General features: G+C 68.0%; 54 protein-coding genes. 35 read left to right on the top strand and 19 right to left on the bottom strand.

The features are described from left to right. The first annotated feature begins 210 nt into the window (after nt 1-210). The gene (locus A5791_RS18150) at nt 211-540 is read left to right on the top strand and encodes a DUF732 domain-containing protein (protein WP_067239789.1); all 330 of its coding nucleotides are present in this window, start codon (nt 211-213) and stop codon (nt 538-540) included. Between the two features lie 136 nt (nt 541-676). Further along, nucleotides 677-826, top strand: coding sequence for a hypothetical protein (locus A5791_RS26555; protein ID WP_231995946.1), 150 nt, complete (start codon nt 677-679; stop codon nt 824-826). A 48-nt stretch (nt 827-874) separates the two neighbouring features. Here A5791_RS26555 and A5791_RS18155 read toward each other — a convergent pair whose 3' ends face one another. The 3 genes from A5791_RS18155 to A5791_RS18165 are packed head-to-tail and all read right to left on the bottom strand — an operon-like array spanning nt 875 to nt 4,025. Continuing rightward, nucleotides 875-2,740, bottom strand: coding sequence for a GMC family oxidoreductase (locus A5791_RS18155; RefSeq protein WP_067239792.1), 1,866 nt, complete (start codon nt 2,738-2,740; stop codon nt 875-877). Further along, nucleotides 2,737-3,078 carry a hypothetical protein gene (locus A5791_RS18160; RefSeq protein ID WP_067239794.1) on the bottom strand — a complete coding sequence of 114 codons (342 nt, stop codon included), beginning with the start codon at nt 3,076-3,078 and terminating at the stop codon, nt 2,737-2,739. The genes A5791_RS18155 and A5791_RS18160 overlap by 4 nt, the downstream gene beginning before the upstream one ends. After that, nucleotides 3,075-4,025 carry a hypothetical protein gene (locus A5791_RS18165; RefSeq protein WP_067239796.1) on the bottom strand — a complete coding sequence of 317 codons (951 nt, stop codon included), beginning with the start codon at nt 4,023-4,025 and terminating at the stop codon, nt 3,075-3,077. Before A5791_RS18165 ends, A5791_RS18160 begins: the two co-directional genes overlap by 4 nt. Before the next feature lie 148 nt (nt 4,026-4,173). Here A5791_RS18165 and A5791_RS18170 point away from each other — a divergent pair, with 148 nt between their 5' ends. Next, nucleotides 4,174-4,899, top strand: a complete 726-nt coding sequence (locus A5791_RS18170) for a FadR/GntR family transcriptional regulator (RefSeq protein ID WP_067239798.1) — start codon at nt 4,174-4,176, stop codon at nt 4,897-4,899. Between the two features lie 51 nt (nt 4,900-4,950). Next, nucleotides 4,951-5,877: a phosphatase PAP2 family protein gene (locus A5791_RS18175; RefSeq protein WP_067239800.1), complete on the top strand. Its 927-nt coding sequence runs from the start codon at nt 4,951-4,953 to the stop codon at nt 5,875-5,877. Between the two features lie 15 nt (nt 5,878-5,892). On the opposite strand, the gene A5791_RS18180 is transcribed toward A5791_RS18175, so the two are convergent. Continuing rightward, nucleotides 5,893-6,678, bottom strand: coding sequence for a hypothetical protein (locus A5791_RS18180; RefSeq protein WP_067239802.1), 786 nt, complete (start codon nt 6,676-6,678; stop codon nt 5,893-5,895). A 140-nt stretch (nt 6,679-6,818) separates the two neighbouring features. Here A5791_RS18180 and A5791_RS18185 point away from each other — a divergent pair, with 140 nt between their 5' ends. From A5791_RS18185 to A5791_RS18220, 9 genes are all read left to right on the top strand, one after another. Next, nucleotides 6,819-7,838: a Ppx/GppA phosphatase family protein gene (locus tag A5791_RS18185; RefSeq protein WP_067239805.1), complete on the top strand. Its 1,020-nt coding sequence runs from the start codon at nt 6,819-6,821 to the stop codon at nt 7,836-7,838. After that, complete coding sequence (locus tag A5791_RS18190) at nt 7,835-8,794, top strand: hypothetical protein (RefSeq protein WP_067239807.1); 960 nt, start codon at nt 7,835-7,837, stop codon at nt 8,792-8,794. The genes A5791_RS18185 and A5791_RS18190 overlap by 4 nt, the downstream gene beginning before the upstream one ends. 16 nt (nt 8,795-8,810) lie before the next feature. Then, on the top strand, nt 8,811-9,653 hold the full coding sequence (locus A5791_RS18195) for a sugar phosphate isomerase/epimerase (RefSeq protein ID WP_067239810.1): 843 nt from the start codon (nt 8,811-8,813) through the stop codon (nt 9,651-9,653). Nucleotide 9,654: 1 nt separating this feature from the next. Then, the gene (locus tag A5791_RS18200; RefSeq protein ID WP_067239812.1) at nt 9,655-10,530 is read left to right on the top strand and encodes a thioesterase family protein; all 876 of its coding nucleotides are present in this window, start codon (nt 9,655-9,657) and stop codon (nt 10,528-10,530) included. A gap of 36 nt (nt 10,531-10,566) precedes the next feature. Continuing rightward, nucleotides 10,567-11,436, top strand: coding sequence for a pyrroline-5-carboxylate reductase (gene proC / locus A5791_RS18205; RefSeq protein ID WP_197504724.1), 870 nt, complete (start codon nt 10,567-10,569; stop codon nt 11,434-11,436). Nucleotides 11,437-11,575: 139 nt separating this feature from the next. Then, a complete protein-coding gene (locus tag A5791_RS18210; protein ID WP_067239818.1) occupies nt 11,576-11,827 on the top strand; it encodes a cell division/environmental response transcriptional regulator in 252 nt (83 codons plus the stop codon). Between the two features lie 433 nt (nt 11,828-12,260). After that, complete coding sequence (locus A5791_RS26105) at nt 12,261-12,362, top strand: 30S ribosomal protein bS22 (protein WP_003402602.1); 102 nt, start codon at nt 12,261-12,263, stop codon at nt 12,360-12,362. Nucleotides 12,363-12,428: 66 nt separating this feature from the next. Then, the gene (locus tag A5791_RS18215) at nt 12,429-13,544 is read left to right on the top strand and encodes an SDR family oxidoreductase (protein WP_067239820.1); all 1,116 of its coding nucleotides are present in this window, start codon (nt 12,429-12,431) and stop codon (nt 13,542-13,544) included. Nucleotides 13,545-13,549: 5 nt separating this feature from the next. Next, nucleotides 13,550-14,620: a lysophospholipid acyltransferase family protein gene (locus A5791_RS18220; protein WP_082967003.1), complete on the top strand. Its 1,071-nt coding sequence runs from the start codon at nt 13,550-13,552 to the stop codon at nt 14,618-14,620. 90 nt (nt 14,621-14,710) lie between these two features. Here the strand turns inward: A5791_RS18220 and A5791_RS18225 are convergent, their stop codons facing one another. The 4 genes from A5791_RS18225 to A5791_RS27550 form a co-directional block, all read right to left on the bottom strand. Beyond that, a complete protein-coding gene (locus A5791_RS18225) occupies nt 14,711-15,616 on the bottom strand; it encodes a cyclopropane mycolic acid synthase family methyltransferase (protein WP_067239825.1) in 906 nt (301 codons plus the stop codon). A gap of 10 nt (nt 15,617-15,626) precedes the next feature. Next, the gene (locus A5791_RS18230) at nt 15,627-16,139 is read right to left on the bottom strand and encodes a MaoC family dehydratase N-terminal domain-containing protein (RefSeq protein WP_067239828.1); all 513 of its coding nucleotides are present in this window, start codon (nt 16,137-16,139) and stop codon (nt 15,627-15,629) included. 49 nt (nt 16,140-16,188) lie between these two features. Beyond that, nucleotides 16,189-17,106, bottom strand: coding sequence for an HAD family phosphatase (locus tag A5791_RS18235; RefSeq protein WP_067239830.1), 918 nt, complete (start codon nt 17,104-17,106; stop codon nt 16,189-16,191). A gap of 130 nt (nt 17,107-17,236) precedes the next feature. Next, nucleotides 17,237-17,659 carry a hypothetical protein gene (locus tag A5791_RS27550; protein ID WP_304441713.1) on the bottom strand — a complete coding sequence of 141 codons (423 nt, stop codon included), beginning with the start codon at nt 17,657-17,659 and terminating at the stop codon, nt 17,237-17,239. A 95-nt stretch (nt 17,660-17,754) separates the two neighbouring features. On the opposite strand from A5791_RS27550, the gene A5791_RS18245 reads away from it, so the two are divergent. From A5791_RS18245 to A5791_RS18275, 7 genes are all read left to right on the top strand, one after another. Continuing rightward, a complete protein-coding gene (locus A5791_RS18245) occupies nt 17,755-18,012 on the top strand; it encodes a glutaredoxin family protein (protein ID WP_067239832.1) in 258 nt (85 codons plus the stop codon). A gap of 111 nt (nt 18,013-18,123) precedes the next feature. Further along, entirely contained in the window at nt 18,124-19,515 is a 1,392-nt protein-coding gene (locus A5791_RS18250; RefSeq protein ID WP_067239835.1) for a glutamyl-tRNA reductase, read from the top strand. Nucleotides 19,516-19,527: 12 nt separating this feature from the next. After that, complete coding sequence (gene hemC / locus A5791_RS18255; RefSeq protein ID WP_067239837.1) at nt 19,528-20,475, top strand: hydroxymethylbilane synthase; 948 nt, start codon at nt 19,528-19,530, stop codon at nt 20,473-20,475. A 47-nt stretch (nt 20,476-20,522) separates the two neighbouring features. Beyond that, on the top strand, nt 20,523-22,208 hold the full coding sequence (locus A5791_RS18260; protein WP_156661482.1) for a uroporphyrinogen-III synthase: 1,686 nt from the start codon (nt 20,523-20,525) through the stop codon (nt 22,206-22,208). An 82-nt stretch (nt 22,209-22,290) separates the two neighbouring features. Next, nucleotides 22,291-23,271, top strand: coding sequence for a porphobilinogen synthase (gene hemB, locus A5791_RS18265; protein WP_067239843.1), 981 nt, complete (start codon nt 22,291-22,293; stop codon nt 23,269-23,271). Between the two features lie 43 nt (nt 23,272-23,314). Further along, nucleotides 23,315-23,884, top strand: a complete 570-nt coding sequence (locus A5791_RS18270; RefSeq protein WP_067239846.1) for a DUF3093 domain-containing protein — start codon at nt 23,315-23,317, stop codon at nt 23,882-23,884. Further along, nucleotides 23,884-24,141, top strand: a complete 258-nt coding sequence (locus A5791_RS18275; protein WP_369828098.1) for a hypothetical protein — start codon at nt 23,884-23,886, stop codon at nt 24,139-24,141. The genes A5791_RS18270 and A5791_RS18275 overlap by 1 nt, the downstream gene beginning before the upstream one ends. Here the strand turns inward: A5791_RS18275 and A5791_RS18280 are convergent. Next, nucleotides 24,138-24,569, bottom strand: a complete 432-nt coding sequence (locus tag A5791_RS18280; protein ID WP_231995947.1) for an STAS domain-containing protein — start codon at nt 24,567-24,569, stop codon at nt 24,138-24,140. The two genes, A5791_RS18275 and A5791_RS18280, sit on opposite strands and share 4 nt — an antisense overlap. Before the next feature lie 394 nt (nt 24,570-24,963). Here A5791_RS18280 and A5791_RS18285 point away from each other — a divergent pair, with 394 nt between their 5' ends. After that, nucleotides 24,964-26,238, top strand: coding sequence for an acyltransferase (locus A5791_RS18285; RefSeq protein ID WP_067239850.1), 1,275 nt, complete (start codon nt 24,964-24,966; stop codon nt 26,236-26,238). 27 nt (nt 26,239-26,265) lie between these two features. Further along, the gene (locus A5791_RS18290; RefSeq protein ID WP_067239853.1) at nt 26,266-26,955 is read left to right on the top strand and encodes a GDSL lipase; all 690 of its coding nucleotides are present in this window, start codon (nt 26,266-26,268) and stop codon (nt 26,953-26,955) included. Nucleotides 26,956-27,301: 346 nt separating this feature from the next. On the opposite strand, the gene A5791_RS18295 is transcribed toward A5791_RS18290, so the two are convergent. Then, nucleotides 27,302-29,461 carry an acyltransferase family protein gene (locus tag A5791_RS18295; RefSeq protein ID WP_067239855.1) on the bottom strand — a complete coding sequence of 720 codons (2,160 nt, stop codon included), beginning with the start codon at nt 29,459-29,461 and terminating at the stop codon, nt 27,302-27,304. Nucleotides 29,462-29,471: 10 nt separating this feature from the next. Further along, complete coding sequence (locus A5791_RS18300) at nt 29,472-30,362, bottom strand: esterase family protein (RefSeq protein ID WP_067239858.1); 891 nt, start codon at nt 30,360-30,362, stop codon at nt 29,472-29,474. A 271-nt stretch (nt 30,363-30,633) separates the two neighbouring features. Here A5791_RS18300 and A5791_RS18305 point away from each other — a divergent pair, with 271 nt between their 5' ends. After that, on the top strand, nt 30,634-31,377 hold the full coding sequence (locus tag A5791_RS18305) for a class I SAM-dependent methyltransferase (protein WP_156661470.1): 744 nt from the start codon (nt 30,634-30,636) through the stop codon (nt 31,375-31,377). 49 nt (nt 31,378-31,426) lie between these two features. Beyond that, on the top strand, nt 31,427-32,797 hold the full coding sequence (locus A5791_RS18310) for an amino acid permease (RefSeq protein ID WP_156661473.1): 1,371 nt from the start codon (nt 31,427-31,429) through the stop codon (nt 32,795-32,797). Here the strand turns inward: A5791_RS18310 and A5791_RS18315 are convergent. Genes A5791_RS18315 through A5791_RS18330 form a run of 4 tightly spaced genes read right to left on the bottom strand, consistent with a single transcriptional unit; the run spans nt 32,745 to nt 36,166 of the window. Next, nucleotides 32,745-33,686: a ketopantoate reductase family protein gene (locus tag A5791_RS18315; protein ID WP_067239861.1), complete on the bottom strand. Its 942-nt coding sequence runs from the start codon at nt 33,684-33,686 to the stop codon at nt 32,745-32,747. The genes A5791_RS18310 and A5791_RS18315 overlap by 53 nt on opposite strands. 9 nt (nt 33,687-33,695) lie before the next feature. Continuing rightward, complete coding sequence (locus tag A5791_RS18320) at nt 33,696-34,865, bottom strand: enolase C-terminal domain-like protein (protein WP_067239863.1); 1,170 nt, start codon at nt 34,863-34,865, stop codon at nt 33,696-33,698. Continuing rightward, on the bottom strand, nt 34,865-35,257 hold the full coding sequence (locus tag A5791_RS18325; RefSeq protein ID WP_067239905.1) for a nitroreductase family deazaflavin-dependent oxidoreductase: 393 nt from the start codon (nt 35,255-35,257) through the stop codon (nt 34,865-34,867). The genes A5791_RS18320 and A5791_RS18325 overlap by 1 nt, the downstream gene beginning before the upstream one ends. Nucleotides 35,258-35,290: 33 nt before the next feature. Further along, complete coding sequence (locus tag A5791_RS18330) at nt 35,291-36,166, bottom strand: hypothetical protein (protein ID WP_067239865.1); 876 nt, start codon at nt 36,164-36,166, stop codon at nt 35,291-35,293. Between the two features lie 58 nt (nt 36,167-36,224). Between A5791_RS18330 and hemL the strand changes: the two genes are divergently transcribed. The 7 genes from hemL (at nt 36,225) to A5791_RS18365 (ending at nt 43,606) form a co-directional block, all read left to right on the top strand. Then, entirely contained in the window at nt 36,225-37,547 is a 1,323-nt protein-coding gene (hemL, locus tag A5791_RS18335; RefSeq protein ID WP_067239867.1) for a glutamate-1-semialdehyde 2,1-aminomutase, read from the top strand. Then, the gene (locus A5791_RS18340; protein WP_067239869.1) at nt 37,547-38,155 is read left to right on the top strand and encodes a histidine phosphatase family protein; all 609 of its coding nucleotides are present in this window, start codon (nt 37,547-37,549) and stop codon (nt 38,153-38,155) included. The genes hemL and A5791_RS18340 overlap by 1 nt, the downstream gene beginning before the upstream one ends. After that, nucleotides 38,152-38,757, top strand: coding sequence for a TlpA disulfide reductase family protein (locus A5791_RS18345; RefSeq protein ID WP_231995948.1), 606 nt, complete (start codon nt 38,152-38,154; stop codon nt 38,755-38,757). Before A5791_RS18340 ends, A5791_RS18345 begins: the two co-directional genes overlap by 4 nt. Then, on the top strand, nt 38,754-39,545 hold the full coding sequence (locus A5791_RS18350; protein WP_067239874.1) for a cytochrome c biogenesis CcdA family protein: 792 nt from the start codon (nt 38,754-38,756) through the stop codon (nt 39,543-39,545). The genes A5791_RS18345 and A5791_RS18350 overlap by 4 nt, the downstream gene beginning before the upstream one ends. A gap of 113 nt (nt 39,546-39,658) precedes the next feature. After that, nucleotides 39,659-41,230 carry a cytochrome c biogenesis protein ResB gene (locus A5791_RS18355; RefSeq protein ID WP_067239906.1) on the top strand — a complete coding sequence of 524 codons (1,572 nt, stop codon included), beginning with the start codon at nt 39,659-39,661 and terminating at the stop codon, nt 41,228-41,230. Next, nucleotides 41,227-42,213: a c-type cytochrome biogenesis protein CcsB gene (gene ccsB, locus A5791_RS18360; RefSeq protein WP_067239875.1), complete on the top strand. Its 987-nt coding sequence runs from the start codon at nt 41,227-41,229 to the stop codon at nt 42,211-42,213. Before A5791_RS18355 ends, ccsB begins: the two co-directional genes overlap by 4 nt. A 64-nt stretch (nt 42,214-42,277) precedes the next feature. Beyond that, on the top strand, nt 42,278-43,606 hold the full coding sequence (locus tag A5791_RS18365; RefSeq protein WP_082967005.1) for a MinD/ParA family protein: 1,329 nt from the start codon (nt 42,278-42,280) through the stop codon (nt 43,604-43,606). 9 nt (nt 43,607-43,615) lie between these two features. Here A5791_RS18365 and A5791_RS26560 read toward each other — a convergent pair whose 3' ends face one another. Next, nucleotides 43,616-43,777: a hypothetical protein gene (locus A5791_RS26560; RefSeq protein WP_156661476.1), complete on the bottom strand. Its 162-nt coding sequence runs from the start codon at nt 43,775-43,777 to the stop codon at nt 43,616-43,618. 122 nt (nt 43,778-43,899) lie between these two features. Between A5791_RS26560 and A5791_RS18370 the strand changes: the two genes are divergently transcribed. Then, entirely contained in the window at nt 43,900-44,205 is a 306-nt protein-coding gene (locus tag A5791_RS18370) for a DUF4229 domain-containing protein (RefSeq protein ID WP_231995951.1), read from the top strand. A 1-nt stretch (nt 44,206) separates the two neighbouring features. On the opposite strand, the gene fabH is transcribed toward A5791_RS18370, so the two are convergent. Further along, the gene (fabH, locus tag A5791_RS18375; RefSeq protein WP_067239883.1) at nt 44,207-45,223 is read right to left on the bottom strand and encodes a beta-ketoacyl-ACP synthase III; all 1,017 of its coding nucleotides are present in this window, start codon (nt 45,221-45,223) and stop codon (nt 44,207-44,209) included. A gap of 324 nt (nt 45,224-45,547) precedes the next feature. Then, nucleotides 45,548-46,414, bottom strand: coding sequence for a 1,4-dihydroxy-2-naphthoate polyprenyltransferase (locus A5791_RS18380; protein WP_067239886.1), 867 nt, complete (start codon nt 46,412-46,414; stop codon nt 45,548-45,550). 44 nt (nt 46,415-46,458) lie between these two features. On the opposite strand from A5791_RS18380, the gene A5791_RS18385 reads away from it, so the two are divergent. Together A5791_RS18385 and A5791_RS18390 are read left to right on the top strand one after the other, a co-directional pair. Beyond that, nucleotides 46,459-47,235, top strand: coding sequence for an S-methyl-5'-thioadenosine phosphorylase (locus A5791_RS18385; RefSeq protein ID WP_231995949.1), 777 nt, complete (start codon nt 46,459-46,461; stop codon nt 47,233-47,235). Continuing rightward, nucleotides 47,232-48,269 (top strand): NAD(P)-dependent oxidoreductase, encoded by a 1,038-nt coding sequence (locus A5791_RS18390; protein WP_067239891.1) that lies wholly within the window; start codon nt 47,232-47,234, stop codon nt 48,267-48,269. Before A5791_RS18385 ends, A5791_RS18390 begins: the two co-directional genes overlap by 4 nt. A 3-nt stretch (nt 48,270-48,272) precedes the next feature. Here A5791_RS18390 and A5791_RS18395 read toward each other — a convergent pair whose 3' ends face one another. Then, a complete protein-coding gene (locus A5791_RS18395; RefSeq protein WP_231995952.1) occupies nt 48,273-49,853 on the bottom strand; it encodes a hypothetical protein in 1,581 nt (526 codons plus the stop codon). Between the two features lie 327 nt (nt 49,854-50,180). Here A5791_RS18395 and A5791_RS18400 point away from each other — a divergent pair. Beyond that, on the top strand, nt 50,181-51,397 hold a 1,217-nt coding region (locus A5791_RS18400; RefSeq protein ID WP_067239897.1), incomplete at its 3' end, for a hypothetical protein.

The following is a 51,397-nucleotide window of genomic DNA, read 5'->3' on the forward strand; positions in this document are numbered from 1 at the left end:
ACCGCCGCCCCCACCCGATCCAGCCACGCCCGCGACTCCGGGGTCGGCGTGCGCACCACAGCCCCGGCAAACATCTCATCGAAGCCGGCGATGATCTCCGCCTGCGACCGACCACCCGCTCCTTCGAACATGTGTTCGAGTCTACACGAGTCCAACGACATTGCTGCACGAGATGCGGCGTGGTAGTCACTCTGGGACAATCTGTGAGCCATGAGGCCACTATTCCTAACCCTGGCAAGCTTTGGTGTCGTCATCGGCATGGCCGCGCCCGCTCACGCCGATGGCGCCGACGACGCATTCATCGCGTCACTGAACGCCGCCGGCATCTCCTATTCCGATCCGGATGCAGCCGTGGGGGCAGGCAAATGGGTCTGCGACAAGCTCGGCGGGGGCACGGAGATGTCGGATGTCGTCAAGACGCTCACATCCAAGAACTCGTCACTGAACCCGGACAAAGCCAGTAAGTTCGCGGCGATCGCTGCCAAGACTTACTGCCCGGATGCGCTCTCGCCCCCAAGCGAAACCCCGAGCGACACCTGACGGTGCCCCGCCGGATGTGATCCCGAGCGGGTTTCGTCCCGCCCGGAAAGAGTCCGTCTTGATGCAGAGCCTCGCTAGGGTCGGAGCCGCGGGCACCGGGCGCGGAGTCAAGGACCGTTTTGTCCGGTGGTTGACGATGAGTCCGCTACAGCCAGTCGCTCACGACGTTTGGCTGGTGCGCGGAGGCCCGCCCGACAAGATCATGATCGTCTACTTCATCCGCGATGGCAGTGGCGTGCTGGCGTTCGACGCCGGCATCCGGGCAATGACCACCTGGCCATGCTGAGCCGGTGACCGGCGATGTCCGCGCTCAGCTCGAACAAGCTGCCAAAGCCTAACCACCGCAGACGATCTCATCGGCCACGCCGAGTGCCAGCGCCATGATCGACACCTGCGGATTCACCGTCGGGCTGCTGGGCACAATCGACGCGTCGGCCACCCATACCCCGTTGACACCGCGCAGCCGGCCGCTTCCGTCTACCGGACAGACTTGTGCATCGGCACCGGCGGCGGCGGTGCCAGTCGGATGGAAGGCGGCCAGGTGCAGGCTCCGCGGGTCGCTGCGGTCCAGCACATCCTGCAGCTCGGGCAGCGACGCCACCGTCTTGGCGCCCGGTAGCCCGGTGAGCACCTCCACCGCCCCGGCGGCGAAGAGCAAACGGCCCATGGCCCGTAGCGCCACCATCAGCTTTGCGATGTCGGCGCGGGCGATGTTGTAGCGCATCAGCGTCTCGCCGCGCACCGACAGCACCGAGCCGACGCCCTGGTCGGCCACCATCGCGCCGAACGTCGCGACATGATGGGCCCGGTCCAGCCAGCCGAGCAACTCGGCCCCGTAGCCAGGAAACACCATTGATCCCATGCCCGGCGGCGTGGACGTGGCCTCGATCAGCACGCCGTCCGACTCGTGAAACTCGTGCACCGCCGCGCTTTGCAGCACGCCACGCCATGCGTACACGTCGTCGTCGAAGCGTCCCGCGAGCATCGTCGCGGGATGCAGCGCCAGGTTGCGGCCGAGCCGCGGATGCCCGCCAAGACCGCTGCGCCGCAACAGCCCCGGGGTCTCGGTGGCGCCCGAGGCGATGACGACCGTGTCCGCGAGTACATCGAGAGCGGTGCCGTCGGGCCGGCGGGCACGCACGCCGCGGGCCCGTCCGCGCTGATGAAGCACCCGCTCGGCGCGCGCCTCGGACACAATTCGGGCGCCGGCGGCGCAGGCCTGCGGCAGTGCGTTCAGGTGCACGCCGAACTTGGCGTTATTGGGGCAGCCGATCGCGCACTGGCAGCAGCCGTCGCAGCCCGGTGCGTTGCGCGGGATGGGCGCGGCCTGCCACCCCAACGAATCGGCGGCGTCGAGCAGCAGGCGGCCGTTGCGCCCCATGATCTGCAGCGGTACTGGCGCAACCTGCAGGGTGCGCTCGACCTCATCCAGCCGGCCGCCCAGCAGGTCCGGGTCCGCGATGCCGAGGCCGAATTCGTCGTGCCAGCGCCGCTGCACGGCGAGCGGCGGCCGGAAACACGTGCCGGAGTTGACGACGGTCGTGCCACCGACGGCCCGGCCGATCGGCAACACGACCGACGGGCGGCCCAGCGCGACGGTTGCGCCGGCGCCCCGGTAGAGCCCGGCGTAGCGCTCGATCGGGTGGGCGGTACGAAACTCCTCCACCGTCCAGCGTCGTCCCTCCTCCAGCACCACCACGGCCAAGCCGGCCCGGGCCAGGGTGCGGGCCGCCATCGCACCGCCCGCGCCAGACCCGACGACGACCACGTCGGCGGTGACGACCGAGCCACTGTCGGCGGATCTGGTGACGTTCAATAACGCGTCGGGCCGCGCGGCGTCATGCTGGGCGGCACGGGAAAGCAGTTCCGGCGCATAGGTATCCGCGCCGTTGGCCAGCAACACGATCACCTTCATGGCCTCGAGCGCGGCGCCGGCATCCGGGTTGAGCGCGGCGAGACGATGTAGCACTCGTTCGCGTTCGGCGGGGCCAAGCCGCGATAGCGACCGCCCGGTGGTCAGATAGCTTGCCGTCTCCAGCGACAGCAGGCCGGCGTGCACTGCCCGTCGCGAGATCGCGGGCATGCGTGTCAGGTACCGGTCGAGACGCTGCACAAGTTCGGTGGACGACGGACCGCCGAGCTCCTGCGGTAGCAGAGCCGAGCCGAACGACGCTGCGGCCCGAGCGGCCAGCCGGCTCAAATCCGTTGTCCCAGTTTGCGTCCGAGCCCCCGGCCCAGCTTGATGAAGAAGGGATACGTCGCGAAGATTCCTCCGGCCGCCGCGTGCAGCGGCCACTCGGCCTTCTCGGTGCTGACATTGAAAACGCCGCTGTTCCACATGAAGTCGCGGCCGTTGCGCGCGCGGAACGGGCGCCACAGCAGCCCGAGCCCGGGCACGTTGTTGTACAGCCCGAACGATCCGGCGAAGAAGATGCCTAGGGTGGCGGCTTCGGCCACGTCACGACGGTCCTCGGGCAGCCCGCGCTCGATGAGCACTCCGGAGGCGAACAGCAGCGGCGGATCGAGCAGAAAACTCACGAAGGTGTCCTTTCGTTGACGGCGGGTGCTTGAGCACCACGAAGGCCGATTTCGGCGTGCCCGGTGCCCAGCACCGACCAATGCCGGTCGTCGATTTCGATATGGATGTCGGCCTGTTCGGTGTTGGTGCACACCGCGGCGCCCCCGTCGGGATCGGTGTATCCGAGGCTGACGCAGCGGTCGGGGGGCTGGTCGACGCGGATGAGTATCTTCCGGCCGCCGATGCGCCCTTCTATCTGCCAGTGCTGCAAGCCGAGTGTCGTGCGCATCCGCAGCGACGGCAAAGTGCTTGCGGGCCAGTCTTTTCCGTCGATCCGGAAGCGGATGAAGGCCAGCGGTGCGAGCCGGCGCAGACCCGGCTTGTGGGAAACCGCGGTGACCGCTTCCAGCACGTCGCCGTCGCCGAGGTCGGCATGGATCCAGCCCCAGCGCCTCGCGTTGCCGTGTCCGTAGATGTGGGCCACATTGCCGCGCCAGCCGTCGACGCGGTAGGTGGTCTCGCCGACAATCAGCGATCCGGTGAAGTCGGCCGTGGGCGCGAGGACGACTTGGGCGCCGGGCAGCAGCTCGCGCTCCCACGCCAGCCGGGGAAACGTCCACAACGGCGCGCCGGTGTCCTTCCAGGACAGGTCCCAGCTGACTGATCCAGCGCGTCCGTCGAGCTTCTCCGCCGCGACCCGGGCTCCGGCAGCGTCGAACCATGCGGCGCCGGCGGCCGGCTGGACGGGCTCGGGGCCGAATCGCTCGGTACACGGTGGCCCGTCGGCGGGAAACAAGGTCACCCAGCCATGCGCATAGGCCGCGCCGGACAGGGGAGCGACCGTCTCGCAGTGCACCCACAGGCCTGCGCGGGTCAGCGGATCCGACAGGGTGGCGTACCAGACCTCCAGACGGCCAGGCCGGCCTCGCCAGCGCGGCTCGGCCGCCGATCGCAGTTCATTGTCCACTTGCTACCTCCGGAGTCGACTCTGCGTTCAGGGCGCCGAGCCTGCGCTCAGGGCGCGAAAATGGCCGATTCTTCGCCCTGGTTGCAGAGTCGAAAGCGGTAAAGGCCCGACGCGCGTTGTTGGTTCCCATACTATATTGGTTGAGCCAATGAACCAGTCAAGTTTTCTGCAGCCACCGGATCGCCAACGCGTCGACGAGCAGATCGCGGCGTCGATTGCGGACGCCATCCTGGACGGCGCATTTCCGCCGGGCTCGACGCTGCCGCCCGAGCGTGACCTGGCCGAACAGCTGAACGTCAACCGCACCTCGTTGCGGCAGGGGTTGGCCCGTCTGCAGCAGATGGGGCTGATCGAGGCCAAGCACGGCAGCGGAAACGTGGTACGCAATCCCGAGGGCCTCACCCATCCGGCAGTGGTCGAGGCGCTGGTACGCAAACTGGGTCCGGAGTTCCTTGTCGAGCTGCTCGAGATCCGCGCGGCGCTGGGCCCGTTGATCGGCCGCTTGGCGGCCGAACGCAGCGTGCCGGAGGATGCCGAGGCATTGCGCGCGGCGCTGGCCTCGGCGCGCGACGCTGACACTCCCGTAGCGCGGCAGGCCGCCGACCTGGCTTACTTCCGGGTGCTGATCCACAGCACCCGGAACCGCGCCCTGGGATTGCTGTACCGCTGGGTCGAGCACGCCTTCGGCGGCCGCGAGCACGAGCTCACCGGGGCCTACCGCGACCCGGAGCCGCTGCTCGCGGATCTGCGAGCGATCACCGACGCGGTGTTGGGGCGCGACGCCGCAGGGGCCGCGGCCAAGGTCGAGGCGTACCTGAACGCCAGTGCGCTGCGAATGGTCAGGTGCTACACCGGCGCCGACGACCGCGACTAGCTGCCGGGCCGAAACTGCCGCGAAGGCAATATTTCTGGTTGGATTTCCGCCATGTCGCGGTCAACCGGTACAGGTTTCGGCCCAGTCAGCATCGGCGTCGTGGTGTTGCTGGTACTGCTGGTGGCCGCAGCCGTTTGGGTCGCTCGGCATCCACACCTGGGGGAAACTCTTTGGAACCGCGTGCGCGATAACCCCTGGGTCCGTCGCGCATGGGATGCGCCGGTTGTCCGCCGGGTGCGGGCCTGGGCAACCGAACAGGCCGAAGCCAGGCAATGGTCGCGGGGGTATCGGGGCGCAGTCGTCTTGCTGCTGGTGGAGCTGGCCGTGGTGGTGGCATTGGCCGACGGCTTCACCGAAGTTCTGGACGACGTGCTGGAGGGCGACGGCATCGCCGGGATCGACCGACCGGCCGCCGAGTGGTTGGGAACCCACCGGGACCCGTGGTTGACGACCGCATTGCTGATCGTCACGGCGGCAGGTAGTCCCCTCGGGCTGGGACTGCTTACCGTACTGATCAGCTCCGTGGTCGCGGCGTGGCGCAGATCGTGGTTGCCGGTAATCCTGGCTCTGGCCGGTGCCATCGGGATCTTGATCGTGGTCCTCACGGCCAAAGCTCTGGTGGTCCGCGAACGCCCACCCATACCGTTCGCCCTGGTCACCGAAAAGGGATTTTCCTTTCCCTCGGGCCACGCCGCCGGCATTGCCGTAGTCGCGCTGCTGTCGGCCTGGATGCTGACCCGCTATCTCATTACCCGGTGGACCCCGCAGGTGGCGGTGTGGGCCGTCGCGATCGGCCTGACTGGCGCGGTCGGGCTGTCGCGCATCTATCTCGGGGTTCACTACGTGAGCGATGTGGTGGGCGGCTGGTTCCTGGGAACCGCATGGGCAGCCGGCGTGATATTGGTCGGACACTGGTGGGAACGTTCGCGCCGAACCCGCACGAGCCAGACCGAATCAGGTAACGAACGGGGCGCCTGAGTACGCCCGGAAGCGCTACTCGGCGATGCGGGTCGCGGGATGCACCGCGACAAGGCCTAACTTGCTGCGGCGCTTGCACATTGCGGCCAATTCTGCGTAGGCCTTCTCGCCGAGCAGTTCGGTCAGCTCGTCGGCGAGGCTCTCCCAGACCTGCTTCCTGCCGATGTGGGCGGCCGGGTCGCCGGTGCAATACCAGTGCAGGTCAGCGCCGCCCGAGCCCCAGCCCCGGCGGTCGTATTCGGTGACGGTGGTCTTGAGGATCTCGCTGCCGTCGGGCCGGGTCACCCACTCCTGGCTGCGCCGGATCGGCAACTGCCAGCAGACGTCGGGCTTCATCGTCAGCGGCGCCACGCCCAGCTTGAGGGCTTTGCTGTGCAGCGCGCAGCCGGCGCCGCCGCGAAACCCGGGACGGTTCAGGAAGATGCACGCGTCCTTGTGTTTGCGGGTGCGGTAACTGGGCTCGCCGTCGTGCTCGTCGAGTTCGAGGTATCCCTTGCGGCCCAAGCCCTTTTCGCGGTACTGCCAGTCGTCGTCGGTCAGCTTCTTCACCGCGTCGTCCAGCCGCGCGCGGTCGTCGTCGTCGGACAGGAATGCGCCGTGCGAGCAACATCCGTCGTCCGGGCGGCCCGCCACGGTGCCCTGGCAGGCTGGTGTGCCGAATACACACGTCCAGCGCGACAGCAACCAGGTCAGGTCGGCCGCGATCAGGTGCTCGGGGTTGTCCGGGTCGTAGAACTCCACCCACTCACGGGCGAAATCCAGTTCGACTTCGGTGCCGGGCGCCGGACGCGAATTAGCCACGTAGTCAACGTTAAACCACAATCCCCGCCCGCGAGGGTGCGTGTCTGCACGACGACACGCCGCAGTAGGCCGGCATTATGCGCACGCTCGCGCAGGCAGGCCGCTCGGCGACCCCCTCAATCACCGGCTAGGTTTATTTCGTGCGATTGGGCGTGCTCGACGTGGGTAGCAACACGGTGCATCTGCTGGTGGTAGACGCCCACCGCGGCGGCCATCCGACGCCGATGAGTTCGACGAAGGCCACCTTGCGGCTCTCCGAGGCGACCGACAGTTCGGGCAAGATCACCAAACGCGGCGCCGACAAGCTGGTTTCGACGATCGACGAATTCGCCAAGATCGCGGTCAGCTCCGGATGCTCGGAGCTGATGGCCTTTGCCACCTCGGCCGTGCGCGACGCCGGGAACTCCGACGAGGTGCTGGCCCGGGTACGCAAGGAAGCCGGAGTCAAACTGCAGGTGCTCAGCGGCGTGGACGAATCCCGGCTGACCTTCCTTGCGGTGCGCAGATGGTACGGCTGGAGCGCGGGACGAATCATCAACCTCGACATCGGCGGCGGTTCGCTGGAACTGTCCAGCGGCGTCGACGAGGAGCCAGAGGTCGCGATGTCGCTGCCCCTTGGCGCCGGCCGGCTGACCCGCGATTGGCTGCCCGACGACCCCCCGGGCCGGCGTCGGGTGGCGATGCTGCGTGACTGGCTGGACGCCGAGCTGGCCGAAGCCAGCACGAAGATGCTGGAAGCCGGCCCCCCCGACCTGGCGGTGGCGACGTCGAAGACTTTCCGCTCCCTGGCCCGGCTCACCGGCGCGGCGCCGTCGGCCGCGGGACCGCGGGTGAAGCGGACGCTGACCGCCAACGGCCTGCGGCAACTCATCGCGTTTATCTCTAGGATGGCGGCGGTTGACCGTGCCGAACTGGAAGGAGTGAGCGCCGAGCGGGCACCGCAGATCGTGGCGGGCGCGCTGGTGGCGGAGGCGAGCATGCGAGCGCTGTCGATTGAAACGGTGGATATCTGCCCGTGGGCGCTGCGGGAAGGTCTGATCCTGCGCAAACTCGACAGCGAAGCCGACGGAACCGGCCTCGTGGAGACGTGGGTGCGGGATGCTGGAGGTCAAGTAGGTGATCGGAACGCAACAAGCCGATCGAGAGGCGACAAACCATGACCGGACCAGAATCCGAGACCCAGGATCCCAACGCCCGCCCAGTCTCCGTGGCCGAACTGCTCGCCAGAAACGGCACCCTCGGCGCTCCGGCTGTCACCCGGCGCCGGCGCCGTCGACGCGGCGACAGCGACGCGGTATCGGTCGCCGAGCTCACCGGTGAGATCCCGATCGTCGACGACGAGGTCGACGAGGCGCCGAAAGAGGTCGGACCCGTCGCCTCCGAAGAAGAAGTCGCAACAGAAGCCGAACCCGGTGAAGACACCGGGTACTGGTCTGAGCCCGAACCGCGCTGGCCCAAGTCTCCGCCGCAGGCCAAGCGCACCGGACCGGAGCGCAGTGCCTACCCCCGGCCGCTGCCCCACGGCGACGAAGCCGAGCGACCCGGAGACCAGCCCGGCGTTCAGTCCGGTGCCGAGGGAATGAGCCCGGACCCGATCGGGCACTACGGCGACATGCCGGTAGACGTGATGGACTCCGAGGTCAGCGAGGTCGAACCGGCCACCGAGGACTCCGCGTACGTCCGTTCGTACCTGCAGGCGCCCGAGGGGACGCTGTTCGGTGGCCAGACGCTGGCCGACGAGCTGGCTCGCCGGCGCGGTGACGAGGCCGCCGCAGAAGCAGAGGCACCGCCGGAGGATTTCGACGACGACCTCGAGGAGGCCCCTGAGGGCCGGCGGCCGCACGCCAGACTCGAGGCGCTGTGGCACGGCACCGTAGTGGTTTTGCAGTCGATTCTGGCCGTGGCGTTCGGCGCCGGACTGTTCATCGCCTTCGACCAGCTCTGGCGGTGGAACAGCGTTGTGACGCTGGTCCTGTCGGTGCTGGTCATTCTCGGCCTGGTGGTCGGCGTGCGGGTAGTTCGCAAGACCGAGGACATCGCCAGCACGTTGATCGCGGTTGCGGTCGGGGCGCTGATCACCTGGGGACCGTTGGTGCTCTCCTTGCAAACGGGCTAGGGGTCACCCGGAGATAGTGCGCCCAGCAATCAAAGTCGGCTTGTCGACGGCCTCGGTCTACCCTTTGCGGGCCGAGGCCGCGTTCGAGTATGCCGACAGGCTCGGCTATGACGGGGTCGAGCTGATGGTGTGGAGCGAATCGGTCAGCCAGGACATCGACGCCGTCGAGGAGCTGTCACAGCGCTACCAGGTGCCGGTGCTTTCGGTGCATGCCCCCTGCCTGCTGATTTCGCAGCGGGTGTGGGGTTCCAACCCGATCAACAAGCTGGAACGCAGTGTGCAGGCAGCCGAGCAACTGGGTGCGCAGACCGTGGTCGTGCATCCGCCGTTCCGTTGGCAACGGCGCTACGCCGAGGGATTCCGCGAACAGGTTGCCGCCCTGGAAGCGTCCAGCCAGGTGATGGTGGCGGTGGAAAACATGTTCCCGTTCCGGGCCGACCGGTTTTTCGGCCTTGACCAGTCCCGGGAACGGATGCGCCGGCGCGGCGGTGGTCCCGGTCCGGCGATTTCGGCGTTCGCGCCGTCCTACGATCCGCTGGACGGCAACCACGCGCACTACACGCTGGACCTGTCGCACACCTCGACCGCCGGCAGCGATGCGCTGGAAATGGCCCGCCGGATGGGTTCAGGGCTGGTCCATCTGCACTTGTGCGACGGCAGCGGCCTGCCCGCAGACGAGCATCTGGTGCCCGGGCGCGGCACCCAACCGACCGCCGAGGTGTGCCAGCTGCTGGCCACCGGGAAATTCGCCGGCCATGTCGTGCTGGAGGTGTCCACGTCGAGCGCGCGTTCGGCCAATGAGCGCGAAGACATGCTGGCGGAGTCGCTGCAATTCGCCCGTACCCACCTGCTGCGCTGATATGGACGCATTGTTCACCAGCGCAATGGCCTTGCGCGAGATCCAGGCTGACGGGGACGACCCGGTGTATGAGGGCGAGCTGAACCAGCACTGGACCATCGGGCCCAAGGTGCACGGCGGCGCCATGGTGGCGTTGTGCGCCAACGCCGCCCGCACTGCCTACGCAGATGGTCTTCGTGGCGATCGCGAGCACGGCGAAGCCGGGCGAAGCGGGTCGCCACCATCAGGACAGCCGGTCGCGGTCTCGGCGAACTTCCTGCGAGCGCCCGATCCCGGCGCGATGCGCCTGGTCACGTCGATCCGCAAGCGGGGCCGGCGGATCAGCGTCGTCGACGTCGAACTGACCCAGGACGGTCGGACCGCGGTGCACGCCGTGGTCACCCTGGGTGAGCCGGAGCATCGGCACGCGCCCTTGCTGTCGGCAAACCCTGTCATTGACCTGATGGCCCCGGAACCGCCCGACGGCGTGGCACCGATAGGGCCGGGGCACCCGCTGGCCGGCCTGGTGCATCTGGGTGCCGGCTGCGACATCCGGCCGCTGCTGTCGACGCTGAGCCCGGCCCGCGATGGCAGACCGCCGGTGATCCAGATGTGGGCCCGCCCCCGCGACATCGCGCCGGACGCGCTGTTTGCCCTGCTGTGCGGAGATCTCTCGGCGCCCGTCACGTTCGCGGTGGACCGCACCGGCTGGGCGCCCACCGTTCAGTTCACCGCGCTGCTGCGCGGCCTGCCGGCAGACGGGTGGCTGCGGGTGATGTGCACCTGTACCGAGATCGGGCAGGAGTGGTTCGACGAGGACCACACCGTCGTCGACAGCGCGGGCCGCCTGGTGCTGCAGTCACGCCAACTGGCGATGGTGCCCGAGAAACCCCGGTAGCGCGAACAAACCCCGCTGTCTGGAATGCTTTCCGGCATGGCAAGGATCGCGATCGTCGGTGGCGGCAACATCGGCGAGGCATTGCTGTCGGGTCTGCTGCGTGCGGGGCGACAGGTCAAAGACCTGGTGGTGGCCGAACGGATGCCCGATCGCGCCAAGTACCTGGCGGATACCTATTCGGTGTTGATCACGTCGGTCTCCGAGGCCGTCGAGAACGCGACGTTCGTCGTCGTCGCGGTGAAGCCGGCCGACGTCGAGGTGGTGATCGGGGACCTGGCCCGTGCCGCAGCCGAGAACGACGGCGTCGAGCAGGTCTTCGTCACCGTGGCGGCTGGCATCTCGATTTCCTACTTCGAATCCAAACTGCCGGCCGGCACACCGGTGATCAGGGCGATGCCCAACGCCGCGGCGTTGGTGGCCGCCGGGGTAACGGCGCTGGCCAAGGGCCGCTTCGTTACCACTGAGCAGCTGGAGGAGGTATCCGCCCTGTTCGATGCCGTTGGCGGCGTGCTGACCGTGCCGGAGGCGCAGCTGGACGCTGTGACCGCGGTGTCGGGCTCCGGACCGGCGTACTTCTTCTTGATGGTCGAAGCCCTGGTGGACGCCGGAGTCGCAGCGGGCCTGAGCCGGCACGTGGCCGCCGACCTGACCGCCCAGACGATGGCGGGGTCGGCCGCGATGCTGCTGGAAAGGATGGAACAAGGCCGGCGGATGGCCGACACCGAGCCGTCGGGAATGCAGGCCGATACCACGGCGGCACAGCTGCGGGCGACGGTTACCTCGCCCGGCGGGACCACCGCCGCTGCGCTGCGCGAACTCGAACGCGGCGGCTTACGGGCCACCGTCGACGCGGCCGTGCAGGCCGCCAAAACCCGGTCTGAGCAGCTAAGAATTACATCGGAATAATTCAAGAATTTTGAACTGATTATCCCCCACCAGTACCAGTAACCCCACTAGTCCCGCTATTCTCCTCTTGGTAAGCACGTGTTGGTGCCAGCGGTGGGGAAGCCGCTGGGATGCGCGTGCCTGACACGATTGGGTTGCGATGACGTCTACGAACGGGCCATCGGCTGGCGGAAAATCGGCGCGCGACACCGGTTCCGTCGACGGCCAGCAGGCCAGGACGCAATTTCTCACCGTGGCCGAGGTGGCGGCGCTGATGCGGGTCTCCAAGATGACGGTCTACCGGCTGGTGCACAACGGCGAACTGCCTGCGGTTCGCGTTGGGCGGTCCTTCCGGGTACACGCCAAGGCCGTCCACGACATGCTGGAGACCTCGTACTTCGACGCCGGATAGACGCCGGATAGACGCCGGGTAGACGCCGGCCAGCTCGCCGCGTACTCCTGCAGGGGGGCGAGCCTGGGCCAGGCCGCCTGGCAATCAGCCACGACATAGCGGGTTCCGGGCGTACTGAGTCGTTCGGGGTCTGCTGTCGGGTTGAGTGTGTACTGGTGGCGTTCGGGGTGAGGGTAGGGCGGGAATCGGCGGGTGAATTCCGCTCAGGATTCACGCGGAAAGCCCAGGGTTCACTCCCAAAGCCCAGGATTCACACCAAGCCCAGTAATACGCGCTCACCAACCTGCGCGACTACCGGCGGAGACCCAGGTCGCTGCCCCACCGCCGCGGTCATCCTGGCTGCCGGTTTGGCGTTCCGCGCGGCCGGCCGGGTAAAGTGGCGGCGTCCTTTTGTAGTCATCATTGATCAGCGGCGTGTCGGATAGCGGAGTTCATGGGTTCAGTAATCAAGAAGCGGCGCAAGCGTATGTCCAAGAAAAAGCACCGCAAGCTGCTGCGTCGCACCCGGGTGCAGCGCAGAAAACTCGGCAAGTAGACCCAGACGCGCTGACCGTCACCCGACCGTAACGCCACTGTTTCGCTCGGAAGCTAGGCTGTCTGGGTGGATTCGTCGATCGGGGACGGTGGCGGCACCAGCGACACCGTGCATTACCCCAAAGTCGTGCTGGTCACCGGCGCGTGCCGGTTTCTGGGTGGCTACCTGACCGCCCGGCTCGCGCAGAATCCGTTGATCAACGGTGTCATCGCGGTGGATGCGATCGCGCCGAGCAAAGACATGCTGCGCCGGATGGGCCGCGCCGAGTTCGTCCGCGCCGACATTCGTAATCCATTTATCGCCAAGGTGATTCGAAACGGCGACGTCGACACCGTGGTGCATGCGGCGGCGGCGTCGTACGCGCCGCGCTCCGGCGGCAGCGCAGCGTTGAAGGAACTCAACGTGATGGGCGCGATGCAACTGTTCGCGGCCTGTCAGAAAGCGCCGTCAGTGCGCCGCGTCGTGCTGAAGTCCACCTCTGAGGTCTACGGGTCGACCGCCCACGACCCGGTGATGTTCACCGAGGACAGCACCAGTCGCCGGCCGTTCCGCGAGGGTTTTGCCAAGGACAGTCTCGATATCGAGGGCTACGTGCGCGGACTGGGCCGGCGCCGGCCCGACATCGCAGTGACAATTCTGCGGCTGGCCAACATGATTGGGCCCGCGATGGACACCACGTTGTCGCGGTATCTGGCCGGTCCGTTGGTCCCGACGATGTTCGGCCGCGACGCGCGATTGCAGTTGCTGCACGAGCAGGATGCGCTGGGCGCGCTGGAGCGCGCGGCGATGGCGGGCAAGGCCGGTACGTTCAACATCGGGGCCGACGGGGTCATCATGCTGTCGCAGGCGATCCGCCGTGCCGGCCGAATTCCGGTGCCAGTACCCGGGTTTGGCGTTTGGATCCTGGATTCGCTGAGGCGGGCCAACCATTACACCGAGATCAATCGCGAGCAGTTCGACTACCTGAGTTACGGCAGGGTGATGGACACCAGCAGGATGCGTTCCGAACTCGGCTACCAACCGAAATGGACGACGGCCGAAGCGTTCGACGATTACGTTCGCGGCCGTGGCTTGACTCCCATAATCGACCCTGATCGGGTACGCTCTCTGGAAGGTCGTGCCGTCGCGTTGGCGCAGCGCTGGGGTAGCCGAAATCCAATTCCATGGGGTGGAGTTAGGTAGATATCGTGGCGGGTGAATCCAGAGCGAATGTCATTCCACTGCATAGTAATCGGGGCAGGATAGCGGCGCGGAAGCGTGCGGATCAACGGGCCGAGACGTCCCGTCAGCACCCCTCGTTACTCTCCGATCCGCGGGGCCGCGCATCGGCCGAACAGATCGCCGCGGTGGTCCGTGAAATCGACGATCATCGGCGCGCCGCCGCCGGAACTTCCGGGTCCGCGGAGTCGCCGCTGAACGAGCTCGCTCAGCGCGTCGCCTCGGTCGCCGGGTTCTTCCGCCAGCGGCTGACCGGCGACTACAGCGTCGACGAATTCGGCTTCGATCCACATTTCAACGACGCCATCGTCCGGCCCTTGCTGAGATTCTTCTTCAAGTCGTGGTTCCGGGTGGAAGTCAGCGGCGTCGAGCACCTCCCGGCCGAGGGCGCCGCGCTGGTGGTGGCCAACCACGCCGGGGTATTGCCGTTCGACGGTCTAATGCTGTCGGTGGCGGTTCACGACGAGCACCCCGCGCAGCGGGACCTGCGGCTGCTGGCCGCCGACATGGTGTTCGACCTACCGGTGATCGGCGAGACTGCCCGGAAAGCGGGCCACACCATGGCCTGCACGACGGATGCGCACCGGTTGCTGGCCTCCGGCGAGCTCACGGCAGTGTTCCCGGAGGGGTACAAGGGCCTGGGGAAACGCTTCGAGGACCGCTACCGGCTGCAACGGTTCGGTCGCGGCGGCTTCGTATCGGCCGCGCTGCGCACCAAGGCGCCGATCGTGCCGTGTTCGATCATCGGCTCCGAGGAGATCTACCCGATGGTGGCCGACGTCAAGCTGCTGGCGCGGCTGTTCGGCCTGCCGTACTTCCCGGTGACCCCGCTGTTCCCGCTGGCCGGCCCGGCGGGCCTGGTCCCGTTGCCGTCGAAATGGCGCATCGCGTTCGGCGAGCCGATCCACACCGCTGACTATGCGGCCACCGACGCCGACGACCCGATGGTCACCTTCGAGCTCACCGACCAGGTCCGCGAGACGATCCAGCAGACGCTGTACCGGCTCCTGGCCGGGCGCCGCAACGTCTTCTTGGGCTGAGGCTTTCGCGTCTTCAGGATCGCCAGCCACGAAAACGCCCCGGGCTCGGGCTATCCCGAGCACCGGGGCGTTTTGCGTAGCGGCCGCTACTTACTTCTCCATGGTGAACTGGCACACGTTGGTGTAGCCGTCGCGGAACAGCTCCGCGCAGCCGCGCAAGTAGTGCATGTAGGTGTCGAAGACCTTCTCGCCCTGCAGCTCGATGGCCTCGTCCCGGTGCGCTTCCAGCTTGTCGGCCCACGCGGTCAGCGTCGGCACGTAATGCTCGCCGATGAAGTGGTGGCGGGTGATGTTGAATCCGGCCGCCGTGGCGTACTCGTCGACCATGTTGACCTGGGGCAGTTTTCCGCCGGGGAAGATTTCCTTGAGGATGAACGAGATGAAGCGCAACAGCTTCATCGTCGGCTTCAGGCCCATCTTCTCGCCCTCTTCGGCGGACGGCACCACGATGGAGTGCAGCAACATCACGCCGTCGTCGGGCAGCAGGTCGTAGTACTTCTTGAAGAAGGTGGCGTAGCGCTCATATCCGGCGTCGCCGGCGCCGTCGGCGAAGTGCTCGAACGCACCCAGCGATACGATCCGGTCGATCGGCTCGTCGAACAGCTCCCAGCCCTGCAGCCGGACCTCCTTGCGGCGCGGGCTGTCCATCTCGGCGAACTTCTGCTTGTCGTGCGCCAGCTGGTTCTCGCTCAGCGTCAGACCGATCACGTTGACGTCGTACTTCTCCACCGCGTGCCGCATCGTCGAGCCCCAGCCGCAGCCGATGTCGAGCAGCGTCATGCCCGGCTGCAGCCCAAGCTTGCCCAGGGCGAGATCACGCTTGGCGCGCTGGGCTTCTTCCAGCGTCATGTCCGGACGCTCGAAGTAGGCGCAGCTGTAGGTCATCGACGGATCGAGCCAAAGCTTGAAGAATTCGTTGGAACGGTCGTAGTGGGACTGGACTTTTTCGACCGGTGGCTTCAGCTGAACGCCACTCTTTTCACCCTCTGACGTCATTGATCGGACCCTACTTTCCGGCTGATATGGATGCTATTGCGGCGACGGTTTCTTCAGCGCTCGCGTCTTGATGTGCGGCTTCCCCCAGCATCGTGACGATGCCGGTGACCACCGGTTTTCCTTCTGCATCTGTGATTTCACTACGAATTTCAGCGAGCACCGTACCGTGTGACTCGATCACCGAGTCCAGGTAGGTGTCAAAGTAGAGCCTATCGTGCGCCAGGATCGGCCGGTGGAACTTCAATTTCTGGTCGCGGTGGAAAACCCGCGCGATGTTGATCGGGATCTTGAACTTGGTGAAGATCTCCAGCTGCACCCGTCGTCCGGCAATGGCAGCAAAGGTCAGCGGCGCCACCAGCGCGGGATACCCGGCTTCGGCCGCGGCAGCCTCCTCGAAGTGCGCCGGGTGGTCGTCCTTGACCGCAGTCGCGAACTCCCGGATTTTCTCGCGCCCGACCTCGAAGTAGTCCGGCGCCTTGTAGTTGCTGCCGATGAGTCCCTGGGCTCCCTCGGGAACTGTCATGCCGTTGCCGCTCTCTGCTCTCAAATTAGGTGGTCAGCGGCGCAGCTTATCAGCGCGCTTGCCGTCGCGACGCCAAAGCCGCCAGCGCGCCGCCGGCCGCACCCAGCGCCAGGGCCGACGGCACACCGATCTTGGCCGCCTTGCGGGCGGTCCGGAAGTCGCGGATCTCCCATCCCCGTTCCCGGGCCAGGTTCCGCAGGCGGGTGTCGGGGTTGATCACGACCGCGGTTCCCACCAGCGAGAGCATCGGGACGTCGTTGTAACTGTCGGAGTACGCCGTACAGCGTTTCAGGTTGAGCCCCTCGCGGATCGCCAGCGAGCGCACCGCATGGGCTTTGCCGGTGCCGTGCAAGATTTCGCCGACCAGCCTGCCGGTGAACACCCCGTCGACCGACTCGGCGACGGTACCCAGGGCGCCGGTCAGCCCGAGCCGGCGCGCGATGGTCACCGCCAGTTCGTAGGGCGTGGCGGTGATCAACCACACCTGCTGGCCGGCGTCGAGGTGCATCTGGGTGAGCTCTCGGGTGCCGGGCCAGATCTTGTCCGCGATGATCTCGTCGTAGATCTCCTCGCCCATCGCCACCAACTCCGCGACGGGCCGGCCCGCGATGAAGCTGAGCGCTTTACGCCGGCCGGCGGCAGCGTCGTTGCTGAACTCCTTGCCGAGTATCTGGTACTTGGCCTGCGCGTAGACGAAACCGATCACGTCGCGGTAGGTGAAGTAGTTGCGGGCAGCCAGCCCGCGGGCGAAATGCGCCAGCGACGAGCCCTGCACCAAGGTGTTGTCCACGTCGAAAAAGGCGGCGGCCGTCAGGTCTACCGGCGGCTGGGGACGAACCTCTTCCGGAGCGGTCTCCAGATCGCGCAGCGCACGCTCGGCGCTCGCGTTGTTGGCCAGCGACGCCAGATCGACGTCCTGAACGTGTTCCGCGCTGCCCGAATGAGCGCCCGAATCAGAGGAAGTCATCGCCAAACCTCCTAAATCGCGTGCCCGCCCGGTGGCCGCTGGGGTGATCGGTATCAACCCTATCTGGCCTATCCGGCGCCTGCCGCGACCGTCAGGACGATAGACGCAGCCAGCGACGCGGTCGGGTCGGCTAGTTGGTGCGTGCGGCGGTACCGGCGTCGTGCAGCCTCGCCAGCGACTCGCGCATCATGGCCTCACCGCGAGTCCAGTGCCGGTGCGCCTCGATGTGCGCGGCCGCCGCCCGTCCGGGCAGCGGTACCTGCAAAGCCATTGCCAGAGAATCGATTTCGCTGACCACGCGTTCGGCGTGACGCCGAAACGCGGCTGCGGCGTCGTTGTCTCGATAGTCGTGATGGGCGATCAGCCTCGCCAGCATCGACAACCCCACCTGCACCTCGGCGGCGCCGCGATGCCACAGCTCCCACGCGTCGGTATAGGCCGATCTCGACCCGCCGTACCGGGCGCGCAGCAAGCCGGCGACGTGGTCGTCGAGCTCGGCCAGCCGCTTTCGCAGGTCGTCGGGGTCGACGCCCAGATGGGTCTCGGCAGCCACAGCGGCAACGTAACCGCCACCTCGCGCCGCCACAATTCACTGTTCCGGTCACCTGTGCCGGCTCGGCCCAAGCCGCAGCTGAGAAACTGGTGGCCATGACCCGACGGCAGGTAGAGCTGCTGACCCGCAACGGCTGCAGCATATGCCAGCGGGTTCACCGGCGGCTCGACGAATTGGCCGCCGAGCTGGGTTTCGAACTGTCGGTCACCGACGTGGACGCCGCGGCGTCGGCGGGCGAGCCCGGGTTGCGGGCAGAGTTCGGCGACCGGCTGCCGGTGATCCTGCTGGACGGCCGCGAGCACAGCTACTGGGAGATCGACGAGCCGCGGCTGCGTGCCGATCTCAACCGCTGAATGGGCCCTGACTGGACATGGGCCGACATTTGGTAGCCCAGCTCGTAAACCATTACCGTAGACACCAGTTCTGCTGGAGCTAAGCAAGGGAGCTGGCCAGGTGATGCTGCCGTGAGCATCTTGCTCTTCGGGGTTTCGCACCGCAGTGCGCCGGTCCCGGTCCTGGAACAACTCAGCGTCGACGAATCCGACCAGGTCAAGATCGTCGACCGGGTGCTGCAGTCACCGCTGGTCACCGAGGCGATGGTGTTGTCGACGTGCAACCGGGTCGAGGTCTACGCCGTGGTGGACGCGTTCCACGCCGGGTTGTCGGTGATCGGTCAGGTGTTGTCCGAACACTCCGGCATGTCGATGGGTGACCTCACCAAATACGCCTACGTCCGCTACAGCGAGGCCGCCGTCGAGCATCTGTTCGCGGTGTCCAGTGGCCTGGACTCCGCCGTGGTCGGCGAGCAGCAGGTGCTTGGTCAGGTGCGTCGCGCCTATGCCGCCGCCGAGGCCAACCGCACCGTCGGCCGGGTGCTGCACGAGCTGGCCCAGCGCGCGTTGTCGGTGGGCAAACGGGTGCACTCCGAAACCGCCATCGACGCCGCCGGCGCCTCGGTGGTGTCGGTCGCGCTCGGCATGGCCGAGCGCAAGCTGGGCGGGCTGGACGGCAAGACCGCCGTCGTGATCGGCGCCGGCGCGATGGGCGCACTGTCGGCGGCCCACCTGACCCGGGCCGGGATCGGGCGCATCCAGGTGCTCAACAGGTCGCACTCGCGGGCGCAGCGGCTGGTTCGCAAGATCCGTGAAGCTCATGTACCGGCCGAGGCGCTGACCCTTGACCGGCTGCCGGACGCGCTGGCCGATGCCGACGTCGTGGTCAGCTGTACCGGTGCGCTGAGCCCCGTGGTCTCGCTGGCCGATGTACATCACGCCCTGGCCGCGGCGCGCCGTGACGAAATGGCGCATCCGCTGGTGATATGCGACCTGGGGATGCCGCGCGACGTCGATCCTGCGGTGGCCGGACTGCCCGGCGTCTGGGTCGTCGACGTCGACCGCGTGCAACGCGAACCGTCGGCCCATGCCGCGGCCGCCGACGTCGACGCCGCCCGGCACATCGTGGCCGCCGAGGTCGCCGCCTACCTGGCGGGCCAGCGGATGGCCGAGGTCACGCCCACGGTCACCGCGCTTCGCCAGCGGGCGGCCGATGTGGTCGAGGCGGAGTTGTTGCGCCTGGACAACCGCCTGCCCGGGCTGGAAAGCGACGAGCGCGAAGAGGTGGCTCGCACGGTGCGCCGGGTGGTGGACAAGCTGCTGCACGCGCCCACGGTGCGGATCAAGCAGCTGGCCAGTGCCCCCGGCGGCGACAGCTACGCCGAGGCGCTGCGCGAACTTTTCGAACTGGACCAGACGGCGATAGACTCCGTGGCCGCCGTCGCCACTTCTGAATTACCGGTTGTAGCAAGCGGATTCGATGCAACCAGCCACCCGGGCGGCGCGCAGAAGTCCGCCGAGTAGCGATTGGCGCACGTGATCCGGATCGGCACCCGGGGCAGCCTGCTGGCCACCACCCAGGCCGCCGTCGTCAGGGACGCCTTGATCGCCAGCGGCCACGCGGCGGAGTTGGTGACCATCAGCACCGTCGGCGACCGGTCGTCGGCGCCCATCGAAGATCTCGGCGTGGGGGTCTTCACCACCGCGCTGCGCGAGGCCATGGACGAGGGCCGGGTGGACGCGGCGGTGCACTCGCACAAGGATTTGCCAACCGCCGAGGACCCGCGGTTCACCATCGCCGCAATACCGCCGCGCAACGACCCACGCGACGCCCTGGTGGCCCGCGACGGGCTGACGCTGGGGGAGTTGCCGGTGGGTTCGTTGGTGGGCACCTCGTCGCCGAGGCGGGCCGCACAGCTTAGAGCATTGGGTCTCGGTTTGGAAATCCGCCCCCTAAGAGGCAACCTAGATACCAGGTTGAACAGGGTAAGCAGTGGTGATCTTGACGCCATCGTGGTAGCCCGGGCTGGTCTGGCCCGGTTGGGCCGCCTCGATGATGTCACCGAGACGCTGGAGCCGGTGCAGATGTTGCCAGCACCGGCTCAAGGCGCGCTCGCGGTCGAGTGCCGCGCCGGGGATCATCGGCTCGCGGCAGTGCTGGCGGAGTTGGACGACGCCGACACGCGCGCGGCGGTCACTGCGGAGCGTGCCTTGCTCGCCGAACTGGAGGCCGGCTGCTCGGCACCGGTGGGCGCGATCGCCGAAGTGGTCGAGTCCATCGATGAGGAGGGCCACGTCTTCGAAGAGCTGTCGCTGCGCGGCTGCGTAGCGGCGCTGGACGGATCCGACGTGATCCGCGCGTCCGGCATCGGCAGTTCTGACCGGGCCCGGGAGCTGGGGCTTTCGGTCGCCGCGGAACTGTTCGAGCTGGGCGCCCGGGAGCTGATGGGTCAAGCGCGGCAAGACCCCGCGCGAGGAAGTTAAACGAGACTCTGGAAAGACTCTGGAAAGACGACGTGGGAGCGACAATGATGACGCGAGGGCGTAAGCCGAGACCGGGCCGCATCACGTTCGTGGGCTCGGGTCCCGGCGACCCAGGCCTGCTGACCACGCGGGCCGCAACGGTGCTGGCGAATGCTGCCCTGGTGTTCACCGACCCCGACGTGCCCGAGTCGGTCCTGGCCGTGATCGGCAAGGACCTACCTCCGGTGTCCGGTCCGGCGCCGGCCGACCCGCCAGGCAACGCCGACGAAAAGCAAGCTGCCGGTGAGAAGGTCGCCGCAAACCCTCCGGCTGCGGTGCCCGGCGCGCCAGACATCCGTCCGGCCCTGGGTGATCCTGCCGAGGTCGCCAAGACGCTGACCGCCGAAGCCCGTACCGGTGCCGATGTGGTTCGGCTGGTGGCGGGTGACCCGCTGTCGGTGGATGCGGTCATCACCGAGGTGACCGCGGTCGCGCGCGCCCACATGCATATCGAGATCATCCCCGGCCTGGCCGCCACCAGCGCCGTCCCGACGTATGCGGGGCTGCCGCTGGGCTCGTCGCACACCGTCGCAGACGTGCGCGGTGAAGTGGATTGGGACGCTTTGGCAGCCGCGCCCGGGCCGCTGATCCTGCAGGCCACCGCGTCGCACCTGGCCGACGCCGCCCGCACGCTGATCGAGCACGAGCTGGCCGAGACCACGCCCTGTGTGGTGACCGCGCACGGCACCACCTGCCAGCAACGATCGGTCGAGACCACGCTGCTGGGACTGACCGACCCGGCCATACTCAACGGCACTGACGCCGGGCTGTCTCCCGCAACCGGGGGCGATCCGCAGAGCGGGCCGCTGGTGGTGACCATCGGCAAGACGGTGGCCAGCCGCGCGAAGCTGAACTGGTGGGAGAGCCGCGCGCTGTACGGCTGGACCGTGCTGGTGCCGCGCACCAAGGACCAGGCCGGCGAGATGAGCGAGCGGCTGACGTCCTACGGCGCACTGCCCATCGAGGTGCCGACCATTGCCGTCGAGCCCCCGCGCAGTCCCGCGCAGATGGAGCGCGCGGTCAAGGGCCTGGTCGACGGCCGTTTCCAATGGGTGGTGTTCACCTCCACCAACGCGGTGCGCGCGGTGTGGGAGAAGTTCGGCGAGTTCGGTCTGGACGCCCGCGCGTTCTCCGGGGTGAAGATCGCCTGTGTGGGTGAGTCGACGGCCGACCGGGTCCGGGCGTTCGGGATCAGCCCCGAGCTGGTGCCGGCCGGCGAGCAGTCCTCGATCGGCCTGCTGGACGAATTCCCGCCGTACGACAGCGTTTTCGACCCGGTGAACCGGGTGTTGCTGCCGCGCGCCGACATTGCCACCGAGACGCTGGCCGAGGGTCTGCGCGAGCGGGGCTGGGAGATCGAGGACGTCACCGCCTACCGGACGGTGCGTGCCGCGCCTCCGCCGGCAACCACCCGCGAAATGATCAAGACGGGCGGGTTCGACGCGGTGTGCTTCACGTCGAGCTCCACGGTGCGCAACCTGGTCGGCATCGCGGGCAAGCCGCATGCGCGGACCATCATCGCCTGCATAGGCCCCAAGACCGCCGAGACCGCCGCCGAGTTCGGCCTGCGGGTCGACGTCCAGCCCGATACCGCCGCGGTGGGTCCGCTGGTGGACGCACTGGCCGAACATGCCGCCCGGTTGCGCGCCGAGGGCGCGCTGCCGCCGCCACGCAAGAAGAGCCGCAGGCGCTAGTGGTCGCCGGACGGGCGAGCGTGCGGGTCTGTACGCCAACACGCCGTCGGCGCTGGCATTCTGCGCACGCTCGCGGCCGCGAATGAGTGCGTATCCGCGGCAGCGTCCGCGCCGGCTGCGCTCCACTCCGGCGATGCGTCGCCTGGTGGCTCAAACCTCGTTGGAACCAAGGCATTTGGTGCTGCCGATGTTCGTCGCCGACATCGACGAACCCCGACCGATCGCGTCGATGCCGGGAGTGCTGCAGCACACCCGCGATTCGTTGCGCAGTGCCGCCGCTGACGCGGTGGGCGCAGGCGTCGGGGGTCTGATGCTGTTTGGTGTGCCCCGCGACGCGGATAAGGACGCGACCGGCTCGGCCGGCATCGATCCCGACGGCATTCTCAACGTCGCGCTTCGCGACCTGAGCAAGGACCTCGGCGATGCCACCGTGTTGATGGCCGACACCTGCCTGGACGAGTTCACCGACCACGGGCACTGCGGCGTGCTGGACGGGTCAGGCCGGGTTGATAACGATGCTACGGTGGCGCGGTACGTGGAATTGGCTGTGGCGCAAGCGGAATCGGGTGCGCACGTGGTCGGCCCGAGCGGGATGATGGACGGTCAGGTGGGCGCGATCCGGGATGGGCTGGACGCGGCCGGCTACAGCGATGTGGCGATCCTGGCCTACGCCGCGAAGTTCGCCTCGGCGTTCTACGGCCCGTTCCGTGAGGCGGTGAACTCCAGCCTGTCCGGCGACCGGCGTACTTATCAGCAGGAGCCGGGTAACGTCCGCGAGGCGCTGCGCGAGATCGAACTGGACCTCGACGAGGGGGCCGACATCGTGATGATCAAGCCGGCGTTGGGGTATCTGGACATAGTCGCCGCGGCGGCCGGCATGTCCCGGGTGCCGGTGGCCGCCTATCAAGTCTCGGGGGAGTACGCGATGATTTGTGCTGCGGCCGCGAACAACTGGATCGACGAACGCGCCGCCGCGCTGGAATCGCTGACCAGCATCCGGCGCGCCGGGGCGGACATTGTGCTCACTTACTGGGCCGCCGACGTGGCGGGTTGGCTTTCCTGACAGGCCCATCGGCGAGTAACAATCACGGGATGGGGTTTCTCAGATGACACCGGCAACAGGCAACAACGTTGGGGACCCCAAGCCGTTGTTCTACGAACCCGGCGCCAGCTGGTGGTGGCTGCTGGCGGGCCCGGCCTGCGCGGTGTCGCTGATTCTGGTGGAGATATCCAGCCATGCCAGGATCAGCCTGCTGATCCCGGGCATTTTTCTGGTGATGGTGTCGCTTTTCGTCGGATTACAGGTGTTGGCGGCACGGATCCACACCTCAGTCGAGCTGACCCAAGACGCCCTGCGACAGGGCACCGAGACCGTCCTGATCTCCGAGATCGTCAAGATCTTCCCGGAGGCCGAGAATTCCGTGGCTTCCGGCAAAGACCTGGCGAAGTGGCAGACGGCGCGGGCACTCGGTGAACTGGTCGGGGTCCCGCGGGGGCGGGTGGGCATCGGGCTGAAGCTGACCGGAGGCCGCACCGCGCAGGCTTGGGCGCGCCGCCACCGTCAGCTGCGGGCGGCGCTGACTCCGCTGGTCCAGGAGCGGGTCGGTCCCGAGGTCGTTGAGGTCGTCGACACCGACGATATCGACGAGGAAAACGATTCTTGGCCGCCACGGTGATGCGGCGCTTACGGGCGATTCTGGCAATCGGCCTGGCGTTGGCCGCGGCGGCCGGCGCCGCGATGACTTGGTTGCATTCGAGGCACACGGTGACTGTCGCGCCGATCACCGACGGGCAGCCGTCCACGGTCTCGTTGGTTTATGACCCGCAACTGCTGCTGTTGACGATGTTGTTGGCCATCGCCGCAGGGGTGCTCGTCGTGCTCGGGGTGGCCGCGCTGTGGCGCGGCAGGCGTCAGGTGTCCGACGGTGGCTAAGCCGTCTTCCCGATGAGCGACAACACCATCTGACGGCGCCTGCCGATGGCCTCGGCCACGTTGTGCAGCGCCTCGTGCACCGAACGCGTGATCGGGAACATCGCGCGGGCCTCATCCCCCAGCGCCTCGACGACCGCGGGGCCGGCAACCAACATCCACTCCACCCCGGCGGCGCGCCACTCGTCGTCGAGCATGCACAGCAACCCGATCCCCACCGGAGCGAAGTTGTCCATCTCGCTGAGGTCGAGCACCACCTGGTCGGCTTCCAAAGCAAGACGCCGCACGTAGGCCTTGACGCGATCAACGTTGACGACGTCGATTTCGCCCCGGACGGTCACTACCGTCGCCAGGTGGCGACCGTACGCCCGAACCTGGGCGCCACCGCAGTCAAAGGTGCCGTTGTCCCGTCGAGTGATCACGGCAGTCATGTGCAGCCCCATTCCCTGTGGCGTCTGTGCCTTCGCTCTGGCCCTTGCGAGCCAGCATCCGGCTCGCTCAGCGCTGACCAAACCTGCCTATACGTTCCTCGCAAAACCTAAGGAGACCGACAGCCACGTCTAACTCTTTGCTAAAGAAGTGGCTCCTGGGGCCATTGCGGAAAGCGAAACCACGTTCTGCCGCGGTGCCGTCGCGGCCTGCGGCCGTCGCGCTGTTAGGCTGCTTGCGCTGCCGGTTGGCCACGCGGGGGGCGTCCCGATCTGCCCCCGATGTGCCGTGGCAGGGCCCTGGCTCGGCCTATTACAGGCCCTGAGACGCGGCGGGGCGCCCGGTCAGCCGACCAGAAAGCAAACCGACGAGCAGAGTCCAGACGGAAAGAACAGCGTGCGCACCGGAGATACCAAGGGCGAGATCAAGGCCCTGACAGGACTCCGCATCGTCGCCTCGGTGTGGGTGGTGCTGTTTCACTTCCGGCCGATGGTGTCCGATGTGTCGCCCGACCTCCGCGAGAACCTGGCACCGGTGCTCAACTGCGGCGCGCAGGGCGTCGACCTCTTCTTCATCCTCAGCGGCTTCGTGCTGACCTACAACTACCTCGACCGCATGGGCCGGCGGTGGTCGCTCCGCGGCACCGTGCATTTCCTTTGGCTGCGGCTGGCCCGGGTGTGGCCGGTCTACCTGGTCACCTTGCACCTGGCCGCCGCGTGGTTCATCCTCACCCTGCACGTCGGCCACACCCCGTCACCCGACGTCGGCCGGCTCACCGCGATCAGTTACGTGCGTCAGGTGCTGCTGGTCCAGCTGTGGTTTCAGCCGTTCTTCGATCTGTCCAGCTGGGACGGTCCGGCCTGGTCGATCAGTGCGGAATGGCTGGCCTACCTGTTGTTCGGCGTGCTGGTGCTGGTGATATTCCGCATCCAGCACGCAACCAGGGCCCGGGGCCTGATGCTGCTGGCTTTCGCGGCATCGCTGCCTCCGGTGCTGCTGCTGCTGTCCAGCGGAGTGTTCTACACGCCGTGGAGCTGGTTGCCGCGAATCGTGACGCAGTTCGCCGCGGGTGCGCTGGCGTGTGCCGCGGTGCGCCGATTGCGGCCCACCGATCGTGGCCGCCGCATCGCCGGGTACCTGTCGTTGGTCCTGGTGGTGGCGATCGTCGGGATCCTCTACTTCCTGCAAGCGAATCCGATCACCGGCGTTTACGACAGCGGCGGGGTGGTCGACCTGCTGTTCGTGCCGCTGGTGATCACGCTGGCGATCGGCGTCGGCAGCCTGCCGAGGCTATTGTCGACGCGCGTGATGGTCTACGGCGGCGAGATCTCGTTCTGCCTCTACATGGTGCATGAGCTGGTGCACACCTCCTGGACGTGGGCAGTGGTGAACTTCCAGCTGCGGCCGTGGCAGACCGACAACCCGTGGCGGTGGAACATCTTTGGCCTGCTCGCGATCGCGGTCGTGCTCTCGATCCTGCTGTATCACGTGGTCGAGGAGCCGGCCCGCCGATGGATGCGCAGGATGGTCGACGCCCCGTCCACGCCCGCGGGTCACAACCCGGACGCGCCGACGGTCGTCGAGCCCGAAGAGCCGGACAGCGCCGAGCTGGATGAGCTCGACGCCGAGACGAACGAGGCGCTGGAAGCGGTTCCGGCGCGCGCGGTGTGACGGTTGGCTGGTCGCGCGGGTGATGTCATGAGCCGTCTGACGGCGTTGGTCATGGGTTTGACGGTGCTGGCCGGTCTGGTCCTGGATTGCACGGCACACCCGGTGCGGGCCTTTCAGACGCTGAGCCTCGATTTCAGGCTGAACCACGTCGCAGTCGTCGGCGACTCCTATACCACCGGCACCGACGAGGGTGGCCAGGGTCGTAAGTCGTGGACGGCCTGTGCCTGGCGGATGTTGGGGCAGCGGGGCGTTCGGATCGCGGCCGACGTCGCAGCCGAGGGCCGGGCCGGCTATGGCGTGCCGGGGGACCAGGGCAGCGTTTTCGAGGATCTGACTGCCCGGGCGGTCAAGCCCAGCGACGCGTTGGTGGTGTTCTTCGGCTCCCGCAACGACCAGGGCGTCGATCCCCGGGTGCTGGGCGAAAGAGCCCGCAGCACATTCGATCTGGCGCGCCGCTTTGCGCCGTCCGCGAGGTTCCTGGTGATCGGGCCACCGTGGCCGACCGCTGACGTACCCGTTGCCGTCCTGCAGATCCGCGACGTGCTGTTCAGTGCGGCCCGCGACGCCGGGGCGGCCTGGACGGACCCGATCTTCGAACGCTGGTTCGTTGACATGCCCGGCCTGATCGGTCCCGACGGCGTGCATCCCAACGACGCGGGGCACCAGTACCTGGCCGACAAGATCGCACCGCTCATCGACGCCCAGTTGCGTAGGTGAGCGGGGCCCATTGCGGCGTCGAAACTGCGCTTAAGGCGTGGTTTCGCCCCCAGGTCGCGCGCTGGACGCAGGATCGAAGCCCTCATCGCAGACTCGATGACTAGGCGACGCCCGCAACCCACCCCCAGGTCGGCTTGCTCTAAGTATCAGCGGCACAACGTTTTCGGGTTCAATAAGTCAGTCGTTGGCGTGGCGTTCGTAGTCCCAGCGCTCGAGCCGGGCCTGCAGTTCGACCAGGCCGATCCCGGCGATTGGCGCCGCCGCTGAAATACACACCAGCAAGAGCGTCATCTCAAACCTCCAACAAACCTTTCATTTCCTAGGACGCGTGACTTCGCCATGAGGTTCACCCGTCTCTCACGGCCCGGTCGGCCAGCGCGCCGATAACAGGTGCCAGTAATTGCGCGTATTGAGTTGTGACGTGGTTGTCGTCGCGGAACACCAGGGTGTTGCCGACGATCACCGGGCAGCGGTCGGGAGTGCAGAACAGATCGGTCAGGTCCGCGTAGTGCCCGCCGGCGGTGGTCGTCGCCGTCCGCTCCGCGGCGATCCCGTCGCCGTTGACGGCGGCCGAGCGCGCCGGCGCGCACGCGGTGGCGTCGTCGAGGTGGGCGGACAGGCAGGTGGGTACGGATCCCTGCGGGTCGGCGACCGGGCCGAGCACCAGAACGGTGGCGCCCATGCCGCGCAGTTCGGCCACCGTGTGGTTCAAGCTGTCGATCCAGGCCGGGTCGTAGGCCGCGAAGCCGAAATCCGCGTGGTAGCGCCGGCTCATGCTCAGCACCACCAGTCGCGGATGTTCGGCGGTCAATCGGGCCATGATCTCGCCGCGCCACTGTTCGCATTCCGTGTACTCGCGGCCCAGGTAGGGGCTGACGATGTGCAGGTTCTGCAGCGGGCAGGTCACCTTGGCCAGCGTCTCCAGCCGCCAGTGCCGCTGTTCGGCGAGCTGCTGCAGGGCCGGGTTCCACATGGCTGCGTGCGAGTCGCCGACCAGTGCCACCGTGGCCGGCGAGGCGGTGTCACCCGTCGCGCATTCGCCTTGTCCGACGTCACGCCACGAACGCAGGCAGCCGTTAACGAATACGGCGGCCTTGTCGGCCGGCGCGCGGTCCAGCGTCGGGTCCAGGTTCGACGGGACGGCTCGCAACCCGGCCGCCGCCGACAGCGCTTGGCGCGCTTGTGCGAAGGCGTCCCGGACAGCTGCCTCCTGCGCGCTGACCGGCGCGGTGGCATGCGGATCGGCCGTCGGGGCAAGTGCGGTGATGCTGGCCGCCGCGGCCGCCGGTCCGCGTCCCACCGGCACCGGAACCGCCGTCAACAGCAGCAGGCAGGCGCAGGCCGCGGTCGCGCTGGCCGCTGCCGCCACCGCCAGGCTCGCCTGGGCCGACCGGCGCAGGGCAGCGGCGTAGCGGCCGGGGTTCTCCACCAGATGCATGGTGAGCACCGCCAGCCCGGCGGAGATGACGATCGCGGTCAGCCTGACCGGCAGGTTGGCCGGCGTACCCAGCAGCGGCGGCATCAGCAGCAGCACCGGCCAGTGCCACAGGTACCAGGAGTACGACACCCGTCCGACCGCCCGCATCGCCGGTTTGCACAGCAGGCGGCCGACGCCCATACCGCCAGTGACACAACCGCCGCCGATGACCAGGGCGGTGCCCAGCGCCGGCAGCAGCGCCGCCATACCTGGAAACGGTGTGTTCGGGCCGAACTGGGTGCAGGTCAACAGGATCAGGGTCACGCCGCCCCAGCCGATGACTGCGCCGGACAGCAGCGGCAGCCGGCGCCACTGCCGGATCGAGAGGGCCACCAGGCCGCCCGCGGCCAGCTCCCAGGCGCGGGTGGGCAGGGAGAAGAACGCCCAGGCCGGCGCGGTGCGGGTACACAGCACGGCAGCCGTCAGGGACGCGGCGCCGAGGAGACCGAGCACGACGGCAAAAGGCGCCGGCTTGCCGTGGCCGAACCGCCGCACCAGCCAGGCGGTACCGATGATCAGCGCCGGCCACACCAGGTAGAACTGTTCCTCCACGCCCAGCGACCAATAGTGCAGGAACGGCGACGGTAGGCCCGAGCCCAGGTAATCGCTCCCCTGTGCGGCGAACCGGTAGTTGCCGACATACAGGGCGCTGGCGATGCCGTCCAACAAGACGCTGCGTGCCTGCAACGGCGGCAGCACGGCGGCGGCAGCGATCGCCGTGGCGACGCCGACCATGGCCGCGGCGGGTAGCAGGCGGCGGGCCCGCGCGGCGTAGAAGCGGCCGAGCCGCACGGTGTCGGTGCTAATCACCTCACGCCAGAGCAGCCCGGTGATCAGGAAGCCTGAGATAACGAAGAAGACGTCGACGCCGATGTAGCCGCCGGGTACGCCGGGAATGCCCGCGTGGTACAGGACGACGGCCACCACGGCGACGGCGCGCAAGCCTTCGATGTCCGGACGGAATGCGCCGCGTTCCCGGGACTCCGCTGTGCGGGGCCGCCGGGGGGTTGCTGCCTGTTGGACCGTCATCGCCTTGGCCTTATGTCGCCATCCAGGTCAGCTCGGCGGGCAACTGTCCGCGCCAGTAGTCCACATCGTGTCCGCCCATCGAAAAACTGCCCGCCGGCGGCTTTTTCAGTTGGTTGACGAAGGCACGCGTGGCCGGGTAGAAGCGGTCGAAGGTGCCGCAGTCCACCCGCAGCGGAATCGAATTCAGCGCCGGAAGACCCGTCACGCCGTTCTGCGCCCAGTCGTCGTGGCTGTCGAACGCTCCGGGTGCGCTGGCGGCGAACGAGGTGTACAGCGCCGGGCTGATTGCGCAGATCCCCGCCGTCCGGGCGGGTCCCAGCCGGGAACCCAGGAGCAGCGCCCCGTATCCGCCCATCGACCAGCCCATGAACGCCACCCGGGAGGTGTCCATGCCCATCGTGGACAGCATCGGCAGCAGCTCGTCGAGCACCATGGCGCCGGAGTCGCCGCCCGAAGTCCTTTTGTGCCAGTAGGTGTTTCCGCCGTCGACGCCCACCACGGCGAACGGCGGCTTGCCCCCGTCGACCAGTTGAGCCAAGGCGTCCTCGACGCCGATCTCGAGCATCTGGCCGGCGTTGCCGTCCTTGCCGTGCAGTGCGATCACCGGACGCAGCTTCGAGCCCTTCAGACCGCTGTGGTGGCCGGGGGGCAGGACGATGATCCAGTTGGTCTCGACGCCGCCGCGCGCCTGCGAGACGAACGAGCCGGTGAGCCTGTTCGACTGGGTGTTGCTGCCCGCCGTCGCGGGCTCGAAGGGTGCGGGCGCCAACGGAGAAGGCGCCGCACGTGGTTCGAGCGGATCCAGCAGGGCGCCCAAAGTCCACACGCCGACCGCTCCCGCGCCGGCGCCGGCGCCCATACGCAGCACCGCACGGCGGTTCAGGTCAGGCACGAGGGTCATAATGCCGCGCCGACCGGGGTACAGCGCTACTGCCACGCCGCAATTGGAAGGGCTTTGTGATATCGCGGTGACATTGTTCGAAGAGCGTGCGCCCACGCGCCCAGCGTGTTCTCAGGGCGAGAAATCAGCGAAATTCTCGCCGTCAGAACACGTTCGGCGCGGGCCGTGGGTTTGGCTCATCACCGTCTTAAGAGACGGTTGCGTTTTCTTTATGCGGGTTTGTATAGTGAACGATATCGTTCTTAAACTAACGCGAGGAAGCGAGTGGGCCATGGCTGGTGACGTGGGCGTTGCAGGTTTCGAACCGTTGTACGGCGAAGCGGAGAAGACGGAGGGGCTGATCCCGTGGGACATCGGCGGGCCGCAGCCGGTGGTGCAGCAGCTGGTGGCCGTCGGTGCTATTCGAGGCGAGGTGCTGGATCCCGGGACTGGTCCCGGCTATCACGCGATTCACTATGCGTCGCAAGGTTATTCGGCGACCGGCGTGGACGGCTCGCCCACTGCGATCGCGCGGGCCAAGCGCAACGCCGAGCGGGCCGGGGTGCAGGTCGACTTCCAGGTGGCCGACGCGACCAAACTGGACGGATTCGAGGACCGCTTCGACACCGTGGTGGACAGCGCCTTCTATCACGTTTTGATGGACGACGAGGCCGTGCAAACTCGGTACGCACAGGCACTGCATCGCGCCACCAAACCCGGCGCGCGGCTGTTCATGTTCGAATTCAGCCCGCACAACGTGAACGGCATTCAATGGGTGGGCATCCCGGCCGACAACTTCGAGCGAGTCCTCGGGGCGGGCGGTTGGCGCGTGGACTACCTGGGGCCCAGCACCTATCAGGCCCGCTTCGGACCTGAGACCTTCGCCGCCATGACGGCGACGGTCGGTTCCCACCAGCGACAGGCATTGGCGAAGATGCAACCGCTGCAGCACCAGCTGGAGGTGCTCTACCCGCTGCTCGAGGACTACCTGGTGCACATTCCGGTGTGGTCGGTGGTGGCGACCCGCCTGGACTGACATGCTTGGCCCCCTGGGCGGCGCAGCGTCGCGCAGGGGAGGTGACGGCTTGGGCAGCGAAACGCAGCTACGCCCAGGGCTGTCGCAACGACAGCTCAACATGATCGCGATCGGCGGTGTGATCGGCGCGGGATTGTTCGTCGGGTCCGGTGTGGTGATCCGCGATACCGGGCCGGCGGCGTTTCTGACGTACGCGATCTGCGGTCTGCTGATCATCCTGGTGATGCGGATGCTGGGCGAGATGGCCAGTGCCAACCCGTCGACCGGCTCGTTCGCCGATTATGCGGGGCAGGCCCTCGGCGGCTGGGCGGGGTTCTCGGTCGGCTGGCTGTATTGGTACTTCTGGGTGATCGTCGTCGGCTTCGAGGCTGTCGCCGGCGGCAAGGTGCTCAACTACTGGCTGCCCGCGCCGCTGTGGCTGTCCTCGCTGTGTCTGATGCTGCTGATGACCGCGACCAACCTGTTCTCGGTGTCGTCGTTCGGCGAGTTCGAATTCTGGTTTGCCGGTATCAAAGTCGCGACCATCGTCGTGTTCCTCGGCCTCGGAACGGTGTTCGTCCTTGGCTTGTGGCCGCACCGGCACCTGGACTTCTCCAACCTGGTATCCCACGGCGGGTTGTTCCCGAAAGGCGTGTGGGCCGTCTTTGCCGCGATCGTGGTGGTGATCTTCTCGATGGTCGGGGCCGAGGTGGTGACCATCGCCGCCGCAGAAAGCCGCGATCCCGAGCGTGCCGTGCGGCGAGCCACCAACTCCGTCGTCGCTCGCATCACGATCTTCTTCGTCGGTTCGGTCTTTCTGATCGTGGTGTTATTACCGTGGGATTCGGTGGAATTGGGCGCATCGCCGTATGTTGCCGCCCTCAAGCACATCGGCATTCCCGGAGCGGATCAGCTCATGAACGCGGTGGTGCTGACCGCCGTGCTGTCCTGTCTGAACTCGGGTCTGTACACCGCATCGCGCATGCTGTTCGTGCTCGCCGAACGCGATGAAGCGCCTTCTGCGCTGGTCAAGATCAGCTCACGCGGGGTTCCGCACATCGCGATCGTGTGCTCGTCGGTGGTGGGCTTCCTGTGCGTGCTCATGGCCTGGCTGGCGCCGGACACCGTCTTTCTCTTCCTGCTCAACTCTTCCGGTGCCATCATCCTGTACGTCTACCTGCTGATCGCGCTGTCGCAAATTGTGTTGCGGCGCAAGACACCTGAAGAAAAGCTCCGGGTGAAGATGTGGTTATTCCCGGTGCTGTCGATCGTGACTCTGGTAGGAATCTTGGCCGTGCTGGTGCAGATGGCGTTCGACCACACCGCCCGCAGTCAGCTATGGCTCAGCCTGCTGTCCTGGGCGGTGGTGCTCGCGGTGTACTTCGCCGTCAAACGGTGGCGGGGCCGACGTGAACCCGCCACTGCCGTTCGATCGCCTTGACCAAGGCGGTCAGCGTCGCGTTCACCGGCGCCTCGACACCGACGCGCGCGCCCTGGCGCGGGACGGCGCCGTTGATGACGTCGATCTCGCTGACTCGGCGCGCCTCGTGGTCCAGCAGCGCCGACGGCTTCGCGTCGGGCATTCCGGCCCCGAAGTCACGGACATGGGCGACGGGGTCGGTGACCGAGATCGCGATGGCGGACGCCTGCGCGACGGTCCAGGCCTCTGTCGCCGCCGCCCGGCTGACCGCGCCCATTTCCGGATCGTCCATCACCTGGCCGACGGTCATCCCGGTCAGCGCGCACGGCGCGCTGTAGGCGACATTGCAGATCAGCTTCTCCCACTGCATGGGCGCGATGTCGGTGACTGCGGCGGCGTCGAATCCGGCCTGCGTCCACGTCCGGGCGATCGACTCGACGGTGGGGTGGGGCAACGACGAGTAGGAGCCGAAACGCATTGCGCGCATGGCATTGTGGTGAACATGCCCGGGCGCGACGCGTGAGGCGCCGAACCCGCTTGCGATCCCGACGGCCACCCGCTGATCGCCGACGATGCCGGCGACGATCTCCGCCGAACCGAGACCGTTCTGGATGGTAAGCACCGGCGTGTCCGGACCAAGCATTGGAAGTGCTTGCTGTGCACCGTCTTCCACGTTGGCTGCCTTGACGGCGAGCACGATCAGGTCCATGGTCTCGGCTGGCGCGGTGGTGGCTGCGCGCAGCTGCACCGTCCGGTCGTAGCCGGGGCCGGTGACCCGCAGCCCGGCGCGGGCAATCTGCTCGATGCTGGGCTGGTGACTGTCGATTGCCAGCACGTCGTGGCCCGCGGCGGCGAGCCGGGCCGCATAGATGGAACCCATTGCACCACAGCCGATTACCGCAATCTTCATCGCACTCTCCTAAGCCGTCAACTCGGTGATCAGCTCGGCCAATCCGGCCTTTTGCTCCAGTCCGAAGCCGGGCGCGTCCGTCGGCGCGATCAGGCCCCCGGCCAGTGCGCAGCCGTCGGAGTAGCCGCCGAAGGGCGCGAACACGCCGGGATATGACTCGCAGCCACCGAGGCCCAGTCCGATCGCGATGTGCAAGTTGATCAGATGGCCGCCATGCGGGAAGGCGTACCGCCGATCGAAGCCATGGACCTCGAGCACCTCGAGCATCCGCGCGTACTCGGTCAACCCGTAGCTCAGCCCCGCATCCATCTGGAAGATGTCGCGCCCCGGCCGCATACCCCCGTATCGAACCAGGTTCGTCACATCGGGCACCGAGAAGAGATTTTCACCGGTGGCGACCGGGCCCTCGTAGCAGGCCGTCACCGCCTGGTTCAGCTCGAAATCCAGTGGGTCGCCGGGTTCTTCGTACCAGCGCAGGCCGTAGGGGGCCAGTGCGGCCGCCCACCGCGTGGCCGCCCGCCGGTCGAACCGCCCGTTGGCGTCGACCGCGACCCGCCCGCCGTCACCGACCACGTCGACTACGGCCTCGATTCGGGCCAGGTCGTCGTCCAGCGGCGCGCCGCCGATCTTCATCTTGACCGCGTCGTAGCCCTGGTCGAGGTAGCTGCGCATCTCGTCGCGGAGGCGCTTGGTGTCACGGTCGTCGGGGTAGTAGTAGCCGCCGGCCGCATACACCGCGATCGCCGCGGCCGGCTTGGGCCCGAAGTGGCGTGCGATGGTCGCGTGAGCGGGTTCGTCGTCGAGCTTGGCGTTGAGGTCCCAGCACGCCAGTTCCAGGGCCGCGGCGGCCGCGGCCCGATCCCCGTGGCCGCCGGGTTTCTCGTCGGTGAGTGCGCATGCCGCCACCCGTGCGGGATCGATCCGTCCCGACTCGTCCAGCAGGGTGTCCGGGGGCGCGGCGAGGATGCGGGGGATCATCCGGTCGCGCAGGATCCCGCTTTGGGCGAAGCGGCCGATCGAGTCGAAAGCCAGCCCGGCCACGCGTTTTCCATCTCGGTCGGCGATCAGTGCCACCAGCGACACGGTGTGGCCGCTGAAGTTGACCAGCGCATTGGCGGGACCGCCGCGTGGTCCACCGTGGAGCCGGACCGGGCGCTCCACTATCGCGGTGATCCGCATCACTCGATCTTGGTGAACAGCACCGCCTGCTCCCACGGCAGCCTGGCGAAGATCGCGCGGCCGCGAGTCACGTGCGCCGCCGCGGCGTCCCTGCTGACCACCGTCGGGTTGGTGATCCCGATGGTCTTACCGTTGCGGCGCATCCTGCCGGTGCCCGTGGCCTTGAGGTTCTTCAGCCAGTCGCGGTCGGGGCCGTAGGCCAGCGGGACCACCACCCCCGGCTTGCCGTCGACGCTGGTGGTGAAGGCATTCACCGGTGTGCGGAAAGGCTTTCCGGAACGTCTTCCGACGTGCTCGATGATGGCGTATCCGGGTAGCCGGCCGGCCCACAGCCGCTGAATGGGATTGGTCACGTACCGGTTGAACCGGGCGAGTCGTTCGGGAAATCGCATGCCACCCATCCAACTCGTGAGGCCGCGCGGAGTTCAACTCGTGCGGCGCGTCACTGGCAGCAACCGGCGCGCCAGCCGCGCTCCCCGAGTGGGCGGCGGGTGCCAAGGCTGCTGGTCGTCCGGAGGCCATGCGTAACAGGGCGTATCGCCGCAGAGCAACCCTCGCAGCCCGGGAACGCCCAGCTCGCGCGCGGACCAGTCGTAGAGGTTCTGCAGCCTCGGCTGGATGACGCCCACGTCGAGGGCGTGGGCCAGGCCGTGTTCGCTTTCCAGGTAGAGCGTGAGGTCGTCGCCCAGGGGGTAGCGGTCCGGAAGCACTCGCGACAGGGACAGAAAAATGCCGGTCATGCCCAATCGTGGATCGCCGAGCGGCCGACCGGCGAGGGCCAGCGGACCTAGCGCCAGCCGGGGAGCGGCAACCAGGGCGTGGGCGTACAAGACCCTCATCAGCACCAGGTTGATGAAGAATCTTTCGACGCGAGACTCCCGCGATGCCAGATCCTCATGTTCGAGATAGGCGCTGACGATGCTGATGTTGTGGGCGCGATACCACCGCCGCGCCGACGGACGGCGGATGAATTCCAGCGCTGCGGAAACCGCCGGTGAGCTGGGGGTACCGGGGTGCGCGAAGGACAGCGCGCGGGCTTCCCAGCCGTCGCGCACGAGGCGCTCGTTCATGGCTCGCCACCACGGGCTGCCCGGCCTTGGGTCTGCGGTCGGGTTGAGCAGTCCGCGTCGCAGCTGCCATCCCATGAACGCCGAAGCTGCCTGCCGGTACGGCAGATGGCCCCGGTCGAGGTCGGCAGGGACCTGGTAGAGCTCCCGCATCAGGGCCAATCGACCGCGCGGATCGTCGCGGACTGCGGCGACCCTGGCGTGTGCGACCGCGGCGGCCGACTGGCGTGCCATCAGGCAACTCTTACACCCTGTAGTTGAGTGGGTCGAGGATGCTGAGACACTGGTCGGCATGGGTAGCACCGACCAGGCGACCGCGAGCGTGCGCTCCTCGGCGCAGCTGTTCGACGACGCCTGCCGGGTCATTCCCGGCGGGGTCAACTCCCCGGTGCGGGCCTTCACCGCGGTGGGTGGCACCCCGCGCTTCATCACCGAGGCGCACGGCTGCTGGCTGACCGACGCCGACGGCAACCGCTACGTCGATCTGGTCTGCTCGTGGGGTCCGATGATCCTCGGCCACGCGCACCCCGACGTCGTCGACGCCGTCGTCAAGGCTGCCTCCGGTGGCCTGTCGTTCGGGGCGCCGACGCCGGCCGAGACCGAGTTGGCGGCCGAGATCATCGGCCGGGTGGCGCCCGTCGAGCGGATCCGGCTGGTGAATTCCGGGACCGAGGCCACCATGAGCGCGGTCCGGCTGGCCCGCGGATTCACCGGACGGGCCAAGATCGTCAAGTTCTCCGGCTGCTACCACGGCCATGTGGACGCGTTGCTCGCCGACGCGGGTTCGGGCGTCGCCACGCTTGGATTGCCCTCCTCGCCCGGGGTCACCGGAGCCGCCGCGGCCGACACAATTGTCCTGCCCTACAACGACATTGACGCCGTCAAGCAGACGTTCGCCCGGTTCGGCGACCAGATCGCCGCGGTTATCACCGAAGCCAGCCCGGGCAACATGGGCGTCGTCCCGCCCGCGCCGGGCTACAACGCCGCACTGCGAGAGATCACCGGTGAGCACGGCGCGCTGCTGATCGTCGACGAGGTGATGACGGGCTTCCGGGTCAGCCGAAGTGGTTGGTACGGAATCGATCCGGTGGCCGCCGACCTGTTCACCTTCGGCAAGGTGATGAGTGGCGGGTTGCCGGCCGCCGCGTTCGGCGGACGGGCCGACGTGATGGAGCGACTGGCTCCGCTGGGCCCGGTCTATCAAGCCGGCACGCTGTCGGGGAACCCGGTAGCGATGGCCGCCGGGCTGGCGACCCTGCGGGCCGCCGACGAGGCCGTCTACCGCGCGCTGGACCGCAATGCCGACCGCCTGGCCGGGCTGCTGGCCGAGGCATTAACGAATGCCGGTGTGCCGCACCAGATTCCGCGGTCCGGCAATATGCTCAGCGTCTTCTTCGGCGAGACGCCGGTCTCCGACTTCGCCTCCGCGCGGGCCAGCCAGACGTGGCGTTATGCCCCGTTTTTCCATGCGCTACTGGATGCCGGCGTCTACCCGCCGTGCAGCGCGTTCGAGGCATGGTTCGTCTCGGCCGCTCTGGACGACAACGCATTCGAGCGGATCGCCGACGCCCTGCCCGCCGCGGCGCAGGCCGCCGCCGCTGCGAAGGAGCTCTGATGGGCGAGCAAACCCGGGTCCATGTGGTGCGCCACGGCGAGGTACACAACCCCACCGGCGTCCTCTACGGCCGGTTGCCCGGATTCCACCTCTCCGAGCAGGGCCGCGCCCAGGCGGTCGCCGTCGCCGACTTCCTGGCCGACCGCGACGTCGTCGCGGTGATCGCCTCCCCGCTGCAGCGGGCGCAGGAAACCGCGGCACCCATCGCCGCCCGCCACGACCTGCCGGTGGACACCGACCCGGACCTGATCGAGTCGGCCAACTTCTTCGAGGGCCGCCGCCTGGGCCCCGGTGACGGCGCCTGGCGCGACCCCCGGGTGTGGTGGCAGCTGCGCAACCCGTTCAGACCGTCGTGGGGCGAGCCGTACACCGAGATCGCGGCCCGGATGACGACCGCGGTGGAAAAGGCGCGCGTCCGTGGCGCGGGGCATGAGGTGGTGTGCGTCAGCCACCAGCTGCCGGTGTGGACGGTGCGGCTACACCTCACCGGCAAGCGGCTGTGGCACGACCCGCGGCGCCGGCAATGTGGCCTGGCATCGTTGACGACGCTGGTCTACGACGGCGACCGGCTGGCCGACGTCGAGTACTCCCAACCGGCGGGCCCGTGAGCATGCGGTGGCTGGCGGTCGCCGGGTTGGTGGCGCTGTTGACGGGCTGCGCCGGACGTGACGCGGTCGCACAGGGCGGCACGTTCGAATTCGTCTCGCCCGGCGGCAAGACCGACATCTACTACGACCCGCCGGCCAGCCGCGGGCGTCCGGGACCGCTTGCCGGCCCGGACCTGGCGGATCCGGCGCGTGCCGTCTCGCTGGACGACGCCGAATTCGCCGGCCGTGTCGTCGTGATCAACGTGTGGGGGCAGTGGTGCGGACCGTGCCGCGCCGAGGTCACCCAACTGCAGCGGGTCTATGACGCCACGCGCGGCTCTGGGGCGTCCTTCCTGGGCATCGATGTCCGCGACAACAGCCGCCAGGCTGCACAGGACTTCGTCAACGACCGTCACGTCACGTTCCCGTCCATCTATGACCCGCCGATGCGCACCCTGATCGCGTTCGGCGGCAAGTACCCCACCACCGTCATCCCCTCCACGCTGGTGCTGGATCGCCAGCATCGGGTCGCGGCGGTATTTCTGCGCGAACTGCTGGCCCAAGATCTGCAGCCCGTCGTGCAACGACTGGCGGCAGAAGCTTCGGGGGCCCCCGGAGCATGACCGGGTTCGCCCACCTCGCCGCCGCCGGACCACTGCTTGTGGCGCTGGGACTGTGTTTGCTGGCCGGGCTGGTGTCGTTTGCCTCGCCGTGCGTCGTGCCGCTGGTGCCGGGGTATCTGTCGTATCTCGCCGCGGTGGTCGGGGTCTCTGATGAGGAGGCGACGGCAGGCGTCGTCAAAGCCCCGCCCGCGGCACGGTGGCGGGTAACCGGGTCGGCGGCGCTGTTCGTCGCCGGCTTCACCACGGTGTTCGTGCTGGGCACCGTCGCGGTGCTGGGGATGACCTCCACGCTGATCACCAATCAGGTGCTGCTGCAGCGGGTGGGCGGCGTGCTGACCATCGTGATGGGGCTGGTGTTCGTGGGCTTCATTCCGGTGTTGCAGCGCCCGGCCCGGTTCAGCCCGCGGCAGCTGACGACGGTCGCCGGAGCGCCGCTGCTAGGAGCGGTGTTCGCACTCGGCTGGACGCCGTGCCTCGGGCCGACGCTGACCGGGGTGATCACCGTCGCGTCGGCCACCCCGGGCGCCTCCGGCGCCCAAGTGGCCCGCGGAATCGCGCTGGTGATCGCGTATTGCCTGGGGCTGGGCATCCCGTTCGTGTTGCTGGCATTCGGTTCCGCGGGGGCGGTCGCGGGCCTGGGCTGGCTGCGCCGCCACACCAGGGCGATCCAGATCTTCGGCGGCGCGCTGTTGATCGCGGTCGGTGCCGCGCTGGTCACCGGGGTGTGGAACGACTTCATCTCCTGGCTGCGCGACGCCTTCGTCTCCGACGTGAGGTTGCCGATTTGAGTGGCCCAGTAGTGGCGCGAGCAGACGCAGAATCGCACCAAAACGGGCTGTTTTGTGCGATTCTGCGTCTGCTCGCGGGGAAAAGCCGCAACCTCTGGCGGGCGCTGACGTCGATGGGCACCGCGCTCGTGCTGCTGTTCCTGCTGGCGCTGGGTGCGATACCCGGTGCACTGCTGCCGCAGCGCAGCCTCAACGCCGGCAAGGTCGACGACTACCTGAGAGCCCATCCGGTGATCGGCCCGTGGCTCAACGAGCTGCAGGCCTTCGACGTGTTCTCCAGCTTCTGGTTCACCGCCATCTACGCGCTGCTGTTCGTGTCCCTGGTCGGCTGCCTCACCCCGCGGATGATCGAGCAGGCCCGCAGCCTGCGCGCCACCCCGGTGGCCGCGCCGCGGAACTTGGCGCGGCTGCCCAAGCACGCCACCTCCCGGGCCGCCGGCGAGCCCGACGAACTGGCCGCCACCATTGCCGGCCGGCTGCGCGGCTGGCGCACGACCACCCGGCACCAAGGTCAGACCGTCGAGGTGTCCGCCGAGAAGGGCTATCTGCGCGAATTCGGCAACCTACTGTTCCACTTCTCACTGCTGGGCCTGCTGGTCGCGGTGGCGGTCGGCAAGCTGTTCGGCTACGAGGGCAACGTGATCGTCATCGCCGACGGCGGCCCCGGCTTCTGCTCGGCGTCGCCGGCCGCGTTCGACTCCTTCCGCGCCGGCAACACCGTTGACGGCACGTCGCTGCACCCGATCTGCATCCGGGTGAACGACTTCGTTGCCAACTACCTGCCGTCCGGGCAGGCCACTTCGTTCGCCGCGGACATCGCGTATCAAGCCGGTAAGGATCTGACGGCGAACACCTGGCGGCCCTACCGGCTGGAGGTCAACCATCCGCTGCGGATCGGCGGCGACCGGGTGTACCTGCAGGGCCACGGCTATGCGCCTACCTTCACCGTGACCTTCCCGAACGGCGAAACCCGCTCGTCAACGGTGCAGTGGCGACCCGACAACCCGCAGACGCTGCTGTCGTCGGGCGTGGCTCGGATCGACCCGCCGGCCGGCAGCTACCCCAACGCCGATGAACGTCGCAAACACGAGATCGCCATACAGGGCCTGCTGGCGCCCACCGAGCAGCTCGACGGCACCCTGCTGTCGTCGCGGTTCCCGGCGCTCAACGACCCGGCGGTGGCCGTCGACATCTACCGCGGCGACACCGGGCTGGACACCGGGCGGCCCCAATCGCTGTTCACGCTGGACCCGAGACTGATCGAGCAGGGCCGGCTGACCAAGGAGAAGCGGGTCAACCTGCGGGTCGGGCAGCAGGTCCGCATCGACCAGGGCCCCGGCGCCGGCACCACCGTCCGCTTCGACGGCGCGGTGCCGTTCGTCAACCTGCAGGTCTCCCACGACCCAGGCCAGGCCTGGGTGCTGGTCTTCGCCATCACGATGATGGCCGGACTGCTGGTGTCGCTGCTGGTGCGCCGCCGGCGGGTGTGGATGAGGCTTGCCCCCGCCGGCGACGAGGCCGCCGGTACGGTGAACGTCGAGCTGGGCGGTCTGGCGCGCACCGACAATTCCGGCTGGGGCGACGAGTTCGAGCGGCTGACCGAACGGTTGTTGGCCGGGCTGAGCGAAACCAACGGCGAAACCGAAGCGGTCGCCACAAGGAGTTCTCAGGTGAAGGTTCAATGAATACCCTGCACGTCGACATCGGCCTGTCCAGGTACTCCGACTGGGCGTTCACCTCGGCGGTGGTGGCGCTGGTGGTAGCGCTGCTGCTGCTGGCCTTCGAACTGGCGTATGTCGGCGCCCGCCGCACCGACTCCCGCGCGCGAGTACTGGCCGGTGCCGCGGGTGGCGTAGCTGCCGACAGCTCGACCCCTGGCGTGGTGCTGGACGACCCGCAACGGCCGTTCGACGAGCGCGTCGGGCGGGCCGGGCTGGCCGTGGTCTACCTGGGCATTGGGCTGCTGTTTGCCTGCATCGTGCTGCGCGGTGCGGCGACCATGCGGGTGCCGTGGGGCAATATGTACGAGTTCATCAACCTGACGTGCTTCAGCGGTTTGGTCGCCGGCGCGATCGTGCTGCGCCGCCCGCAGTATCGGCCGCTATGGGTGTTCCTGCTGGTGCCGGTGCTGATCCTGCTCACCGTTTCCGGACGCTGGCTGTACGCCAATGCCGCGCCGGTGATGCCCGCGCTGCAGTCCTATTGGCTGCCCATTCACGTGTCGGTGGTCAGCCTTGGGTCGGGGGTGTTCCTGGTCGCCGGCATCGCCAGCATCTTGTTCCTGCTGCGGACGTCGCGGCTGGGAGAGCCCGGAACCGACGGCGCACTGGCCCGGATGGTGCAGCGGTTCCCCGATCCGCAGACGCTGGACCGGGTCGCCTATCGGACCACCATCTTCGCGTTCCCGGTGTTCGGTTTCGGGGTGATATTCGGTGCCATCTGGGCCGAGCAGGCGTGGGGCCGGTACTGGGGGTGGGACCCCAAGGAGACCGTCTCGTTCATTGCGTGGGTGGTCTACGCGGCCTATCTGCATGCCAGGTCAACGGCGGGATGGCGGGACCGCAAGGCCGCCTGGATCAACGTCGTGGGGTTCGTGGCGATGGTCTTCAACTTGTTCTTCGTTAACCTGGTGACTGTAGGCCTGCATTCCTACGCGGGCGTGGGCTGACCGCCCGTCAGCATCGACCCGGCCAAAAGCAACCGAGGGGCCAAGCAGCGGCCCAAAGGGGGAACTGCACGTGTCCGAGCATCAAGCGACTGGCGTGGGGGGGCCCACGGGCCAAGGCGGCCGCCCCGCGGCGGATCCTCCGACCAGGGAGTTGCCGCCCTACCCCAACGAACCGCCCCGTCACGGCGAAGCCCCCTCCGAAGCGCACCCCGGCAGCGAACCTCCCACTCGAGCCTTCGCCGGGTTCCGCACCGAGTCGCGTCGCCCCGGTGTCGACCCGCGCGGCGTCGTACCACCTACCGCGCGCGCGCCGTTGCCGCCCTGGGACTCCAGTCCGGCGACTGGCGTCCGGCCGATCGAACCGGGATTCGGCGGCTACTACACCGGTCCGGCCGAGGCGCCCGTCGCGAGCGTGGATGCGCCCTTCCGCCCGGAAGCCGTTCCGCATACGCCGTATCCGGAGCTGTCCACCGGCATGCTGTTGCGGCCCATCAAACCGCCCCCGACGGAAGGCTGGCGCCGGCTGCTCTACGTGCTGTCCGGACGGCTCATCAACGTGGGGGAGAGCCCCCGCGCCGCACGGCACAACGACCTGGTGGCCCAGATCAACCGGCCGTTGCGGGGGTGCTACCGCATCGCGGTGCTGTCGCTGAAGGGTGGCGTCGGCAAGACGACGATCGCCGCGACGCTGGGCGCCACCTTGGCCTCCATCCGCGGCGACCGTGTGGTGGCCGTCGATGCCAATCCGGATCGCGGCACGCTGAGCCAGAAGATCCCGTTGGAGACGTCGGCAACCGTGCGGCAGCTGCTGCACGACGCGGGAACCATCGAACGCTACAGCGACGTCTTCCGTTACACCTCGCGCGGACCGAGCGGACTGGAAGTGCTGGCGTCCGAAAGCGATCCGTCCGTGTCGGATGCGTTCAGCGGCGAGGACTACAGCCGCACCCTGGACATTCTGGAGCGGTTCTACGGCCTGGTGATCACCGACTGTGGCACCGGCCTGCTGCACTCTGCCATGTCGGCGGTGCTGGCCAAGTCCGACGCCTTGATCGTGGTCAGCTCGGGCTCTATCGACGGTGCCCGCAGCGCCTCGGCGACGCTGGACTGGCTGGACGCACACGGCCACGAAGACCTGGTGCGCTCGTCGGTCGCGGTGATCAACGCGGTGCGGCCCCGGTCGGGGAATGTCGACATGCAAAAGGTGGTCGACCACTTCTCACGACGTTGCCGCGCGGTGCGTCTGGTGCCGTTCGACCCGCACCTCGAGGAGGGCGCCGAGATCGACCTGTCCCGGTTGCGGCGGCAGACCCGCGAAGCGCTCACCGAACTGGCGGCCGTGGTCGCCGACGGTTTCCCCGGTGATCAGCGGGCCAACCCCGGTTTCGCTTAACGCGGGTTTTTAGAGCGGGTTATTGTCCCCGTGGCTCAACCGCCACAAGAAGTCGGGATCGTCGTCCGGCCCGATGACGCGACTCTTGGGCCGGTTGGCCTGCGCCCGCGCCGCTCGCCAGCCGAAGTAGATCAGCGTCCCCAGAACCAGGACCAGGAACAGGTAGAGCAACTCGACACCTCCTTCGAGCGAATATACCCGCGCCGTAGGCTCAGGCTGTGTCAAAAAGGCCGAGCGGCAATGCCACTGGGGCCACTGGAGAGGCCGGGAGCGAACACGTCGTTGTTGACGTTCTGCTGTATGCGACGGCCCGGCTGCTCCTGGTCGTGGTGGTCGGTGCGGCGATCTACGGGGCGGCGCGGCTGCTGGGTGTGACCGAGTTTCCGATCGCCGTTGCGGCGTTGTTCGCGTTGATCATCGCGATGCCGTTGGGCATCTGGGTGTTCAGTCCGCTGCGCCGGCGCGCGACAGCGGCGCTGGCGATTGCCGGCGAGCGCCGGCGCGCCGAGCGGGAAGAATTACGGGCCCGGCTGCGCGGTGAGGCGCCGCCCGACGAGGAGTCCGGCGAAGAGCCCGACCGGGAACCCGGACAGGAGTGATCTACGCGTCGCTGTGCAGCGGCATCCGGACCACCTGCGCGGCATAGCTCAGGCCCGCGCCATAGCCGATCAGCAGGGCCAGATCGTTTGGCTTGGCCGCCCCCGTCGCCATCAGTTCGGCGATGGCCAACGGAATGGAAGCCGCCGAGGTGTTTCCGGCCTGCTCGATGTCGTTGGCGACGATCACGTCCGGCCGCAACCGCAGGTTCTTGACCAGCAGTTCGTTGATTCGGCTGTTGGCTTGATGAGGCACGAACACGTCTATCTGATCGGGTCCGACCCCTGCCGCGTCCAGCGCTTTGCGTCCGACATCGCCCATCTGGAACGCCGCCCAACGGAACACCGCAGGACCTTCCAGCCGCACGAATGGGCGTGGGCCGCTTGGGTTTTGCGCGAACGTGATCCAGTCGATGTCTTGGCGGATGGCGTTCGCCTGTTCGCCGTCGCTGCCGGCGACGGTGGGTCCGATGCCCTGGAACGGTGTTTCGCCGACCACCACCGCTGCCGCGCCGTCGGCGAAGATGAAGCAGTTGCCGCGGTCGTACATGTCGATCGTCGGCGACAGTTTTTCGGTGCCCACGACCAGCATCTTGGCGGCACCGCCGCCACGGATCATGTCCGCCGCGACGCCCAGCGCGTATCCGAAGCCGGCGCACCCGGCGGACAGGTCGAACCCCAGAATGTCCTTGGCGCCCAGCGCCGCTGCCACCATCGGGGCCGCCGGCGGGGTCTGCAGGAAATGGGTGTTCGTGGTGACGATCACGCCGTCGATGTCGGTGGCGGCCAGCGCGGCGTTGGACAGCGCCCGTCGACAGGCCTCAGCCGCCATGGAAGCGGCGGATTCGTCGTCGGCGGCGAAGCGCCGGGTCTTGATCCCGGTGCGGGTGTAGATCCATTCGTCGGACGAGTCGATGTTCTGGCAGATCTCCTCGTTGGTGACCACCCGCTCCGGTCGGTACGCCCCGACACTGAGCATCCCGATGCTTTTCGCGCCGCTGCTGGTGGCGATCTCCGTCATGCCCGTCCTCAGTTGCTGTTATCTGACTGTAGACATTGCTGGCCGGGCAGACGCAGAAGCCCCCCGAAAGGCCAATGCCGGGGCGCTTCGTCGGAGACTGCGAGTTTGTCCCGCGGCGACATTCGTTTTCTCGGCTTTCGCAGTGAAGCCAGGGCTTTGGCTGTGAAACCAGGGCGTTGGCAATGAAGGCAGGGCGGAAATTCGCGCCGGTTCACGCCATAGATTCACGCCCAACGCCATAGATTCACGCCCAACGCCATAGGTTCACAACCAACGCCGTAGGTTCACGCTCAACGCCGTAGGTTCACGCTCAGACGGGCTGCCTCACCAAGCCAGGGCCGCTGCGACCGCGATCGCCCACACCACCATCGTCAGCCCGGTGTCGCGCAGCACCGGAATCAAATCCCGGCCCCGGCGACCGGAACGCACCGGGCCGGCGGCGCGCAACGCCAGCGGCGTGGCCACCAGCCCGACCGCGCACCACGGCGTCGCGAGCATCAGGACCAGCGTCAGCACCCCGGCGATCGCCAGGAGCGCTTGATAGAGCACCCGCGTGCGGGCATCTCCCAGTCGCACGGCCAGGGTCAACTTGCCGGACTGCGCGTCGGTGGGGATGTCCCGCAAATTGTTGGCCACCAGCACCGACGACGACAACGCGCCCGTCGCCGTCGCGAGCACCAAGCCCACCCAGTCCACCCGTAGCGCCTGCGTGTACTGCGTGCCCAGCACCGCGACCAGGCCGAAGAACACGAACACCGCGAGTTCGCCGAAACCCGCGTAGCCGTACGGCCTGGATCCACCGGTGTACAGCCACGCCCCCGCGATGCACGCCGCGCCGACCGCGATCAGCCACGGCGAGGTGAGCAGCGCCAGAGCCAGCCCGGCCACCGCGCCGACCGTCAGGCCCGCGATCGCGGCGAAAAGCACCGCCCGCGGTGTCGCCAGCCGCGAGCCCACCAGCCGCACCGGCCCGGCCCGGTCGTCGTCGGTGCCGCGGATGCCGTCGGAGTAGTCGTTGGCGTAGTTGACCCCGACGATCAGCGCCACCGCGACCACCAGCGCCAGCAGCGCTTTCCACCACACCGCGGAGTGCAGCCAGGCCGCCGCGCCGGTGCCCGCGACGACGGGCGCCACCGCGTTGGGCAGCGTGCGCGGACGGGCGCCGGATATCCACTGAGTGAAAGTGGCCACCAAGGCAAAGTAAGGCATCGTGCCCCATGCACCAGAATGGGCGGATGCTCGGAGTGATCGGCGGCAGCGGTTTCTACACCTTCCTGGGCTCCGACGAGCGCACTCTGTATCCGGACACGCCCTACGGCAAGCCCAGCGGCCCCATCACAATCGGCTTCATCGACCAGCACGAAGTCGCCTTCCTGCCCCGGCATGGCGCTAACCACGAATACTCGGCACACACCGTGCCCTACCGGGCCAACATGTGGGCCCTGCGCGCGCTCGGCGTGCGGCGGGTGTTCGCGCCGTGCGCGGTCGGCAGCCTGAAACCCGAACTGGGTCCCGGCGTCGTCGTGGTGCCAGACCAGCTGGTCGACCGGACCACCGGCCGCGCCGACACCTATTTCGACTCCGGCGCCGTCCACGTCGACTTCGCCGATCCGTACTGTCCGACGCTGCGCGCGGCAGCCGCGGGGCTACCCGGCGTGTTCGACGGCGGCACCATGGTGGTGATCCAGGGGCCGCGGTTTTCTACCCGGGCCGAAAGCCGGTGGTTCGCCTCCGCCGGCTTCAGTCTGGTGAACATGACCGGCTACCCGGAGGCGGTGCTGGCCCGGGAACTCGAAATATGCTATGCGGCAATCGCTTTGGTGACCGACCTGGACGCCGGTGTGGCGGCCGGCGAGGGCGTGAAAGCCGTCGACGTCTTCGCCCAATTCCAGAAGAACATGGAGCCGTTCAAAAAGCTGGTACGGACTGCCATCGGCCGGGTCGACGTCGAGCGCGCCTGCACGCACTGCCTGGCGCACACCGGTGTCACGCTGCCGATCGAGCTGCCGTGAGGGTGTTGCTCACCGGTGCCGCCGGTTTCATCGGCGCCCGGGTGGACGCGGCTTTGCGGGCGGCGGGACACGAGGTGATCGCCGTCGACGCGCTGCTGCCGGCAGCGCACGGAACACACCCGGTATTGCCGCCGGAATGCCGGCTGGTCGACATCCGCGACGCCGGCGCGCTCAAGCCGCTGTTGGCCGGGGTGGACCTGGTGTGTCACCAGGCCGCGATGGTAGGGGCCGGCGTTGACGCCGCGGACGCACCCGCCTACGGCGGCCACAACGACTTCGCCACCACGGTGCTGCTGGCGCAGATGTTCGCGGCCGGAGTGCGGCGGCTGGTGCTGGCCTCGTCGATGGTGGTGTACGGGCAGGGCAACTACGAATGCCCCGAACATGGGCCGGTCGATCCATTGCCACGGCAGCGCGCCGACCTCGACGCCGGAATCTTCGAGCACCGCTGCCCGGTGTGCGGGTCGGCGGTCGCGTGGCGGCTCGTCGACGAGGATGCCCCGCTGCGGCCGCGCAGCCTGTACGCGGCCAGCAAGGCCGCGCAGGAGCACTACGCGCTGGCGTGGTCGGAGTCGACGGGCGGCTCGGTGCTGGCGCTGCGCTACCACAACGTCTACGGACCGGGCATGCCACGCGACACCCCGTACTCCGGGGTGGCGGCGATCTTTCGTTCGGCACTCGAAAAGGGCCAGCCGCCAAGGATTTTCGAAGACGGGAGGCAGATGCGCGACTTCGTCCACGTGGACGACGTGGCCGCGGCCAATCTGCTGGCCGCCGGCGCCAGCGCCGAGCGGGACGGGTTCACCGCCCTCAACGTCTGTTCGGGCCGTCCGGTCTCCATCTTTCAGGTCGCCTCCGCCTTGTGTGATGCGCGCGGCGGCGTGGTGCAGCCGGTGATCAGCGGCGAACACCGCAGCGGCGACGTGCGGCACATCGTGGCCGACGCCAGCCGAGCGGCCGAGGCGCTGGGTTTTCGCGCGGCTGTCGATCCGCGCGACGGCCTGCGCGAATTCGCCTTCGCGCCGCTGCGCTGAACCTCAGCTCTGCGGTGGGCGGTAGATCTTGGGCGTCGGCCGCCGCAGGGATATCTGCTGGGTGGCGGAGTCGTCTCCCCGGAAGATGCGTGGCGCGCCCGAACCGGCCAGCTGCGGCTCCCCACCGGTAGCAGCACCCCCGGCCGGGATACGGGTCGTCGACGCAGCCGACGGCGGCGGAGCCGCTCCCTGACCCGCCGGCCTGGTCCCGGGAACGGCGACGCGGCGCCTCCGGCGCCGACGCCGACGGCCGGCGAGGTGACCGCTGATCCTGACGGCGATCAGGATGCCCAGCGCCAGCCCGCACAATGCCACGTCGAAGGTGCTGGTGATCTGATGCGCGAGGTTGTTGCCGTAGACCGGGTTGTTCCAACCGCCGCCGCCGGGGGGCACCACGAACCGCGGCGCCAGCAGGACGCCCAGCACGACGCGTGCGATGCCGAACGTGACCAGCAGCCCGGTCAGTGACGTGGTCAATCTGGTCGGTATCGAAGTGGTGGCCAGTTTGATCCGAAGCCAGATCGCCAAGCCCGCGGTGGCCAGGTCGAATGCGGCCAGCGTCATGGAGTCGTAGCGCGAGTAGGGATAGTTCAGAATCACCGCGCCGGTGAAGTCGGTGATCCGCATCAGCGCAGACCCCAGGCACCACACGATGATCAGCGTGCAGCCCATGCGTGCCGCGTTCCGCCAGGGGACGGCGTCGTCCGGGCCGCCGCGACGATAACCGGGTAACACCCGCGGCGCGAATATCGCGGCGCCGATGGCCCACGCGAGATATCCCTCGTAGCCCACCCCGGCCGTCGAGGTGTTCTGAGCTATGCCGTGGAAGGAGTCGATGTCACGACCGATGGGCAGGAACCACACCAGCGGCCCGGCCACCAGGGCCGACGCCCCGAGCGCGACCACGGCGAGATGCGCTGCCTTGCCGCGCTTGACCAGCCACCTGGAGGCGATCAAAACCGCGATCCACGCCACCAGGCCGTACACCGTCGCCGTGACGATCACCACGATGTTCTGCTTGCCGAAGCCGGTGCCGGTCGTGTCGTGCAGTGCGAACCGCACCCGCCAGAACAGGTTGAACGCCGAGCTGAGCGTGGCACCGATCATCGACACGTAGCCGATGACCCGGGCGGCCCGCGACCACCCGTCAGGCGTCTCTTCAGCGGCGGCCACGCCGGTGATCAGCGGTTGCGCGCTCAATACCGAGCCGGCGATTCCCAGCCACGCCCCCGGCCCGACGCCGCCCGGCACGTGCACGCTGCCGCCGGAACGGATCGTCTCGTACACGTCGTATCCGATGAAACCGAGGACCAGCAGCCAGTAGGGGACGTTCAGCAGGAGCCGCAGCCTCCCCGGCGGAGCTGCGATCGCGATGAGAGAAAGCACCGTCACCGCCGCCAGAACCGCAAACAGGACGGTCTTGCTGTCGGGGACTCCGACGCCGAAGTACAGGTTCCAGGGCAGGAACGGCGCAACGACCAGCAACGCGGCAGCGATCAGGTCGCGGGTGACGTTGCGCCGCCGTGCCGGCTCCGCGGCCGGGCCGGCCACTTGCCCGGGCGGGGCCGGAGCCCCTCCGCGGATCGGGCCGGTAGGCGCGTCGTAGCTGCTCTGGCTCACAAGGCCCCCCGGTGATCAAGGATGGTTGTTGTCGGCGCCGAGCACACTTGGAGCGAATGCTCTCTTGAGACCATATTCTCCGTTCGGACGGCGCGGCAGGGGCTGCGAACAGGAAATCCGCAAAGGTTGCTCTGCGGTGACCGTCCCAGTGTGCCGTAAGGCTGTGGCAACCTGGTTACGCTGCGTTCATAGGCGAATCTAATCCGGATGTTGGATACTGCCGACGGTATCGCAGTGTAATGATGCTGGGACATTGCTGGTTGCGGGGTGGCCAGGCGAAGGAGAGCCGCGATGGACGTCGTTTTGGGGGTGGCGGTCGCAGACCGCGTTGCCCGCTTGGCTCTTGTCGGGTCGGGCGGCGGTGGTGGCGACGTCATCGACCAATCGGTCGTCGACCTGGATGACCACCCGATCGAGAGGCTGACCGAGACCGTCGTCGGCACCAACCGGTTGTTGGCCGACGAGCATCACCGGCTGGTAGCTACCCGTTTGTGCTGGTCGGACGGTCCGAAGTCGGACCAGCTGCGCCAAGCGCTGGAGCACTCGGGCGTGCATAACGTCGTGGTCCTGGGGGAGCAGCAGGCCGCGACGGCCTTGATGCGCGCCGCCGGGCCGCAGGGCTCAGCGGTGCTGGTGGTCGGCGACGAGGCGGCGACGCTGTTGGCGCCCGCGGCGACGGTCGAAGACCCGGACTCACCGCCGACGGTGCTGGCCGCCGGGCCGTTTGCCGGAGGCGACGCGACCGGCGCCTTGGACACGATGATGGCGAGGCTCGGTGACCAGGCTGGTGGAGTGCGCGACGTCTACCTGGTGGGTTCGTCTTCCGAGCTCACCTCGCAGGTTGCTGACCAGCTGCGGGACGCGTCGACGATGCGGGTGTCGGTGCCCGAGGATCCCACGTTCGCGATAGCGCGTGGCGCGGCGATGTCGGCTCTGCCCGCGGCGGCATTGTCCGGTCAGGCGTTTGGCGACGCGACGGCGATGTCGCCGCTGGCGTACGGCGCGGACGCGACGGCCATGTCGCCGCAGGCATACGGCGACGCGACGGCGATGTCGCCGCAGGCATACGGCGACGCGACGGCGATGTCGCCGCAGGCGTATGGCGCGGACGCGACGGCCGCTATTTCGCCCCAGGCCTACGGCAGCGACGCGACGGCGTACACCCCGGCCGCTCCGACCCCCGCCGGTGGCGAGGAACAGCAGCTGGCGTACTCGATGACCGACGAGCACGAGCTGCTTCCGTTCGAAGACGAGTACGGCGACGAATTCGTCGACGACGAGGAAGCCGAGGCCGGCCCGGAGAAACTCAGCCGGGGATCCGTCCTGATCGGCAACGCCGTGGTGGCCTTCGCGGTGATCGGCCTGGCGTCGCTGGCTGTCGCCGTCGCGGTGACCGTTCGGCCGACCGCGGCTTCCCAGCCGGTGCTGGGGCACCAGAATGCCGCCCCGGGGAAGTTCATGCCGCTGTTGCCGACCCAACAGCAGGCCCCGGTGCCGACGCCCCCGGC

The organism is Mycobacterium sp. 852002-51163_SCH5372311 (genome assembly GCF_001667115.1).
Classification (GTDB): Bacteria; Actinomycetota; Actinomycetes; order Mycobacteriales; family Mycobacteriaceae; genus Mycobacterium.

Excerpts from the sequence above, each read along its gene's own strand:
- A5791_RS18150 (WP_067239789.1), top strand. The coding sequence starts at position 211 with ATGAGGCCACTATTCCTAACCCTGGCAAGCTTTGGTGTCGTCATCGGC.
- A5791_RS26555 (WP_231995946.1), top strand. The coding sequence starts at position 677 with ATGAGTCCGCTACAGCCAGTCGCTCACGACGTTTGGCTGGTGCGCGGA.
- A5791_RS18170 (WP_067239798.1), top strand. The coding sequence starts at position 4,174 with ATGAACCAGTCAAGTTTTCTGCAGCCACCGGATCGCCAACGCGTCGAC.
- A5791_RS18175 (WP_067239800.1), top strand. The coding sequence starts at position 4,951 with ATGTCGCGGTCAACCGGTACAGGTTTCGGCCCAGTCAGCATCGGCGTC.
- A5791_RS18190 (WP_067239807.1), top strand. The coding sequence starts at position 7,835 with ATGACCGGACCAGAATCCGAGACCCAGGATCCCAACGCCCGCCCAGTC.
- A5791_RS18200 (WP_067239812.1), top strand. The coding sequence starts at position 9,655 with ATGGACGCATTGTTCACCAGCGCAATGGCCTTGCGCGAGATCCAGGCT.
- proC (WP_197504724.1), top strand. The coding sequence starts at position 10,567 with ATGGCAAGGATCGCGATCGTCGGTGGCGGCAACATCGGCGAGGCATTG.
- A5791_RS18210 (WP_067239818.1), top strand. The coding sequence starts at position 11,576 with ATGACGTCTACGAACGGGCCATCGGCTGGCGGAAAATCGGCGCGCGAC.
- A5791_RS26105 (WP_003402602.1), top strand. The coding sequence starts at position 12,261 with ATGGGTTCAGTAATCAAGAAGCGGCGCAAGCGTATGTCCAAGAAAAAG.
- A5791_RS18225 (WP_067239825.1), bottom strand. The coding sequence starts at position 15,616 with ATGACGTCAGAGGGTGAAAAGAGTGGCGTTCAGCTGAAGCCACCGGTC.
- A5791_RS18230 (WP_067239828.1), bottom strand. The coding sequence starts at position 16,139 with ATGACAGTTCCCGAGGGAGCCCAGGGACTCATCGGCAGCAACTACAAG.
- A5791_RS18235 (WP_067239830.1), bottom strand. The coding sequence starts at position 17,106 with ATGACTTCCTCTGATTCGGGCGCTCATTCGGGCAGCGCGGAACACGTT.
- A5791_RS18245 (WP_067239832.1), top strand. The coding sequence starts at position 17,755 with ATGACCCGACGGCAGGTAGAGCTGCTGACCCGCAACGGCTGCAGCATA.
- A5791_RS18260 (WP_156661482.1), top strand. The coding sequence starts at position 20,523 with ATGACGCGAGGGCGTAAGCCGAGACCGGGCCGCATCACGTTCGTGGGC.
- hemB (WP_067239843.1), top strand. The coding sequence starts at position 22,291 with ATGAGTGCGTATCCGCGGCAGCGTCCGCGCCGGCTGCGCTCCACTCCG.
- A5791_RS18270 (WP_067239846.1), top strand. The coding sequence starts at position 23,315 with ATGACACCGGCAACAGGCAACAACGTTGGGGACCCCAAGCCGTTGTTC.
- A5791_RS18275 (WP_369828098.1), top strand. The coding sequence starts at position 23,884 with ATGCGGCGCTTACGGGCGATTCTGGCAATCGGCCTGGCGTTGGCCGCG.
- A5791_RS18280 (WP_231995947.1), bottom strand. The coding sequence starts at position 24,569 with ATGACTGCCGTGATCACTCGACGGGACAACGGCACCTTTGACTGCGGT.
- A5791_RS18290 (WP_067239853.1), top strand. The coding sequence starts at position 26,266 with ATGAGCCGTCTGACGGCGTTGGTCATGGGTTTGACGGTGCTGGCCGGT.
- A5791_RS18295 (WP_067239855.1), bottom strand. The coding sequence starts at position 29,461 with ATGACGGTCCAACAGGCAGCAACCCCCCGGCGGCCCCGCACAGCGGAG.
- A5791_RS18300 (WP_067239858.1), bottom strand. The coding sequence starts at position 30,362 with ATGACCCTCGTGCCTGACCTGAACCGCCGTGCGGTGCTGCGTATGGGC.
- A5791_RS18305 (WP_156661470.1), top strand. The coding sequence starts at position 30,634 with ATGGCTGGTGACGTGGGCGTTGCAGGTTTCGAACCGTTGTACGGCGAA.
- A5791_RS18315 (WP_067239861.1), bottom strand. The coding sequence starts at position 33,686 with ATGAAGATTGCGGTAATCGGCTGTGGTGCAATGGGTTCCATCTATGCG.
- A5791_RS18320 (WP_067239863.1), bottom strand. The coding sequence starts at position 34,865 with ATGCGGATCACCGCGATAGTGGAGCGCCCGGTCCGGCTCCACGGTGGA.
- A5791_RS18325 (WP_067239905.1), bottom strand. The coding sequence starts at position 35,257 with ATGCGATTTCCCGAACGACTCGCCCGGTTCAACCGGTACGTGACCAAT.
- A5791_RS18330 (WP_067239865.1), bottom strand. The coding sequence starts at position 36,166 with ATGGCACGCCAGTCGGCCGCCGCGGTCGCACACGCCAGGGTCGCCGCA.
- hemL (WP_067239867.1), top strand. The coding sequence starts at position 36,225 with ATGGGTAGCACCGACCAGGCGACCGCGAGCGTGCGCTCCTCGGCGCAG.
- A5791_RS18340 (WP_067239869.1), top strand. The coding sequence starts at position 37,547 with ATGGGCGAGCAAACCCGGGTCCATGTGGTGCGCCACGGCGAGGTACAC.
- A5791_RS18350 (WP_067239874.1), top strand. The coding sequence starts at position 38,754 with ATGACCGGGTTCGCCCACCTCGCCGCCGCCGGACCACTGCTTGTGGCG.
- A5791_RS18355 (WP_067239906.1), top strand. The coding sequence starts at position 39,659 with ATGGGCACCGCGCTCGTGCTGCTGTTCCTGCTGGCGCTGGGTGCGATA.
- ccsB (WP_067239875.1), top strand. The coding sequence starts at position 41,227 with ATGAATACCCTGCACGTCGACATCGGCCTGTCCAGGTACTCCGACTGG.
- fabH (WP_067239883.1), bottom strand. The coding sequence starts at position 45,223 with ATGACGGAGATCGCCACCAGCAGCGGCGCGAAAAGCATCGGGATGCTC.
- A5791_RS18385 (WP_231995949.1), top strand. The coding sequence starts at position 46,459 with ATGCTCGGAGTGATCGGCGGCAGCGGTTTCTACACCTTCCTGGGCTCC.